At 30.7% G+C, this 41,865-nt stretch carries 45 protein-coding genes and 3 pseudogenes (1 of these 48 cut by a window edge); 38 read left to right on the top strand and 10 right to left on the bottom strand.

The window, feature by feature from the left end:
* Positions 1 to 268: 268 nt before the first annotated feature.
* Entirely contained in the window at positions 269 to 508 is a 240-nt protein-coding gene (locus KPL51_RS12995; RefSeq protein ID WP_216162136.1) for a transposase family protein, read from the bottom strand.
* 106 nt (positions 509 to 614) lie between these two features.
* Here KPL51_RS12995 and KPL51_RS12990 point away from each other — a divergent pair.
* From KPL51_RS12990 to KPL51_RS12940, 11 genes and pseudogenes are all read left to right on the top strand, one after another.
* Positions 615 to 2,065, top strand: a pseudogene (locus KPL51_RS12990) (pyruvate formate lyase family protein); the annotation flags it as partial.
* A gap of 738 nt (positions 2,066 to 2,803) precedes the next feature.
* Positions 2,804 to 3,193, top strand: coding sequence for a hypothetical protein (locus tag KPL51_RS12985; protein WP_216162134.1), 390 nt, complete (start codon positions 2,804 to 2,806; stop codon positions 3,191 to 3,193).
* A 305-nt stretch (positions 3,194 to 3,498) separates the two neighbouring features.
* The gene (locus KPL51_RS12980) at positions 3,499 to 3,699 is read left to right on the top strand and encodes a hypothetical protein (RefSeq protein WP_216162132.1); all 201 of its coding nucleotides are present in this window, start codon (positions 3,499 to 3,501) and stop codon (positions 3,697 to 3,699) included.
* A 922-nt stretch (positions 3,700 to 4,621) separates the two neighbouring features.
* Positions 4,622 to 5,695: an ABC transporter ATP-binding protein gene (locus KPL51_RS12975; protein ID WP_216162130.1), complete on the top strand. Its 1,074-nt coding sequence runs from the start codon at positions 4,622 to 4,624 to the stop codon at positions 5,693 to 5,695.
* Positions 5,696 to 5,703: 8 nt separating this feature from the next.
* Entirely contained in the window at positions 5,704 to 6,561 is an 858-nt protein-coding gene (locus KPL51_RS12970; RefSeq protein ID WP_216162128.1) for an ABC transporter permease, read from the top strand.
* Positions 6,561 to 7,343: an ABC transporter permease gene (locus KPL51_RS12965; protein WP_216162126.1), complete on the top strand. Its 783-nt coding sequence runs from the start codon at positions 6,561 to 6,563 to the stop codon at positions 7,341 to 7,343. The genes KPL51_RS12970 and KPL51_RS12965 overlap by 1 nt, the downstream gene beginning before the upstream one ends.
* Before the next feature lie 53 nt (positions 7,344 to 7,396).
* Positions 7,397 to 8,473 carry a polyamine ABC transporter substrate-binding protein gene (locus KPL51_RS12960; protein WP_216162124.1) on the top strand — a complete coding sequence of 359 codons (1,077 nt, stop codon included), beginning with the start codon at positions 7,397 to 7,399 and terminating at the stop codon, positions 8,471 to 8,473.
* Between the two features lie 149 nt (positions 8,474 to 8,622).
* A complete protein-coding gene (locus KPL51_RS12955; RefSeq protein WP_216162122.1) occupies positions 8,623 to 9,264 on the top strand; it encodes a hypothetical protein in 642 nt (213 codons plus the stop codon).
* Between the two features lie 66 nt (positions 9,265 to 9,330).
* A pseudogene (locus KPL51_RS12950) lies at positions 9,331 to 9,509 on the top strand (sigma factor-like helix-turn-helix DNA-binding protein); the annotation flags it as partial.
* Between the two features lie 225 nt (positions 9,510 to 9,734).
* A complete protein-coding gene (locus KPL51_RS12945; RefSeq protein WP_187353002.1) occupies positions 9,735 to 9,920 on the top strand; it encodes an alpha/beta-type small acid-soluble spore protein in 186 nt (61 codons plus the stop codon).
* A gap of 442 nt (positions 9,921 to 10,362) precedes the next feature.
* Positions 10,363 to 10,569 (top strand): hypothetical protein, encoded by a 207-nt coding sequence (locus tag KPL51_RS12940; RefSeq protein ID WP_216162119.1) that lies wholly within the window; start codon positions 10,363 to 10,365, stop codon positions 10,567 to 10,569.
* Between the two features lie 126 nt (positions 10,570 to 10,695).
* On the opposite strand, the pseudogene KPL51_RS12935 reads toward KPL51_RS12940, so the two are convergent.
* A pseudogene (locus KPL51_RS12935) lies at positions 10,696 to 10,845 on the bottom strand (HAD hydrolase family protein); the annotation flags it as partial.
* 23 nt (positions 10,846 to 10,868) lie between these two features.
* Entirely contained in the window at positions 10,869 to 11,693 is an 825-nt protein-coding gene (locus KPL51_RS12930; RefSeq protein ID WP_224854216.1) for a polysaccharide deacetylase family protein, read from the bottom strand.
* A gap of 233 nt (positions 11,694 to 11,926) precedes the next feature.
* Here KPL51_RS12930 and KPL51_RS12925 point away from each other — a divergent pair, with 233 nt between their 5' ends.
* The 7 genes from KPL51_RS12925 (at position 11,927) to KPL51_RS12895 (ending at position 17,214) form a co-directional block, all read left to right on the top strand.
* On the top strand, positions 11,927 to 12,280 hold the full coding sequence (locus KPL51_RS12925; RefSeq protein ID WP_216162113.1) for an Rcat domain-containing protein: 354 nt from the start codon (positions 11,927 to 11,929) through the stop codon (positions 12,278 to 12,280).
* A gap of 133 nt (positions 12,281 to 12,413) precedes the next feature.
* Positions 12,414 to 13,211: an amino acid ABC transporter substrate-binding protein gene (locus tag KPL51_RS12920; RefSeq protein WP_216162110.1), complete on the top strand. Its 798-nt coding sequence runs from the start codon at positions 12,414 to 12,416 to the stop codon at positions 13,209 to 13,211.
* A gap of 12 nt (positions 13,212 to 13,223) precedes the next feature.
* Positions 13,224 to 13,907, top strand: a complete 684-nt coding sequence (locus KPL51_RS12915; protein WP_216162107.1) for an amino acid ABC transporter permease — start codon at positions 13,224 to 13,226, stop codon at positions 13,905 to 13,907.
* 13 nt (positions 13,908 to 13,920) lie between these two features.
* On the top strand, positions 13,921 to 14,664 hold the full coding sequence (locus tag KPL51_RS12910; protein WP_216162103.1) for an amino acid ABC transporter ATP-binding protein: 744 nt from the start codon (positions 13,921 to 13,923) through the stop codon (positions 14,662 to 14,664).
* Between the two features lie 28 nt (positions 14,665 to 14,692).
* A complete protein-coding gene (locus tag KPL51_RS12905; protein WP_216162100.1) occupies positions 14,693 to 15,829 on the top strand; it encodes a trans-sulfuration enzyme family protein in 1,137 nt (378 codons plus the stop codon).
* Between the two features lie 155 nt (positions 15,830 to 15,984).
* Positions 15,985 to 16,929, top strand: a complete 945-nt coding sequence (locus tag KPL51_RS12900) for a ribonuclease Z (RefSeq protein ID WP_216162097.1) — start codon at positions 15,985 to 15,987, stop codon at positions 16,927 to 16,929.
* A 78-nt stretch (positions 16,930 to 17,007) separates the two neighbouring features.
* Positions 17,008 to 17,214 carry a hypothetical protein gene (locus KPL51_RS12895; RefSeq protein ID WP_216162093.1) on the top strand — a complete coding sequence of 69 codons (207 nt, stop codon included), beginning with the start codon at positions 17,008 to 17,010 and terminating at the stop codon, positions 17,212 to 17,214.
* A 106-nt stretch (positions 17,215 to 17,320) separates the two neighbouring features.
* Here the strand turns inward: KPL51_RS12895 and KPL51_RS12890 are convergent, their stop codons facing one another.
* Entirely contained in the window at positions 17,321 to 17,815 is a 495-nt protein-coding gene (locus tag KPL51_RS12890) for a methylated-DNA--[protein]-cysteine S-methyltransferase (protein ID WP_216162090.1), read from the bottom strand.
* A 177-nt stretch (positions 17,816 to 17,992) separates the two neighbouring features.
* On the opposite strand from KPL51_RS12890, the gene KPL51_RS12885 reads away from it, so the two are divergent.
* The 4 genes from KPL51_RS12885 (at position 17,993) to KPL51_RS12870 (ending at position 21,682) form a co-directional block, all read left to right on the top strand.
* Entirely contained in the window at positions 17,993 to 19,255 is a 1,263-nt protein-coding gene (locus tag KPL51_RS12885; protein ID WP_216162087.1) for a putative DNA modification/repair radical SAM protein, read from the top strand.
* Positions 19,248 to 19,979 (top strand): TIGR03915 family putative DNA repair protein, encoded by a 732-nt coding sequence (locus KPL51_RS12880; protein WP_216162084.1) that lies wholly within the window; start codon positions 19,248 to 19,250, stop codon positions 19,977 to 19,979. The genes KPL51_RS12885 and KPL51_RS12880 overlap by 8 nt, the downstream gene beginning before the upstream one ends.
* Positions 19,980 to 20,064: 85 nt before the next feature.
* Positions 20,065 to 20,436 carry a hypothetical protein gene (locus KPL51_RS12875; RefSeq protein WP_216162081.1) on the top strand — a complete coding sequence of 124 codons (372 nt, stop codon included), beginning with the start codon at positions 20,065 to 20,067 and terminating at the stop codon, positions 20,434 to 20,436.
* Positions 20,437 to 20,488: 52 nt separating this feature from the next.
* Entirely contained in the window at positions 20,489 to 21,682 is a 1,194-nt protein-coding gene (locus KPL51_RS12870; protein WP_216162078.1) for an acetate/propionate family kinase, read from the top strand.
* A gap of 146 nt (positions 21,683 to 21,828) precedes the next feature.
* Here KPL51_RS12870 and KPL51_RS12865 read toward each other — a convergent pair whose 3' ends face one another.
* Positions 21,829 to 22,557, bottom strand: a complete 729-nt coding sequence (locus KPL51_RS12865; RefSeq protein ID WP_216162075.1) for a peptidase U32 family protein — start codon at positions 22,555 to 22,557, stop codon at positions 21,829 to 21,831.
* A complete protein-coding gene (locus KPL51_RS12860) occupies positions 22,529 to 22,969 on the bottom strand; it encodes an aminotransferase class III-fold pyridoxal phosphate-dependent enzyme (protein ID WP_312888631.1) in 441 nt (146 codons plus the stop codon). The genes KPL51_RS12865 and KPL51_RS12860 overlap by 29 nt, the downstream gene beginning before the upstream one ends.
* Before the next feature lie 495 nt (positions 22,970 to 23,464).
* Here KPL51_RS12860 and KPL51_RS12855 point away from each other — a divergent pair, with 495 nt between their 5' ends.
* From KPL51_RS12855 to KPL51_RS12815, 10 genes are all read left to right on the top strand, one after another.
* Positions 23,465 to 25,309 carry an FAD-dependent oxidoreductase gene (locus KPL51_RS12855; RefSeq protein ID WP_216162072.1) on the top strand — a complete coding sequence of 615 codons (1,845 nt, stop codon included), beginning with the start codon at positions 23,465 to 23,467 and terminating at the stop codon, positions 25,307 to 25,309.
* 159 nt (positions 25,310 to 25,468) lie between these two features.
* Positions 25,469 to 26,440 carry a polyprenyl synthetase family protein gene (locus KPL51_RS12850; protein WP_216162069.1) on the top strand — a complete coding sequence of 324 codons (972 nt, stop codon included), beginning with the start codon at positions 25,469 to 25,471 and terminating at the stop codon, positions 26,438 to 26,440.
* Between the two features lie 63 nt (positions 26,441 to 26,503).
* Positions 26,504 to 26,635: a hypothetical protein gene (locus KPL51_RS24050; RefSeq protein ID WP_263628354.1), complete on the top strand. Its 132-nt coding sequence runs from the start codon at positions 26,504 to 26,506 to the stop codon at positions 26,633 to 26,635.
* Positions 26,636 to 27,127 carry a 4-hydroxybenzoate octaprenyltransferase gene (locus KPL51_RS12845; protein WP_224854213.1) on the top strand — a complete coding sequence of 164 codons (492 nt, stop codon included), beginning with the start codon at positions 26,636 to 26,638 and terminating at the stop codon, positions 27,125 to 27,127.
* Positions 27,120 to 27,566: a UbiX family flavin prenyltransferase gene (locus KPL51_RS12840; RefSeq protein ID WP_224854191.1), complete on the top strand. Its 447-nt coding sequence runs from the start codon at positions 27,120 to 27,122 to the stop codon at positions 27,564 to 27,566. The genes KPL51_RS12845 and KPL51_RS12840 overlap by 8 nt, the downstream gene beginning before the upstream one ends.
* Positions 27,563 to 28,099 (top strand): ATP-binding cassette domain-containing protein, encoded by a 537-nt coding sequence (locus tag KPL51_RS12835; RefSeq protein ID WP_216162066.1) that lies wholly within the window; start codon positions 27,563 to 27,565, stop codon positions 28,097 to 28,099. Before KPL51_RS12840 ends, KPL51_RS12835 begins: the two co-directional genes overlap by 4 nt.
* A gap of 212 nt (positions 28,100 to 28,311) precedes the next feature.
* A complete protein-coding gene (locus tag KPL51_RS12830; protein WP_216162063.1) occupies positions 28,312 to 29,055 on the top strand; it encodes an ABC transporter permease in 744 nt (247 codons plus the stop codon).
* A gap of 154 nt (positions 29,056 to 29,209) precedes the next feature.
* On the top strand, positions 29,210 to 29,563 hold the full coding sequence (locus KPL51_RS12825; RefSeq protein WP_216162060.1) for an FMN-binding protein: 354 nt from the start codon (positions 29,210 to 29,212) through the stop codon (positions 29,561 to 29,563).
* A gap of 17 nt (positions 29,564 to 29,580) precedes the next feature.
* Positions 29,581 to 31,164, top strand: coding sequence for an ATP-binding protein (locus KPL51_RS12820; RefSeq protein WP_216162057.1), 1,584 nt, complete (start codon positions 29,581 to 29,583; stop codon positions 31,162 to 31,164).
* The gene (locus KPL51_RS12815) at positions 31,157 to 31,852 is read left to right on the top strand and encodes a response regulator (RefSeq protein WP_216162054.1); all 696 of its coding nucleotides are present in this window, start codon (positions 31,157 to 31,159) and stop codon (positions 31,850 to 31,852) included. The genes KPL51_RS12820 and KPL51_RS12815 overlap by 8 nt, the downstream gene beginning before the upstream one ends.
* Positions 31,853 to 31,886: 34 nt before the next feature.
* Here the strand turns inward: KPL51_RS12815 and KPL51_RS12810 are convergent, their stop codons facing one another.
* Together KPL51_RS12810 and nudC are read right to left on the bottom strand one after the other, a co-directional pair.
* Positions 31,887 to 33,062, bottom strand: a complete 1,176-nt coding sequence (locus KPL51_RS12810) for a DUF4317 family protein (protein WP_216162051.1) — start codon at positions 33,060 to 33,062, stop codon at positions 31,887 to 31,889.
* Positions 33,063 to 33,631: 569 nt separating this feature from the next.
* Positions 33,632 to 34,459 (bottom strand): NAD(+) diphosphatase, encoded by an 828-nt coding sequence (gene nudC, locus KPL51_RS12805; RefSeq protein ID WP_224854188.1) that lies wholly within the window; start codon positions 34,457 to 34,459, stop codon positions 33,632 to 33,634.
* Between the two features lie 275 nt (positions 34,460 to 34,734).
* Here nudC and KPL51_RS12800 point away from each other — a divergent pair, with 275 nt between their 5' ends.
* The 3 genes from KPL51_RS12800 to KPL51_RS12790 all read left to right on the top strand — a co-directional run bounded on the left by KPL51_RS12800 (position 34,735) and on the right by KPL51_RS12790 (position 38,273).
* Positions 34,735 to 35,889 carry a ribose-phosphate pyrophosphokinase gene (locus tag KPL51_RS12800; RefSeq protein ID WP_216162047.1) on the top strand — a complete coding sequence of 385 codons (1,155 nt, stop codon included), beginning with the start codon at positions 34,735 to 34,737 and terminating at the stop codon, positions 35,887 to 35,889.
* Positions 35,890 to 36,364: 475 nt separating this feature from the next.
* Positions 36,365 to 37,078, top strand: coding sequence for a purine-nucleoside phosphorylase (gene deoD / locus KPL51_RS12795; RefSeq protein ID WP_216162044.1), 714 nt, complete (start codon positions 36,365 to 36,367; stop codon positions 37,076 to 37,078).
* A 163-nt stretch (positions 37,079 to 37,241) separates the two neighbouring features.
* A complete protein-coding gene (locus KPL51_RS12790; RefSeq protein ID WP_224854185.1) occupies positions 37,242 to 38,273 on the top strand; it encodes a DUF2804 domain-containing protein in 1,032 nt (343 codons plus the stop codon).
* A gap of 565 nt (positions 38,274 to 38,838) precedes the next feature.
* Here the strand turns inward: KPL51_RS12790 and KPL51_RS23530 are convergent.
* Complete coding sequence (locus tag KPL51_RS23530; RefSeq protein WP_224854182.1) at positions 38,839 to 39,201, bottom strand: carbon starvation CstA family protein; 363 nt, start codon at positions 39,199 to 39,201, stop codon at positions 38,839 to 38,841.
* A gap of 376 nt (positions 39,202 to 39,577) precedes the next feature.
* Here KPL51_RS23530 and KPL51_RS12780 point away from each other — a divergent pair, with 376 nt between their 5' ends.
* Entirely contained in the window at positions 39,578 to 39,814 is a 237-nt protein-coding gene (locus KPL51_RS12780; protein WP_216162038.1) for a TIGR04540 family protein, read from the top strand.
* A 172-nt stretch (positions 39,815 to 39,986) separates the two neighbouring features.
* On the top strand, positions 39,987 to 40,118 hold the full coding sequence (locus tag KPL51_RS24045; protein WP_263628353.1) for a hypothetical protein: 132 nt from the start codon (positions 39,987 to 39,989) through the stop codon (positions 40,116 to 40,118).
* Positions 40,119 to 40,206: 88 nt separating this feature from the next.
* Here KPL51_RS24045 and KPL51_RS12775 read toward each other — a convergent pair whose 3' ends face one another.
* Positions 40,207 to 41,574, bottom strand: a complete 1,368-nt coding sequence (locus KPL51_RS12775; protein ID WP_216162035.1) for an MATE family efflux transporter — start codon at positions 41,572 to 41,574, stop codon at positions 40,207 to 40,209.
* A 240-nt stretch (positions 41,575 to 41,814) separates the two neighbouring features.
* Here KPL51_RS12775 and pulA point away from each other — a divergent pair, with 240 nt between their 5' ends.
* Positions 41,815 to 41,865 carry the 5' portion of a type I pullulanase gene (pulA, locus tag KPL51_RS12770; protein WP_216162032.1) on the top strand. Its footprint extends 2,697 nt past the window's final position, so only the first 51 of its 2,748 coding nucleotides appear in the window; the start codon lies at positions 41,815 to 41,817; the stop codon falls past the right edge of the window.

Here is a 41,865-nt window from a genome sequence, read left to right as displayed (position 1 = left end):
ATGGTTCCATATGATTCTCTTTTTTTTATAGCAAAATCATCGATACATATTTTTGTTATTTTCTCTTTATCAATAATTGGCGCTTTTTTTTTAAGAGATTGCAAATCGTACTTTTGCCTACTTCAGCAACATTTTTTCTTAAAAAATCTGTAGCAGTAAGTGAACTAACCTTCATAGCTATATTTATAATTTCATTCTCTAATCTGTTCGTTTTCTTAGCTTTAAATTTAAGAAAATGAAACTTTCAGAAAAAGTAGTACGATTGCAATCAGGGTTGTAACAAAACATTTTTTCTGTTGTTTAAAATAACTGTAACCTTTTTCCCTTGGATTGGCAAGTCCTGAAAAGTTTTTTTATAATGAGAATGTACTTTTGAGGAAGGTTTACCACAATAAGGGCATATAACCTCTTCACGGTTAGATATTGTATTTATAAAAATTGTATCATCTATAATCGTATGACTTTCATAGTCTAAATTTTTATCTAATAACTTTATAATTTCATCCATAAAATGGCCTCTTTTCTAATGTTCTATTTATTCCATTATACTACATTTTAGTACACGTTTAAACTAACATTGGAAAGAACCAGTTTTAGATTAACATATACAAGAGCAGGCTTTTGAACTTATGGGTTGTTTCATGATCAAATGCTCAGAAATGATTTGGTATACACCGCAAGCTAGCGTCAAGTATTTTGCGGGATATATGCCTTTTATCAACATGACTGTAGGTGGACAGAAACGTGAAGGAGGAGATGGCACAAACAAATTAACATATCTGATTATGGACGCTGTGGAAAAAGTTAAGATATACCAGCCGTCACTTGCTTGCCGTATCTATAATCAATCTCCACACAGATATTTAGAAAAAATTGTGGAAATTATCAAAGCCGGCAGCGGTATGCCTGCGTGTCATTTTGATGATGCGCATATTAAAATGATGCTCAGGAAAGGCTTTGATTTTGAAGATTCTCGTGACTATTGTCTTATGGGATGTGTGGAACCGCAAAAATCCGGACGTATTCACCAGTGGACAGTAGGTGGATTTACACAATGGCCTATTACAATTGAAATGGTATTCAATCGTGGTGTTCTTAAGTCCTATGGAAGCAAGCAGTGGCTAGATACCGGAGAACTGGAAGCATTGACCACTTATGAACAATTTGATACTGCTGTGAAACGACAGCTTGACTATCTGCTGGAGATGAATGCTAGGGGTACTGTTCTAATACAGCAAATTTTTAGAGATGTTACGCCTACTCCTTATATGTCACTGTTTGTTGACGGTTGCATGCAAACAGGTAAAGATGTGACTGCCGGTGGAGCTGTTCTTTATGAAGGACCGGGAACAATATTTGCAGGACTGGGTACATATGTCGACAGTATGGCTGCGATTAAAAAACTTGTTTATGATGATGAAAAATACACACTTACAGATATTAAAAATGCTCTTGATGCCAATTGGGAAGGGCACGAACAAATACTTCATGACTGCCTTTATGCACCTAAATATGGTAATGACGACAACTATGCCGATCTAATTGCCACTGATATTGTTGATTATACAGAACACAGAATCAATCAGCACAAGTCACTTTATGCAAGACAAATCCATGGCACTTTGTCACAGTCATTTAATACACCTTTGGGAGAGATGATTGGAGCAACACCCAATGGGCGCCTTTCCGGTGCACCACTGTCTGACGCAATGAGTCCTTCTCAGGGCGCTGATACAAAAGGGCCGACGTCAATCATAAAGTCTGTATCCAAGATTAATGTTGAATCAATGAGTCTTGGAATGGCTCATAACTTTAAAATAAGCAGTAGTTCTTTGAATACTCCTGAAGGTAGGGAGGGATTGATTACCTTGCTACGCACCGCCTCAATTATGGGTAATGCTCAGATGCAATTCAATTGCGTCGATAACAAAACATTACTACAAGCTCAATGTCGCCCTGAAGAATATAGAGATATTATTGTTCGTGTTGCAGGATACTGTGCCTTTTTGTCGAACTTTTCAAGGAAGTACAGGATGAAATCATCAGTCGTACAGTGATAGAGTAAAATGTACAGAACTTACTAAAGATATATGGAACTAGTTTTAAAGAGCAGAAATGCTCTTTTTTTACTTGAATTCCATTTCCAACAAAAATAAATAGTCACAATTTATTTCGTTCGGAGTATTTTTATTAGATGAACTATCAAGAAAGGTATCAACATGTTATACGTGTAAAAGAGTATAAAAAGAAAAGAAGTGAGAGTTTAATAGGTTGTTGTACTTGTTGTACAGTGTCTCACTAAACATAAAATATGCTGGTTTATAAGTGCCAAAGGGTGGTTAATGGAGCTAATAAGCTATTTGAGATTAGATATGAGTTGGGTACCTGCAGGTGGATATTATTTAAGATTTAGAAATAATATCCACCTGCACCGGTGTGGTCCAGCGCAGTATTATAGTTAGTTAAAATAAAAAAGGATATTTAAATTATAGACTATTATATAAATTTTATTCATTAAATACAATAAAATAATATGATGTTTTATAGAGCCTGAGGTTATTTAGTTACTAGCATCAGGTATTTTTTTAAATGTTTTTGTCAAATTTTAAAGGAATATGAAAAGTTATATAGAAATGTAAATTGTAATATGATTAGATGCATGAAACCAAAGAGGGATAAGATCAATGAATAATTTTTTAAAATAAGTACCAGGATTTAGGACAGAAAAAAAGTGGAAGAAAATCATTGCAATTATAGGCTATTTATTTATGATATTTTTTTGTTAATGTTTGAAGGAATTACAGTGGGTTATAAAATAATAACATTTATTGAAAGATTTTTATTTTTATTTATACCATTTATATTAATCGCGAATGTAGGCGGAATTAGAAATAAATTACAATTATTCAAATCAAGGAAGAAATCCAACAAAGCTATTGGAACACTGCTAGTTATTATTTTTATGTCAATAATATTTGTCAACTTGCCTAATTTCTATTCAACACAATTTAAGCAAGAAAAATTGGTTGCAAGTGTTAAACTAGAAGCAGATAAAAAGATAAAAGCGGATGCCAAGGTTCAAGAGGAGGCTCAAGCTAATGCTAAATTACTAACAGATGCAAAGGCAAAGCTAGATGCTCAAGCTAAAAATGAAGCTAAACTAAAAGTAGATGCTCAAGCAAAGGCAGAATAGAAAATTAAAGATGATGCAGCCGTTAAAGTCAAAGCTGATGCAGATTCAAAAGTAATTGCAGCTCAAAAGGCTAAAGATGGTGCTAAAGCTAAAGCGATAGCAGATGCAAAGGCTATATCAGATAAAAAAGTAGCTGATGCAAAAATATTATCAGATAAAAGAGCTACAGCTGCTGCAGCACAAGCAAAAAAGGTAGCATATGATACCGGAATAACATATTCTCAATTAGCTAGAACACCTGATAATTTAAAAATAAAAAAGTTAAATTTTCGGGAACGGTAATACAAGTTACAGAAGAAGCTACAATGGTAACTTTGAGAGTTGCAGTAAATGATGATTATGATACTATACTGTTGGTTGGATATGAGCCTAGTATAGTAGATTCAAGAATATTAGAAAATGATGTTATTAATCTTAAAGGAGTATCTCAAGGTGTTTACACTTATGAATCTACCATGGGTGGAAATATAACTATTCCATTAGTAATGGCGGATATAATTAACTAAGTAAACTAACAGATAAAGGGCACCGGATTATGGAGTACATCCATTGACCAGTGCTTTTTTTATTCCTATTTTATTTGCAAGTTTTATCACTGACATATTTTTTAATTTTCTAATATTTTTTATTTTTAATCTATAATTATCCATAGACTTTGATGATATTTTAAATATGTTTGTATATAAGATATTAGAGGGCATTTTGTAAGTGTTTAGTGTGATAATGTCGAAACTATCGAGGTGCTCGATAGGATTCCGATTTATAATGTAGGAGATTAAGCAAGATATAGACTATAGGAAATAGGCAAATATCTTGTTGACTGTATGAGAACACTTGTTCTATTTATGTGAACGTGTTATTATTAATATACTAAGGATACATATGGAAAATTAGACAAATAAGATGAGGGGGATAAAATTATGGAGGGAGTAAAAGATAAAGAGGATGAAGAAGATATTTACGATGTCTTGGACGAAATAATTAAAGAAATAGAAAACAGCTAGATACAAGCTCTAGCTGTTTGGAAAAAATATTCGTCAAAAATCCGTCAAAATAATAAATGAAATCAATTCGTTTTAGTTCATTGTATTTTTACACATAAATAATTTAAATGGCTTGTATACTATATCTAAATACAATTATTGAATTGTACGATAACCATTTACAATATTGATGTTATATAATAAATAATAATCATAAAAATTACCCAAGAGAATCAAAAAAAATTATAATGTAGTATAATAATTGTAACACTATTAAACCTGTATTATTGTTTGGTAACATTAAAGTAGTTATTTATAATTTTTGTGTTTAGGAAGGTGGACCATATTTAATTCATTCATACCATCAATTAATTAATATTATGGTATGAAGTAATTCTTAAAAATTGTTAATTGTAGCATAAGTGATACGGGAGGGATTTAAAAATTGTTAGAAGTTATATTAGAAATGGATAATATAGTAAAAAAATTTGAAAATCAAGAAGTTATTAAGAATATATCGCTCACGATAAACAAAGGTGAGTTTTTAACACTACTAGGGCCAAGTGGTTGTGGGAAAACAACAACATTAAGAATAATAGCAGGTTTTGAAACTTTAACAAGTGGTAGTCTTCTACTTGAAGGCAAACATGTTGAAAATAAACAGCCTAATGAGAGAAATGTAAATACAGTATTTCAAAATTATGCATTATTTCCACATATGAATGTATATGATAATATAGCCTATGGTCTAAAAATCAGAAAGGTTAATAAGGTAGAAATAAAAAAAAGAGTTATAGAAATGCTTAATTTAGTACAACTAGAGGGATATGAAAAAAGAAAAACAGACCAATTAAGCGGTGGTCAAAAACAAAGAGTTGCAATAGGAAGGGCGCTAATAAATAACCCGCAAATACTACTTTTAGATGAACCTTTAGGTGCGCTTGATTTAAAACTTAGGAGACAAATGCAAGTTGAACTCAAAAAACTGCAGAAAAAATTACAGATTACCTTTGTATATGTTACTCATGACCAAGAGGAAGCGCTTAATATGTCTGATCGGATAGCAGTAATGAATGAAGGAGTTATAGAGCAGGTAGGCACACCTGAAGATATATATGAGAGGCCACAAACAAAATTTGTAGCAAGTTTTATTGGAGAATCCAATTTAATTAAGGCTCAAATAAAAAAGATAGACGAAGGAAAGATATCTGTTCACTTTGGTGAAAATGAGATGAATGTGGATTATAAAAATTATGAAAATTCGAAAAATAAAGAAAGTTATATTTTAATAAGACCTGAAAACATTAAGTATAGTAAGGTAAAATCACAATTTGGACTTAAAGCAATAATAAAAGAACATAGCTATATCGGATCTATTATTAAAACTACTATGGAACTTGAAAGCGGGCTGGAAATTATAGCTTGCGATTATGATAAAAAAAAGGACTTAATAGGTATAGGTAGTGATGTTTGGATGTCCTTTGAACCTGAAGATGTAGTTATAGTTGAAGAAGGTTAGGTGAAAAAATGGAAAAGAAAAAAAAATATATTTTAAAGGGTTTAACTATAGGGCCAATATCCTTCTGGATGCTTTTCTTTGTTGCAATACCACTTTTGTATATTGTGTTTATTAGTTTTATGCAAAGAGGGGATGACGGTTCCATAGTATATATACCAACAATTTCAAATTATACAAGAATGGCCAGTTCACTATATGTTAAGGTGTTTTGGGACTCTATAGTAGTAGCATTTGTTACAACGTTATTTACCTTGGTTTTTGGATATCCTTTTGCATACTTTGCAACTAAGATAAAAAAATATAAAATTGTAATAATGCTTTTAATAATGGCACCATTCTTAACTAATTCATTAATACGTACTTATGGCTGGATTGTAATCTTAAGCACCAATGGATCATTAAATCATATACTACTTATAACTGGAATTATTAAGGAACCATTAAAGATGTTATATTCCTATGGAGCAGTAATGATTGGAATGATATATACAATGTTTCCTTTTATGGTGCTTCCACTGTACAATTCTATAGATAAACTGGATAAAGCTTATTTAGAAGCCTCTAAAGATCTTGGGGCAAGTAGCTTGAAGACTTTTATAAGCATTACATTACCTCTAACTATGCCAGGAATAGTTGCTGGCTGCATTTTAGTGTTTGTCCCTTCTGTAGGGCTATTTTTCATACCAGACCTAATGGGTGGAAGCAATGTAATGCTTATTGGAAATCTTATTAGAAATCAATTCTTACAAGCAAACGATTGGCCATTTGGCGCTGCGTTATCAATTGTGATGATTTTTATATCCTTAATTTTAATTTTATTTTATGTAAAAATCATTGGTAAAAAATTAGACACGGAGGTGTTCTAATGGATTCAAAATTATCAAAAGTAGTAGAAAGAACATATATATTTTGTATATTTGCATTTTTATATGTACCATTTGTAATAATTATTATGTACTCCTTTAATTCTGCTGAGTCAAATGTAGTTTTTAGTGGATTTACTCTTGATTGGTACACCAAGTTATTTAATGATGACGATGTACTTAATGCACTTATGAACAGTTTAACCATTGCAACTTTAAGCACTATTATCTCAGCAATAATTGGAACGATTGGAGCTCTTGGGCTAAAGAGGCATAAGTTCAAAGGAAAAGGAATTATAGATTTACTTCTCTATATTCCAATTGTAATCCCAGAAATAATTATGGGAATATCGCTACTTGTATTTTTCTCAGTGCTTCAATTGGATTTTGGTATATTTACATTAGTACTTGCACATACAACATTTTGTATACCATTTGTACTTATAAATGTTAAATCAAGACTTGCAGACTTTGACATGTCAATTGAAGAGGCAGCAATGGATTTAGGCGCCTCAAAAATTACTGTGTTTAGAACAATTACACTTCCATCTATTTTTCCAGCAATAATTTCGGGTTCTATGCTGGCGTTTGCATTATCACTAGATGATGTTATAATAAATATTTTCATAAGTGGACCAGAAAGTACCACACTTCCAATTAAAATATTTTCAATGCTAAAATTTGGGCTTTCACCTGAAATAAATGCATTGTGTACAATCATGTTATTGACAACTTTTTTTGTTTTAATATTATCACAAGGTATAAAACTTAATAGAGATAAATAAAATACATTTAGAACAAAATTTTATACTTATCAAGAAAATCAGGGGGTATTTGTATGTTAAAAAAGCAATTTAAAGCACTAATTATTTTATTTACAGTTTCAGTTATAGGCATTACACTTGTAGGTTGCTCAAAATCAAGTACAACAAAGTCCAATACTGAAAAAATAGTCAATATTTATACGTGGGCAAATTATGTTCCAGATACTGTTGTTAAAGGCTTTGAAAAAAGCACAGGAATTAAGGTCAATTATAGCAACTTCTCAACAAATGAAGAGATGCTAGCAAAGTTACAAGCAGCTAAAGGTGGTCAATATGATGTAATAATTTGCGCTGATTATATGGTTCAGAATATGGCAAAACAGAAAAGTGTATTACTTAAACCTATTAATCAATCTGCAATTTCTAATTATAAGAATTTGGATAAGGCTTATTTAGGTCAATATTATGATAAGACCAATAAGTATTCAGTGCCTTATTCACTTGGGAGCCAAATGATAGTTTATAATCCAGATAAGGTTAAAATAGATATTAAAGGAATAAGCGATTTATGGGATTCTTCGTTAAAAGGATCTGAAGTTTTATTAGAAGACTCAAGATCTGTTATAGGTATGGCATTAACAAAACTTGGTTATAGTATCAATGAAACAGATCCAGCAAAACTTGCAGAGGCTAAGGCAGAACTTAAAAAGTTAAGAGCTAACGTTAAAGTATTTGATGCTGATACACCAATGACTAGCTTAATTAATGGAGATACAAATATTGGAGTTATGTGGGGTTCACAGGCATCAGCAGCACTTAAAGGTAATTCAAAGTTTAAAATTGTTTATCCAAAAGAAGGAATGCAGTTTGAAACAGATAACTTAGTAATACCAGTAAAAGCACCCCACGCACAAAATGCAGAAAAATTTATAAACTATGTACTTGATGGTAAAGTAAGCAGTGAAGTTACAACTAGTATAGAATATATTAATGTTACTACAGCAGCTAAGCAGTTTATGCCGAAGAGTGTTCTTGATAACAAAGCAATATATGTACCTAACGAAGAATTCACTAAAGCAAAACATTTAGAGGATGCTGGTAGTGCATCTAAAGATTATGATTTAATTTGGTCAGAATTTAAACAACAATAGATTAAACTATAAGATGGCATTTTGACTTAAGACGAATAAACGTGAGGTCCAAACTAAATGGCTTCATGTTTATTTGTAAAGTTAAACAGATAATTTAAAGAAAACTAAGTGCTATTAGACATTTTATTTTTAGAAAAGGGGGGTGAATTATGGTCACAAGAACAATTAAATACAGGGATATATTCAAAATAATGGATGAGGATAATTTGACTACCTATTATGGCTGTAATCAGGAATGGTATATGACTGAATGGCAACGGAGATCTGGATGCGGCCCTACTGTTGTAACAAATATTGTTTATTATCTTAAGTGTATGCGGAGTGGATCTAGTCAGAAACTTCACATGATTACTAAGAGTGAGGCACTATTAATGATGGAAGGTGTCTGGCATCATGTAACTCCGACAATGCATGGAATTCCCACAACAAAGTTGCTCTATGACTCTGTTGTAAATTATTCTAAATCAAGAGCATTAAATATTAAGCTTGGTTTTATAAACATACAAGGGGATAGGTTGCTTCGCCCTGATTTTAGCCATTTATTATTGTTTTTGGACAAAGCATTGTGTAATGATACGCCAATTGCATTTCTTAATCTAGATAATGGGGGTGAAAAGCAACTAGATTCTTGGCACTGGGTGACAATTATCTCACTAGAATATGCAGAAGATGAAAGTACCGCTCACATAGATATCTTGGACAATGGAATTATCAAAAAAATAGATTTGGTTAAATGGTTTGACACAACCCTGCTTGGTGGTGGATTTGTTAGTTTAGACTTATTAACCTAATACCTTAGTAATTAGCAACAGTTTCAAGGAATGTATGAAACTGTGTGAAAGGTTGACTAAATGCGAGTTGAAAATATATCAATTAAAGAGGAATTAAAAAAATTAAAAGATAGAGAAAAAATAATTTTAAAGATGAGGTTTTTCTACGGGAAAACACAAATGGAAGTGGCCGATGAGGAATATCACAAGCGCAGGTATCAAGAGTTGAAGAAAATGCCTTAAAACACATGAGAAAGTATATATAAGTCCTTTAGTAGGACCTTTTCTCATACATTTATTTAGAGACTTACCTTTACAATTATTATATAAGAATAAGATTGTATATAATACCTAAATCTTTTTAACATAACCTTCTAATTTTATATTATTTTAATAATATAGACTTAAATTACAATGAGTATTTTTTTATAATAATGCACAAGATAATAGCATAAAAGAAAATCATAATTATTAAAGAGGAGGAAATTTATATGGCAAACAGAACATTAGTACCACAAGCAAGAGAAGGACTAAACAAGTTTAAAATGGAAGCAGCTAGTCAAGTTGGTGTAACTTTAAAAGATGGATACAATGGAGAATTAACTTCTAGAGAAGCAGGTTCAATTGGCGGACAAATGGTTAAGAAAATGGTAGAAACTTACGAAAACAATTTATAATTAAAAGGGAGCAATTAGCTCCCTTTTTCCCTTTTACAAATTAATAAAATATAAATTTTAAATGTGTGATCTTTTTAATACATTATGAATAGTATATTATATAGCTTACGAATAAAGTAAGCGTCAGTTAATAGCTGCTTTCCTTAAGAGAGTGGCTATTTTTAAAGTGTTTTATATTGAAATTACAATTCTATAAATTTGTATAGTACATCTATTATTTACCTTGTTTAAAAATGTTCCTATTCCACATAACCAGTATGGGATTTTGTTACTGGATTGGAATCACATGATATAAAAAAATTAGTGTTATGCGTGCTTAAGTGAATAATCAAAATTGATTTTTTGAATTAAAACTTTTTTTCACTACAACTTCTACTTTGGTATAAGTATATAAAGTTAAAGGCATTATAATATAGAATAATTAGTAAAGGAGAGGATTTTTATGAGTCAAAATAAAACCATAGCTGAAAACAATCAAAATATTATACCTAATAGTGGAAATAGTCTGACCCAAAATACGACCATAAAACAAAAGGATCAAAGTCTTATAGCTAATAGTTTAGATAGTAAAAATGCTAAAAATGGATTTAAGGTTAATGGGAATGCTGGAATACAAGCTGCTAACGAAGGAACTAGAAACAAAAATTAGATAAAGTAAATTACTTCAAAATTTTAAAATGAGAAAACACAGTAGAATTATACTTTCTTTACTGTGTTTTTGCATATATTTATAAAATACTGAATTAATTAATATCGTTAAAATTGTATATATTAATTATATAATTCCATAGTGAACTAATGCATGTTCAATTCCATCGTCCTCAATATCTTTTGTAACAAAAGATACTAAGTCAAATAAAAATGGAGTGCTATTGCCCATAGCAATACTATTGGGAACATATTTAAGTATTGGTAAGTCATTAGAATGTCTTTTTTTACTTATATGTTTTATTTAAAGTGAATAACAGGACTGTTGATTGATAAGGTTTTAAACACATATCCTAGCTGTTTTAAGTTTTGAATAATGATAGGTAAAGCCTCCACAGTAGTTGTCTTTGGTTTTGAATCGTGAAATAAAATCACAATTGACTTCATACCCTTAGATTCCCTCATAACATTTTCTATAATAACATTTTTGTTTTCCGTCACTTTATCTGAATCTCCCGAATAAACATTCCAATCAATATATTGGTAGCCTTTTCTTACTTGTTCTTTGGTTAATTTGTTCATTATATCTTTGCCACCATAATTATTGCTTATTGTATTGTTTGATCCTCCAGGAAACCTCATGAGTATAGGCCTCGGAATCCCAATACCTTCTAAAAAACAATTCAATTTATCTACTTCTTGATTATAGGCAATGATAGATGAATATTCTGTTTTATAATCATGTGAATAAGTATGATTACCTATAACATTTCCTTGATTTACAATTTGTTTGTATACCTTTTTATAGCCGGTGTGTCCATTAACGAAAAATGTTGCATGAACATCATTATCCTTTAAAATTTTCAGTACTTTGGAAGTGTTCTCAGAAGGACCATCATCGAAGGTAAGATAGACTTCCTTTTCACTTACCTTTATTGGTTTATTAGCTACAGGCTTATTGGCCCCTACCAATATATCAATAGTTTTATTCAAATCATTTAATTTTGGTTCTGTTCTAATTGTTGGTAATTTAAGATCATTGGTAGTAACCTCTAATTGTTTATTTATCTCATAATTTAGTGAAGTTTTAAGATCTTTTTTTTCTACTTTTGAATTATATAACATTAAACGCAATATGATTATAGCTACAATAGGAATTAATATAATTATAAATTTTTTTATAATGACCGCCCCCGTAAGTAATAAGATATTTCATCCTATGCAATTTTAAAGCTTGATATATTTATTATATTCAATAATCACTATTTATGTTCATGAAAATATAGCCAATTAGATTATTAATCACCATATACATAAATTTCTGACTTAATACATATATATACTAGAGGTGTTTATATATGTATAGAACTATGGTATGTAAATCATGTGATAATAATAAAGTAATCATTGAAAAAGTTGAACAACAACTATATATGGAGTGCTCAAAATGTAAAAATACAATAATGAAAGCAGTTTGCTTAGAACCCTGGAATGAAAATATTGATAATACATATAAACTTAGAATCAACATGAAGCATGGCAGTTTAATTGAAGCAGATATAATAGAAAGAGAAGATAATAAGGAAAAGTCCAAAACTTTAATGGAAGTAAAAACAAAAATTCATTTAATGTATGTAAAAGAATATGAATTCATAAGGCAACTTGGAGAAGACGAGTATATTGAAATAAGTAATTTAGATTCAGACAAATAAAAAGGAGTCTTAGGGCTCTTTTTTATTTGAAACAATTGTAAACATAAAAAACTATATTGACAACAAAAGAAGAACTGTGGTATTATATAAACAATACCTTACTAAAACGGTAGGAATACTAGGAGGACAACAAATGAAAAAATTATCTATACTAATTAGTACTTTATTAATAGCAACGGTAGGTCTTGCAGGATGTGGGACAAGTAGCGGTAAAAATAATGAATCTAAAGATTTATTATCAAAAATAAAGAGTGAAGGAAAAATACGCATTGGCACTGAAGGTACCTATGCACCATATACATTCCATGATAAGGCAGGAAAGTTAACGGGATTTGATGTTGAAATTGCAGAGGAAGTATCTAAGCGTATCGGCATTAAACCTGAATTTATAGAAACAAAGTGGGATGGTATGTTTGCTGGCCTAGATGCAAAGAGATTCGATATGGTAGTAAACCAGGTTGGAATTAAACCTGATAGACAAGTGAAATATGATTTTTCAAATCCTTATATAGTTTCAAAAGCTGTACTTATAGTAAATAGTGCTGATACTACAATCAAAAAGTTTGAAGATTTGAAAGGCAAAAAATCTGCTCAATCATTGACTAGTAACTTAGCTAAAATTGCAAAAGATAATGGTGCAGTGCTTCAAGCAGTTGACAGCTTTAATCAATCAATTGATCTTTTAACTTCTAAAAGAGTAGATGCTACGGTTAATGATAGCTTATCTTATCTTGACCTTAAAAAGCAAAAACCAGATCTTGCTGTAAAAGTTGTTGATGAAGAAGGAAATGCACAGCCAAGTGCTATTATGTTTAATAAAGGAAATAAAGAATTAGTAGATGCAACTAATAAAGCACTTACTGATATGAAATCAGATGGTACTTACGCAAAAATTTCTGAAAAGTGGTTTGGTAGCGATGTATCAAAATAATAGGGTGATAATATGAATTTTGATGTAGAGACAATAAGAATATTAAACATAATTAAAGATTCGTTCTTTCCTTTATTAATAGCAGGTGTGAAATTTACAGTTCCACTTGCAGTGATTTCTTTTATTCTTGGTTCAATAGTGGCTATGGCAACGGCCCTTGCACGTATTTCAAAATATAAACCATTAGTTTTAATATCAAGTTTTTATGTTTGGATAATAAGGGGTACTCCTCTTCTAGTACAGTTATTTATAGTGTTTTATGGATTACCAATGGCTGGATTAACAATGGGACCTCTAACAGCAGCAATTATAGGTTTTACACTAAATGTTGGAGCTTATAATTCAGAAGTAATTAGAGCAGCAATTCAATCAATACCAAAGGGTCAGTGGGAGGCAGGTGCCTCAATTGGAATGACACATACCCAAGCATTAGTTCGTATAATTTTGCCACAAGCAGCTAGGGTATCTGTGCCACCACTATCAAACTCCTTCATAAGTCTAGTTAAAGATACATCTTTGGCTGCGGCGATTACTTTAACTGAAATGTTTCAGATTGCTCAAAGAATAACTGCGGCAACATATGAGCCTCTTGTATTGTACTGTGAAGTAGCTTTTATATACTTATTATTTTGTACTATATTATCTACACTTCAACAGAGGATAGAGAAAAAACTTGAAAAATTTGTGGCTAAGTAATTGGAGGAAATTCATGATTAACATACAAAATTTACACAAAAGCTTTGGAGATAATGAAATTTTAAAAGGTATTGATTTACAAATTAAAAAGGGTGAAACAACAATTGTGATAGGACCTTCAGGTTCAGGTAAAACAACCCTTCTTAGATGTATGAATTTATTAGAAGTGCCTAATGGTGGAACCATAAAAATTGGCGACAGTGAACTTACATTTAGTGGAAATAAAAAGCCGACTGAAAAAGAAATATTAATGCTGCGTAAAAATACAGGAATGGTATTTCAGGGCTTTCATTTATTTCCCCATATGACTGTGGTAGAAAATATTATGGAGGGTCTGGTAACTGTACTTAAGCAATCTAAGAAAGTTGCAAATGATAAAGCACTTATGTTACTAGATAAGGTTGGACTTTTAGATAAAAGTAACAGTTATCCTCATGAGATTTCAGGAGGACAACAACAGAGAGTTGCTATAGCACGTTCTATGGCTATAGCACCATTAGTTTTGCTCTTCGATGAGCCAACATCAGCACTTGATCCCGAACTTGCAGCAGAGGTGCTTAAAGTTATGAAGGAGCTATCTCTTGAAGGCATGACCATGGTAGTTGTTACTCATAATATGAGTTTTGCACAAGAAGTAGGGGACAATATAATATTTATGGATAACGGGCTTATTATTGATAAGGGGACACCTGATCAATTATTAAGTAACACAACTAATCCACGAATAAAACAATTTTTAAATTTAGTTTCGGATTAATTAATAGATTATTGAGGAGGAAAAAAATTTGAAAATTGAATCTTTATTAATACATGGTGGAATAGATGGTGATGCTAGTACGGGGGCAGTAAATGTACCTATATACCAGACATCTACATTTAAAAAAGGCAAGTTTGACGCTGATAATGCTTATGAGTATTCAAGATCAGGAAATCCTACAAGAGCAGCTGTGGAAAAACTTATTGCAGAACTTGAGGAAGGTTATGCTGGGTTTGCTTTTGGTTCAGGAATGGCGGCAACAACGGCAGTACTATCATTATTTAAAACGGGAGATAAAATTCTTATATCGAATAATATTTATGGTGGAACATTTAGAGTTTTAGATAAATATTTTATTAACTTTGGTATACATTACAGTGTATTTAATTCATCAAATATAGAAGAACTAAAAAGTAATATTGATGACAGTGTAAAGGCTATTTTTATAGAGACTCCAACCAATCCATTGATGGGTATTACAGATATTGAAGAGGTTGCAAAAATAGCAAAGAAAAACAATTTAATTACTATTGTAGACAATACTTTTATGACACCATATCTACAAAAACCAATCACTCTCGGTGCAGATATAGTTATTCATAGTGCTACAAAATATTTAGCTGGACACAGTGATTTAATTGCTGGCCTTGTGGTAGTGAATAATAGTAAATTAGCTGAAAGAATACATTTTATACAAAATTCAACAGGGGGAGTTTTATCTCCATTTGATTCCTTCTTGTTAATAAGAGGTATTAAAACACTAGCATTAAGAATGGACAGACACAACTCAAATGCAAAGATTATTGCAGAGTTTTTAAAAGATAAAAGTGAAGTAGAAAAAGTATATTATCCAGGGTTTGAAGATCATCAAGGATACAAAATACAATCTAAACAAGCTAAAGGTTATGGTGGAATTATTTCTTTCATTCTTAAAGAAGGGTATGATTATAAAAGTTTCTTAGGAAATTTAGAGTTAGTAACTTTTGGAGAAAGCTTAGGAGGAGTAGAGTCATTAATTTGTCATCCTGCAACTATGACACATGCTGCAATTCCTTCTGAGATGAGACAAAAAATTGGCATAACTGATAATTTGATAAGATTATCAGTAGGAATTGAAAATGCTTACGATATCATGGAAGATTTAACAAAGGCTTTAGAATTATAATTTAAAAATAACTGAGAAGGGATGTCCTAAATAGGGCATTCATTTTTTAGCTTGTGTATAAAATATTGTTATGTAGCCTACTCTATAGATATAGATATTATAATGCAAATGGGTGTACAATAGGATAAATAAACAATGTAGATGAGGTGATTTAATTGGTTGATGTAGCACTGCTAGGATGTGGAGGTGGAATGCCTGTTCCCGAAAGATATCTATCTTCACTTCTTATAAATTATAAAGGTAGAAAGATATTGCTTGATTGTGGGGAAGGCACCCAAGTATCCATGAAAATACTGGGTTGGGGTTTTAAGTCAATAGATATAATTTGCATAACTCATGGACATGCGGATCACATTGTGGGACTACCAGGTATTCTTGCTACCATTGGAAATAGCGGTAGAACTGAACCTATTACAATAATTGGTCCTAAAGGTATTACAGATATTGTCAATGGGCTGAGGGTTGTAGCGCCGTACCTTCCTTACGACCTTAATATTTTAGAGGACCCACAGGGACCATTGCAAATGCAAACTCCAATAAACTCTAGGGATGCATCATTAGGAGGATTCCATGATCTAATAATTTCAACAATGGAACTTGAGCACTCAACTGATTGTTTAGGTTATAGTTTTTATTTTAGAAGAAAACCAAAATTTGATATTGAAAGTGCAATTAAAAATGAGATTCCTAAAAAATTATGGAGTAGTCTTCAAAAAAATGAGCCTATAATTCATCATGAAAAGACATATTTGCCTAGTATGGTGCTGGGAAAAGAAAGAAAAGGTATAAAGCTCAGTTTTACCACGGATACAAGACCAATACCTGAAATAGTAACTTTTATTAAAGGAAGTGACTTGTTTATTTGCGAGGGCACATATGGTGATGATAATGATATTGAAAAAGCAATAAAGAATAAACATATGACCTTTAGCGAGGCAGCTAAGCTTGCTTTAAATGGTCAGGTACAAGAACTCTTATTGACACATTTTAGCCCTTCATTGCATATTCCTGAAGGATATAGTGATAGAGCCGAGAGCATTTTTAAAAATACAATTATCGGCTTTGATAGATTTGTTAAGACTATGTCTTTTGTAGATTAGGAAAAATAAAAATTATAGGGTATTATTTGTGTTGTAACTGATAGTAATAAGTACAGGATAGAGATTGGAGATGTTAAAATGTTAAATACAGAAATCAAACAGCATTTGCTTAGGGAAGGAGTTCATGAGGATGCTGTAAAATCCTTAGCTGAAAAAGGAAAGTGTCTATTTGATATAAATAGTACAAGAGATGTATGTTTTGAATTTATTGATGAGGGTGTTAAATTTAGTTGTGAACAAAGTATTTTAGATAATAGCTTGTATCTAATAAAAATACTAAATTAGAGATAGTAAGCTATTAAAGAGTTATTAATAATAAATGAAATCCCCCACTTGTAAAAAAACAGGGGGATTTTTTCTGATATACTATTATAGAACTTATATTTTATAATTATTTTTCAACTTTGACTCCTTCTATTTCTAATAGTAGCTTTTGAGTCGGAGTCCTATTGCCTGCAAAACCTACCAAATTTCCACTTTTACCAATAACTCTATGACAAGGTACAATAATAGGCAATTGATTATTTTTATTTGCTTGCCCAACTGCCCTTACAGCTTTAGGATTTCCTATGGCTTCTGCAATCTGCAAATAATTTCGGGTTTCGCCGTAAGGAATATCTTGAAGGGCTTTCCATACTTTTTTTCTGAAATCTGTACCTTCTATGGATAGGGGTATGTTAAAACTTTTCCTTTTTCCTTTGAAATATTCGTCTAGCTGAACCATAACTTCTTCGCATAGCTTCACATCTCTTTGAATAAATTCATGCTTGTTCTTGTATTCTACCCAATCTTCTTCAAAAATCTCTACTTTTTTAACACCGAGTTCATCCACAACCACATGAATCATCCCAATAGGGGAATAATAAATATCATACCCGATTTTCATAGAAGTCCTCCTCAATTATAAAATAATCTATATAAATAAAAGGTAACATAAGATTTCAATCCTGTCCAGATTTAGAGGCCTTATTTTGTTTATAAAATAAATTGTTTTTGAGAGAATTGTATTCTCTTTTTACAGTAAATATGATAAAATAAGAACAAACGTTTGGGAGGCGATAAAATGGATGTAATGAGAAAGCTTGAAATATTATCTAATTCAGCAAAGTATGATGCTTCTTGTTCTTCTAGTGGCTCCAATAGAAAGAATACAAAGGGCGGAATAGGAAATGCAGCATCATCAGGTATTTGCCATTCCTGGTCACAGGATGGTAGATGTATCTCACTACTTAAGATCTTGTATACTAATAAATGCATATATGATTGTAAATATTGTATTAATAGAGCTAGCAATGATTTAGAGAGAACTAGTTTCACACCTAAAGAAGTAGTTGACTTAACTATGAATTTCTATAGAAGGAATTATATTGAAGGATTGTTCTTAAGTTCTGGGGTAGAGCGAAGTCCAGATTACACAATGGAAAACTTAGTTAAGATTGTAAAAGATTTAAGGCTAATTCATAAATTCAATGGATATATTCATGTAAAGGCTATTCCAGGTGCTGATCCAAAGTTCATTTATGAGGCAGGCTTGTACGCAGATAGAATGAGTGTAAATATTGAATTACCATCGGAAAGAAGTTTAAAGCTATTAGCACCTCAAAAGAGTAAGGATGCAATATTAAAACCTATGGGACTTATTACCCAAAGCATAATAGAATCCACTGAATATAAGAAAAAAGGTTTTAAGTCTCCCAAGTTTACCCCCGGGGGACAAAGTACGCAGATAATGGTTGGTGCAACTAATGAAAGTGATTTAAGTGTAATTAGTCTTACTGAAGGGTTATATAATACTTTTGGACTTAAGAGAGTTTACTATTCTGCTTATGTTCCAGTGGTATCACATATAAATTTACCAGCCATTCAGACTACCCCTCCACTTTTAAAAGAGCATAGAATGTATCAGGCAGATTGGCTTTTGAGGTATTATGGATTTAAGGCTAATGAATTATTAGATAAACAAAATCCTAATTTTGATATAGATTTAGATCCTAAAGCCTTTTGGGCATTAAATAATTTAGACAAATTCCCTGTGGAGGTAAATAATGCTCCTTATGAGACATTACTCAGAGTTCCAGGTATAGGAGTAACATCAGCTTTAAGGATTATAAGAGCGAGAAGACTTTGTAATCTTTCTTATGATAACCTGAAGAAAATAGGAATTGTGCTTAAAAGAGCTAGATACTTTTTAACCTGTAGTGGAAAATTTTATGGAGATAAGGATATGGAAAGGGAAAGGCTTAAAAATTATTTATTAGATTATGAAAGCTTTGATAAGCCGGAGCAACTAAGTTTATTTATCCAAAGGAGTGATTTGTTTGGTTAGATATATTTATGATGGAAGCTTTGATGGCTTTCTATCAGTTATACACTCTTGCTATTATAATAAAATACCAGATAGTATAGAGTCGGAAAATAGGTATAATTTCAACATCCTATATAATGACATACTTATAGAGACTGATATGGTAAAGTCCAATAAGGTATATATGGCTATATTAGAAAAAATATCACAAGATACTTTAAGTCATGTATATCAAGCATTTTTGTCTGAGGCACAGGGAATAGAATTAAAATTATTTAAATATATACAGATAGGATTTAAGATAGGTAGTAAAGTAAATGATTTGCTAATAGACGCAACAGTAAATGAAGTACAAAAATATTCTAGAAAAGTGGGGTTTGAAGCCCACAGATTTTTAGGATTAGTTAGATTTCAAGAATTTAATAACATCTTGTATGCTTCAATTGAGCCTACTTATAATATTCTTGAGTTAATAGGAAATCATTTTAAAGCAAGACTCACAAATGAAAAGTGGGTAATTCATGATGTAAAGAGAAAGATCGGTATAGTTTATGAAAATAATGAATGGATACTTAGGGATTTAAAATTTGAAAAATTGGAAAGTCATGAGGAAAAAGAATTGTTCTATCAAAATCTTTGGAAGGCATTTCATAAAAGTATTGCCATAAAAGAAAGAACAAATGAGAGACTTCAGATGCAACTTATGCCTAAAAAATATTGGAGCAATTTGACTGAAATGAAATAATGTCTTAAAAGTGTTGCAAAGCATGATATAATAGATATAAACGCATTTGTTAGACAATTGTTGATTTAAGAAAGGAACGATGATTATGAAAAAATTAGTAGAACACGAAGAAATTGAAAGTCCTAGTATAAGTATTGAAAGAAAAAAACGTAAGATGGAAGAAGTTTACAAAGTATTAGAAAAATTAGGTGCTGTTAGCAAAGAGACAGCTAAAACTAGTAAAGAAATTAACAGTAACCTTCCCAAAGAGCCTATTGTTGATAACATTGATTATGTGAAAAAAAACAAGAAAGCTCAATTAAATACACCTTCATTTGTAGGATCACTCGCAGGAGTTATGTCTAAGGCTAAAATACTTGGAAAAGTATATAGAATTGAAAAGGAAAATCAAGAAGCCAAATGGTACATATTAGGTAAAATAAAAATGATTAGTGATATAGACCCAAGAGATATGTAGAATATATAATCTGGAATAATTGCTATAATCATGCACAAAGGGGAATTTATTTATGAAAGTATTAGTAATTAACTGTGGTAGTTCTTCTCTAAAATACCAACTTATCAATATGCAAGATGAAAGGTGTTTAGCACAAGGACTTATTGAGAGGATTGGCAGTGAAGGAACAGTTTTAAGCCAAAAGGTTGAAGGCCGAGAAAAATATATAGTAAAACAAAATATGCAAGATCATAAAGATGCAATTAAGTTGGTTCTTGAAACACTAATAGATAAAACTAATGGAGTAATCAAAAGTGTAGACGAAATTTCATCGGTAGGTCATAGAGTGGTTCATGGTGGAGAATACTATTCTAAGTCTGTATTAATTGATGAAGAAGTAATGAAGGCTTTAGAAAGTTGCTCAAAACTCGCACCACTTCATAATCCACCAAATATTATTGGAATTAATAGTTGCAAGGCGCTTATGCCAAGCACTCCAATGGTAGCAGTTTTTGATACGGCCTTTCATCAAAATATGCCAAAGTATGCATATATTTATGCACTACCATATGAATTATATGAGAAGCATAAAATAAGAAAATACGGATTCCACGGAACTTCACATAAATATGTGTCCCGGGTAGCTTCAAAAATGATGAACAAAGATATTAAAGATTTAAAAATCGTTTCCTGTCATTTAGGAAATGGAGCAAGTATTGCTGCAATTAAAGGAGGTATATCCATTGATACAAGCATGGGATTCACACCTCTTGCAGGGATTGCTATGGGAACAAGATCAGGAAATATAGATCCATCAATTATAACCTTCTTGATGGAAGAATTATCATTGTCTCCAGAACAAGTATCAGATATACTTAATAAAAAATCAGGAGTGCTAGGGATTTCTGGAATAAGTAGTGACTTTAGAGATCTTTGGGCTGCAGCTAAGGACAATGAAAGAGCACAACTCGCTTTAGATGTTTTTCATTATGAAGTTAGAAGGTTCATTTGTGCTTATGCAGGTGCCTTAGAGGGTGTAGATTGTATCATATTTACTGCTGGAGTTGGTGAAAATTCATCGAAATCTAGAGAAGCCTGTTGCAAAGGATTAGAATTTTTAGGTGTTAAAATAGATCGAGAAAAAAATAATGTTATAGGCATCGCGGCAGAAATAAGTACAGCAGATTCAAAAGTGAAAGTTTTTGTTATACCTACCAATGAAGAGTTAATGATAGCAAGAGATACATTAGAAGTTGTTAATTCATAAGATATTAGAAAAATGAAAATAACGCATAATTCAAAAAGTTAGTGTATATATCTTCATAGTCTAATTAAAGAAACCTCCACAACCAGATAAGCTGTAGGGGGTTTCTTTGATTTTCTAAACTATTAGTCCTTTTATTTGTTTTTTTGTTAAATAAATTGAAAAGCTCCAAGAGTAAATCCAAGATTAATAGAATCTAGGCTATGGAATAAGCCTTCACATTTGCTTAAATCATTAATTGCCTCTTTGTAAATTCTTAGCATTTTTCGTAGCTTAATAGTATCGTAATGGCTGGCTTCAATTCTAAAATGATTTACACCAATATCATTAAGTTCTTTTAAAAAAGGAAGATAACAAAGCTCTTTATAAAGTGTCATATGGTTTCTTCCATAACTATCTCTATATATTGGGTGTTCATGTGCTTTTTCATCAACTAAAACTAATACATTGTTAGGAATGAGAGAATTGTCTTCACGTTTCGAAGGCTCTAAAATTTTAGTGTTCTCATATAAATCATAATCCATATACATAACAGATGGAGAACCATGAACTACAATTTCAATGGGGATTTTTGATTTAATAATAGTTTCTTTAGCATCAAGCAGTGGTGTTTCTAAAGAAAGAGTAGCAATAGATAAACCTTGTTTTTCATAGAAACTAGCTGCAGTGTGATTATAAATATTTAGAGAATAATCACCAATAAGCTCAAGTCCTAATGACTTGTATTTATGAATAGCTCCTATATTTGTTACAATTAAACCATCAAGACCTAAGTCGTTTTCTAGAAGTAATTGGTTGTATTTAGAAAAATCCTCTTCAAACATCATTCTTGGGAAAGCTAGGTATATCTTAGTAGTTCTTGCCTGTTTGAACTTCATCTATGATAAGCAATATGCCATTTTTCTCAAGAATTGTCTTCAATTTCTTAAAGTACCACTGAGGTGGAGTTATAATGCCACTATTACCTTGAATGGGCTCTGCAATTAAGGCTGCAATTTTATCTGCACCTTTAGAAGATATTACATCTTCAATAGCTTTTAAGGAATCCGTAGCAGCTTCATCAAGAGTTTTCTCTTTGCTATAAACATTAGGTACAAAGGTAACGCAATCAGAAAGCATAGGATCTGCTCTCCACATAGGTAGTCCTGTAACACTCATAGTCAAATAAGTTCTACCATGTAAGCTATTATTTAATGAAATAAATTCATTTTTTCCCGTATAAAGTCGAGCAAGTAAGAGTGCACCTTCATTAGCCTCTGAACCGCTGCAGCAAAAAAAAGAATGATTAATATCCCCAGGTAATACAGATGAAAGCTTTTCTGCGAGAGTAACTATTGGTTCAGTAGATAAATCTTGTAATTTTAGTTACACAATTAGTATAACTTTCACAAAATATTATAATACGCAAAGTTAAGAGAAGGTGAAATAGCAAATAAAATAATATAAAACACTGTAATGAAATGTAAATAACGAAGTTAGCATAACACGTATTTAACTTAGTGTAAACACCAACAAACCACCTATTTAATATATCCATGAACTTAATTAACAAAACATATTATTAATGAACAAATCGCCTGTTTATTTGCTTGATTATAATTATTATGATAAAATTTTAACTAGTAAAGTTTAAAGAAATAAAAAGTAGATAACACTGTAAATAACGCATATAATTTATTGTAGAACAATGTTTTAATGATTTTACAATTTAAGTAAAATTAAATTATATTTTTTTTACTTAAGTAGTTCTATTAATAATAATTCACAAACTGAGGGGGATATAGTATGAGTGAAAAGAAAAGAATAGCTATACTTGGCGGAGGTTATGGTGGAGTTTTAACTGCCAAAAAACTCGCAAAAAAGTTCAAAAAAGATGAAGAGGTAGAAATTACTCTTATAGACCAGAATCCCTACCATACACTACTTACTGAACTTCATGAAGTAGCTGCCGGAAGAGTTTCTGAAGATGCAATTAGAATTGATCTTAAAAAAATATTTGCTAAAAGAAAAGTAAATGTTGTACTTGATGAAATTACTGATTTGGATTTTAAAAACAATGTTTTGAAATCTGAAAATAATTCTTATGAATATGATTATCTAGTAATTGGTTCTGGATGTAAGCCTACTTACTTTGGTATAAAAGGTGCCGAGGAATTTTGTCACAAATTATGGTCTTTTGAAGATGCGGTTGCATTAAGAGAACATGTCCTTCAAATGTTCAGAAAAGCTGCAAAACAGACGGACAAAGATGAAAGAAAGAAACTTCTGACTTTTATAGTTGTTGGTGGTGGTTTCACAGGTGTTGAAATGATGGGAGAACTTGGTGAGTGGAAAGAAAGATTATGCAAGGAATTTTACATAGGAAAAGAAGAAGTAACATTAATTTTGGCTGATGACCTACCAAAAATATTACCTAATTTTCCGGACAAGTTACAAGCAAAAACTAAAAAAAGACTGAATAAACTAGGTGTTACAGTACTAACTAATGCTGGAATTACAGAAGTTACACCAGACACTGCCACAATTAGAAATAATGGACTGGTTAGCACCTACTCAGTAATTTGGACAGCTGGTGTTGAGGGTTCAGATATTATTGGGAAAATGGACATACAGCAAAAGGGAAGGAAAAGAATAGTAACTAACGATAAATTGCAATCTTTAGATTATGAAAATGTTTATGTTGTTGGTGATAATATTTTCTTTATTCCTGAAGGCGAAGAAAGACCACTTCCTCAGATGGTAGAAAACGCAGAAGAATCTGCCGCTATAATTGCACATAATGTTTACACCGATGTAAAGGGCGGAGAAAAGAAATCTTATAAACCTTCATTCCATGGTGCCATGGTATGCGTAGGCGGTAAATATGGTGTAGCAAACGTTGGAGCAGGAAAGAATTTTTTTGCCTTATCAGGTTTCTTTGCATTATTCGTAAAACACTTTATAAATATAGTATATTTTATACAGGTTGCTGGATTTAACAAATGTTGGTCATACTTATTACATGAGTTTGTTTATGTTAAAGATAATAGAAGTATGGTGGGTGGGTATTTTGCAAAATCATCTCCAAATTTCTGGTTATTAGTACTGAGAATGTTTGTTGGTTACAAGTGGTTAACGGAAGGACTTGCTAAATTACCTAAAATAATAGCTGATCCTTCAAAAATTTTCTTGATACCTGCACCAGTAGTTGATGGAGCAACAGCAGCAACAGCTGTAGCTGACGGAGCAAAGGCAGTAGTAGAGAACTGGGTTGCATTACCAGTGCCAGGGTTTATAGAGAAAATAGTTAAATGGTCTATGGATGCTTTCTTTTATTCAGGAGATGGCGGATATACAGTTTTAGCTACAATTTTCCAAACAGGTATGGTAATTGCAGAAATATTAGTAGGATTAATGCTTATAGTTGGGCTATTTAGCGCATTAGCTTCACTTATGTCAATTGCAATGGGTATAATGATCTGGACTTCAGGGATGGCTCCTGCTGAAATGTTATGGTATATAGCAGCAGGAATTGCACTTATAGGTGGATCTGGAAGCACTTTTGGTATGGATTATTATGTGTTACCAATTTTAAAGAAATACTGGAAGAGCGTAGGATGGGTTAAAAAATCTTATTTATATGTAGATTAATTAGAAAATATATAAACAATAATGCTATAACTAAAAATTGAATTTTTAAAATCAAGTGTCCTTTTAAAATAATTAAAAGGACACTTGATTTTATAGTGGAATATTAATAATGTAGATTGTTGTTAGTAAGATTAAAAAATAATTGGACAAGGTGATAAAATGAGTAAATTTTGGGAAGATTACCCTGATATTACAGAAGAATTAGAGGATATAACTGGAATAATTGTTAAAAACGTAAAATCTAGTGAAAAAGAGTTTGATGAAGCTATTTCTCCGCTAGTGAATGCAGGTGGGAAAATGTTAAGACCTGCCTTTTTACTACTCTCAGCAAAATTTGGCGAATATGATAAGGATAAAATGCATAATTTAGGAGCTGCCATTGAAATGATGCATATGGCAACTTTAGTTCATGACGATGTTGTAGATGAATCTAAACTCAGGCGTGGAGTAGAAACGGTGCAGCACAAATATAGTAAAGAATATGCAGTGTATATAGGTGATTTCTTATTTTGCCAATGTTTTATAATGTTATCTGGATTTGATTATTCCACGGAAAATCTAAGAGATATTTCAAAAGCTATATCTAAGATATGTATGGGTGAAATAAGACAATATAATATGAGGTATTTGAAAAACACAAGCCTTAGAAAATATATTAAGGTTATATCAGGAAAAACAGCAGCTCTATTTTCTATTAGCTTTTATACTGGAGCAAAAGAATCTAAATGTGATGAAAAGACTTCAAAATTACTGGGAAGAGTTGGTTATTATATTGGAATGGCTTTTCAAATAATTGACGATTTGCTGGATTACAGTGGAGATAGTTATAAACTTGGGAAAAATGCTCAAAGTGATCTAATAAAAGGTTATTATACCTTACCATTAATATATGCTATGGCCGAGGATAGAGAAAATAGAATTTCCACCATATTAGACAACTCTTCATTAAATAATGAGGATATAAAAGAAATAAATATATTAGTTAATGAATTTAAAGGGATAGAGAAAGCTCAAAATTTAGCTAATATGTATACTAAAAAAGCATTTGATTATATAGAAAAATTACCTGAGTGTGAAAGCAAACAAGTAATTAAACATGTAGCACAAAAATTATTGAATCGTAACTTCTAAGTGTTTAGATGATAGAAATGTCGGATAAAATTAAAAAAATGGTAGATAAGAGGTGGAGTGAATATGGTATTAAAGAAACTTAAAAGTTATGGAGAGTTAGTTATGTTTTCTCATACACTGTTTTCCCTTCCTTTCGCCTTAATAGCAATGATATGGGCAGCTGATGGGTTACCTACCGCTACAACAATGTTTTGAATATTAATTGCGCTTGCTGGAGCTAGAAATGGTGCTAATGCTCTTAATAGAATCGTAGACAAAGATATTGATAAAAAAAATCCTAGGACTGCCAATAGACACATGCCAAAAGGATTAGTTAAGGATTATGAAGCCTTAGGAATAGTGATATTTTGTTTTTCTATATTTATAATAGCAGCCTATAAGTTAAATACTCTATGTTTCATATTATCCCCAGAAGCACTTTTTCTATTTATAATTTATTCCTATACTAAGAGATTTACGTGGGCATGTCATATTGTTTTAGGTATTACCTGTGCTGGAGCTCCTGTAGGAGCATGGCTTGCAGTAACAGGTAAATTTGCATTAACACCAATTATTTTAGGCGCTATAGTAACATTGTGGGTAGCGGGTTTTGATATAATTTATGCAACTCAAGATATTGAATTTGATAGAAAAACTGGCTTGTTTTCTATACCGGCTAAATTTGGGTTAAAGGGATCATTTGCTTGAAATAAATTTTGATATATGGATTCAAAATATCAACAAAAATAGTAGCAAACTTAAATTATGTGATATTGATGATATGTTCTCAGCTATAGCAAGTGGTTCATTTAAGACTGATGGAATGGTAATTGTTCCATGCTCCATGGGAACACTTTCAAAAATTAAAAGTGGCACCTCAGATAATTTATTAATAAGAGCCGCGGATGTAATGATTAAAGAAAAAAGAAAGTTGATTTTGATTCCAAGAGAAACACCACTTAGTTCTATCCATCTTAAGAATATGCTTTTTTTAAGTGATTTAAATGTTTTGATAATACCGCCAATGCCGGTTTTTTATGAAAGACCTAAAACAATTGAAGACATTGTAAATATTACTGTAGGAAGGATTCTTACAAGCTTAAATATAGATAGTGATTTATATCATGAGTGGAGCAATCGCAAATGATAAAAATAAATGATTTAAATGTTTGGTATGAAAACAAGGGCAAAAATGTAAAAGTCATAGAAAATATAAATTTAACAGTGGAGAAAGGGGAAATATGTGCTATAATTGGCCCCTCCGGTGCAGGAAAATCCACCCTTTTAAAAGTCTTAGCAGGCATTATTGTGGATTACTCCGGCCAAGTTTCAATAGATGGGTTGGCAGTAAATCCTAAGATATATAGAATTGGATTAATACCTCAGAATTATGGATTAGTTAAATGGAAAACCGTAGAACAAAATATATTATTATCTGCTAAAATCAAAGATGGTAAGGTAAATATAGATATGGATTTTTATGAGAAGTTATTAAATGAGTTAAAGTTTAAAGAATTTATTAAAAGATATCCAAATCAGTTAAGCAGGGGACAAATGCAGAGAGTTGCCATAGCTAGGGCACTATTACTAAAACCAAATTTACTTTTAATGGATGAGTCCTTTTCTGCCTTAGATGCTATGACTAGAGAAGATGTTCAAAAAATGTTTTTAGAGGCTTGAAAAGAACATAAAGTTACAACTATAATTATAACCCATGATATTAAAGAAGCAATATATTTAGCGAAGGATATTGCTGTAATCTCCTCGTCACCAGGAACAATAGTTGAAGTTATAAGTAATCCATTGTTTGGATGTGTAAATATGGAAGTTGATTTGGAGTACATAAATATAAAAGATAAACTTAGAAAAATTCTTAAAGGAGACATGCAGGAATGAGACTTAAAGAAAATAAAATAGTTAATTTTATTATTGCTTTTATTATTGTTTTTGTATTATGGCAAATAGGAGCAATAATTATTAACAATCCACTATTTCCACCACCTTATGCAATAATAATAAATATTTTTATAACCTTTCGGAGTGATATTGCAATCCATGTTGTCTACAGTTTCAATAGAATTATAGTAGGACTGCTATTTACTTTAGCAATAGGAATACCAGTAGGAATTTTGATGGGTTATTTTAAAAAAATCGATTTAATATTTTCACCAATTATTTACTTTAATTATCCAGTGCCTAAGATTGCATTACTTCCTATAGTAATGCTTATTTTTGGGTTAGGGGATTTAACAAAAATAGTTATGATTTTTTTAATTACTTTTTTCCCGGTTGTGGTTAATATACGAGATGAAGTGAAAAATATTCCGGAAGAAGTATTTTATCCTATGTATTCATTAGGGGCAACAAATTTTCAAATAATAAAAGAAATCATTTTTCCAGGAATACTTAAAGCTGTATTAACATCCCTTCGAATAGGAATAGGTACAGCAATATCCGTTTTGTTTTTTACTGAAAATTTTGGTACTGAATATGGAATGGGATATTTTATTATGGACTCCTGGATGCGAATTAACTATATTCAAATGTATTCAGGTATTATAATTTTAAGTATAATTGGCCTGTTTTTATTTATCATAACTGATATTTTAGAAGGAATATTTTGTCCGTGGAGGTGAATCCAATAAGATTATTGGATTTATTTTGATTAAATATGTAATGTTCTATTAAATTGTGTACTAAATATGACACAAAAGTAGAAAAATGATATAATTATAACAATCACTATTTATATTATAAAAGGTTAACAGAATAACAAGGGAGGGAACATACTTGAAAAAAATAATAGGACTAGCATTATCTATAATTTTAGTCACTGGACTTCTGGCTTGTGATTCTAAAAACATAATTTATAAAGAAGGAATTTATGAAGGAAATGCCGAAGGACATATAGGGCCTATAAAGGTACAAGTAGAGACGGATCCCTATGAAATAAAAAATATTAAAGTATTGGAGCAAGAAGAAACTCCAGTGATAGCTGAAATAGTTTATGAAAAAATTCCACCAAGAGTAATAAAGGCGAATAGCCCAGTGGTTGAGGTTGTTGCAGGGGCTACCTATACAAGTAATGGTCTTCTTAAAGCCATTAAAAATGCTTTAGATAAAGCTAAAGTTAAAAAACCATAATACGAGGTGAAGTGTCATTGAAATTACAGTATAGATTAACAATATTTATAAGTATTATAATATTTATGGTTATTGGTAGCATAGGTATTGTTACTTATTATCAAGCACAAAATTCTGTGGAAACTCAAATGGGAAATAATGCTATGGATTTGGCTGTAACTATCGCTTCTATGGATATAATTGAAGAAACTTTAGCAACTTCAAAGAATTATAAAATTGTCCAAGATACTATAGAAAGCTTCAGAAAGAAAACTAGATTTCAATATATTATTGTTATGGATATGAAGGGAATTAAATATTCCTATCCTTATGGGAATTCACTAGGTAAAAAATATGCCGACGGTGGGGAACAGCAGGTGCTAACAAAGGGAGAATCCTATGTGGCTAGGGACAGAAACGTTTTGATTTCTGCGACAAGAGCCTTCGTTCCCATATATTATAAGGAAAAACAAGTAGGAGCAGTTTTAGTGGGTCTTTTAACAGAAACTGTATATGCCGAACTTAGTGACCATTTATTCAATTTAAAGATCGTTTTAGTAGCAGCACTTTTAATGGGCATAATAGCTGCAGCCCTTTTAGCTGATACAATAAAAAAAAGCATATTTGGGCTGGAGCCAAAGGAAATTGCTCTACTACTAGGCCAGAAAGATTTAATATTACAAAATCTCAAAAATGGGATTATAGCTATAGACAGTAGTGGAAAAATAATTTTGTTTAATAAAATAGCTAAGCAAATATTAAAACTAGATGATGGGTGCATAGGTGAAAGTGTTGATAAATTAAACTTTAATTATACAGATGAAATGATGGAAGTATTGAGGACGAAGGAAGCTGTATATAATCATGAAATTAAAATAGGGCAAGATAAAACCCTTATGTGTAGTCATACCTTATTAAAAGATCATAAAGAAGAAATTATAGGGGTTGTATCTAGTTTTCAAGATTTAACCGAGGTTAAGAACATGGCAGAAGAATTAACTGGAATTAAAAGAATGACCTGTGCCTTAAGAGCACAAAACCATGAGTTTATGAATAAAATTCATACTATTTCAGGACTTATACAATTGGAAGAATATGATGAGGCTGTTGAATATATTTCTCATATATCTAAGCTTCGCGGAGAAGTTTCTGAAATTCTCAGCAAAAGAATTAAAAATACACACATAGCGGGGCTCCTGCTTGCTAAATATAACAAAGCAACAGAAGCCAAAATTTCAGTAGAAATTGATTCGAATTCCTATCTAGATAAAATTCCTGAAACAATAACAGTAGATGAGATTTGCTCTGTTATCGGGAACTTAATTGAGAACTCTATAGAAGAATTAGTGAAATTTGAAAATGGTAAGATATTTGTAAGGCTAATATCTAATACTGATGAACTTAGAATAAGAATTCAAGATAATGGCCCAGGAATTAGTGAAAATATAGTGGATAAGGTTTTTACTAGAGGATTTACAACTAAAGCTGGGAATAGAGGATTTGGGCTTAGTATTGTAAAACAAATAGTAGATTATGCAGGTGGAGATATAAATATTCTACAAGAGAATGGGACTATATGGGATATATTCATACCAATGAAAAGGGGTAGGAGATATGATTAAGGTTCTTATTGTTGAAGACGACCCGATGGTTAGAGAAATAAACGAAAAATTCTTGAAAAAAGTAGAGGGGTTTATATTATATAATAGTGTGAACTCTATTGAAAAAGCGAAAGAAGTTATAATAAGTGGGAGTCCTGACCTAATATTATTAGATGTTTTTTTCCCACAGGGATTAGGTACAGACTTATTAAAGTGGATAAGACTGGAAAACCTAAAATGTGATGTTATATTAATCACTGCAGATAGGAATACAGAAACTGTTGAAGAAGCATTTAGATATGGTGCAGTAGATTATTTAGTAAAGCCATTTAAATTTAATAGATTTAAGGAAGCCTTGCTTCAATTTAAAAGCAGAAAAAATAGTTTTAGAAACATTGATAGCATGGAGCAAGAAAATATTGATAAATATACTATTAAGGAAAATAAACATGTCATAGAATATTATGAGAATATTGGTGATATCAAGGGATTTAATCAATATACTTATGAAAAAGTTATAGTTGGTATAACTGATATGAAGGATAAATATTTCACATCAGAGCAGATTGCAAGCAATATTGGAGTTTCTAGAATAACTGCTAGAAGATATTTAGATTATTTAGAAAAAGAACAAAAGCTTGTGGTAGAAATGGAATATGGTAAAGTTGGTAGGCCTAAAAATAAATACAGAATAAAAGGAGAATATTAGTGTCATTAAGATGCACTAATATTCTTCTTTATTTTTAAAACTCTTCAGTCTCTAATTTGAATCCTTCTATTATAATGTCCTCATCAATTTCAATAAGTAGACAGCGTTTACCATCTTTATTCTTAACTTGTTTAACAGAATTAAGATCTTTAGGGGTTAGTGTAATATTCGCCATTTCACTAGTAATTTTAATGGATTTTGAATTAAATTCAGGTACAATATTGTTTATTTTAAAATCATATTTGCTACCACAAGTTTCTTCAAAAGCAGTTTCAATATCGCATGCAATCTCTGCGCTACAATTATTAAGAATGTTTTTAATATCCTCAATCCCAAGTGTAGCAGTTTCTCCTTCCTCAGCTTGCTGTGAAAGCTCATGTATATTAACATAAATGTCTTGCATAAGTTCAGGTTTTATCTTGTCTCCAATTATGGATTTTAATATATCACCAAAGCAGTTTTTTTCGTCTTCAGCAGTAAATTTAAAACCACAGTTAAGAACATTCTCAATGAAGGTGGAGTTTAACTCTTTAGGTTTTGAGGCATAATACAAAATTTTATTTACGTCTGTATACCCACTGGTAAGACTAGGGAACATGAAGCCCTCTAAGGGAGAATTAAGATTGATAACTGAATCTAAGGTCGAATTTGCTTTGAATTCTTTATCAGTATAGTCAAATTTTAGAGTTCGTTTTGGAACATCAATTTTATTTACACTTGAAAGAATGAAATTAAAAGCTTGGACCGCATCATCTATGCTTTCACCTGCATCCATATTTCTATGAGTAGAACCTAGCCAATATTCAGCTTTGATAAAAGTAACCACCACATCAGTTTCATATTTATAGTTAGCTGCAATTTTTTTAATAAGTTTATTAAGGGAGCTTTCAATTTCAGTTTTAACACTTGATTTTAAAGCAGTGCCCAAAATTGTTTGAGTGTTGTTATCTTCTTCTGTACTTTGAAAATCCAATTCAAAAATTTTAGTGTCAAGGGCACCTGTAAGTACTTTCTTGAAATTACCTAGAAAAAGCTCTTTTTTATCCATATCCATTCTATCAAAGAAATCAAATTCTGAATGAATAACTGGCTCAAAATCAATCTGTACATTATCTTTTTTTAAATACACACTATAAATTTCTTGAATCTTCATCATTCCACTATCTAATTTAAATTCTTTTCGTATGTCTGCCAATTCTTTTTTATTCATGGTTAAACCTCTTTCCTTGTTATTTTATTTTAGACACATTTAAGAAAATATACTTAAAATTACTCACACCATATTTTCTTTAATATGTTTAAAATTATAACACAAAATTAGGTAATGAAATTATAAATTTCCTATATTGATTAATAATAACTATTGACAAAGTATTATTAGCGTGTTACATTATAAATATAAGAAGCGCAACTTATCATATATTTAGTAAAATCTTTAAACAAAACTTGATACCCCCAACAAATTGAAAAATAAGAGAGTGGGGCGAGGTCATAAAAATATATAAAAACTATAAGTAAACTAATAATTAAATGATGATTGCCATTGCAATCGGCTAAGAAGCCATTAAAGTAATTACTTAGGAATACAAGAGATAGCTTACCGTAATAATTAAAGTTTAAGTTCGTAACTCAATACTAATTTAATGATTAAGATAAAAAACGGAAATATAGTTTAAGGAGAAAAAATGTTGTTGAATATATTAAGAGAAAGTAGAAGTTAGGATCTAATTCGCTAAGAATTAAGAATTCTAACTTCTATTTATTTTATTTTATAATATTTTAAAAATTATCAGTAAACCAGTTTATTAATTTTTTAGCTATGCTTATACTGTCAGGTGTTATAGGTATTTCGCTAGGACTATACCAGTTAGCTTGACTAATTTCCTTCCCATCTACTTGTATTTCACCACTTGCATATTCTGCAGTAAATCCTATCATTAAAGAATTAGGGAAAGGCCAAGGTTGATTTCCAAAATATTTTATATTTTTAACATTAATTCCAGTTTCCTCACGAACTTCACGAGCAACACAATCCTCAAAAGTTTCTCCAACTTCTACAAATCCAGCAACAACACTATATAAATCCAAAGCAGATTGAGTATTATGGGCAAGAAGCAATTTTCCTTCCCGAACAACAGCGACAATTATAGCAGGAGAAATTCTAGGGTAATTTACAAGTCCGCATTTCGGACATTTTTTAGCCCTTTCTCCTGGTACATTCTCTGCGAATGTACCACACCTGCCACAATATTTATGGTCATTATTAAAGTTTACAATTTGGATAGCTCTACCTCCTATCCAAAACATATCTGAAGGTAAATGATGAGTTAGTGCCTTAAACTTGCTGAAATACATATTGCTTGGAATAATACATTCTTTAGATAATTCTCCACAAAAGCAATTTTCACCATTTATAGACCCAAAATATTGAGTATTATTTAATTCTAAATTTTCTAGATCTTTAATAGCGGGTATTATGGCCTTATTGTCTACAGATTTAACTAATAACTCATCCTTGCAAAATAAAAAATATATATCTTCATTTGACTCAGGCAAAATTGCAACTACTGCTGGCATAAAATTTGTAATGTTTTCCTGATTAGGCATTAATATCATATCTCCAATCTGAATTTTTATATTTGTTAACTAATAGTGCGGTTGTATTTATGTAAATTTTTCAATTGCATATTATTATATCATATACTCGAAGTGTTGAATATTCAAAATTTAATATTCAATTTTATAATCTTGGGGTTCTTTTACAATTGTATATATGTTAAAATTACATATATGTTATAAAACAAATGAGTTAAATTGTTTAATAAGATTATAGAGTAGGTGCTGGTTTAAGCAGCTTTTTTATATTTCAAGGAGGTATTATTATGGATCTTAAAGAATTACCTAGTATTCCATATTGTAGTCTAGGTATTATGGCATTAGAAAGTAGTTCAGAGCTTGGAAATAGAATTAATGAAATTTTAATGAGAAAACGTAAGGACTACATGAATGAATCTATAAATCCAAACATAGATGGCGAAAAATCTTTTCTCATAAATATGACTGATACTAGATTTTCAAACGGTGAAGGGAAAATTATTATAGAAGATACGGTTAGAGGTAAAGATATATTCATATTATGCGATGTAGGAAACTATAATTGTACCTATACAATGTATGGCTTTGAGAACCACAAAAGTCCAGATGATCATTTTCAAGATATAAAGAGAGTTTTATCTGCATTAGGTGGAAAAGCAAGGAGAATAACTGTAATAATGCCATTACTCTATGCAAGTAGACAACATAGAAGAAAACGTAGAGAATCCCTTGATTGTGCCATAGCACTTCAAGAATTAGAAAGGTTAGGGGTTAATGATATTATAACCTTTGATGTTCATGACCCAAATGTTCAGAATGCAATACCACTTATATCCTTTGATAATTTATATCCCACTTATGAAATAGTGAAAACTATTTTAGAAGAAGAGCCTGAACTATTAATCGATAAAGCAAAGGTGCTGGTGATAAGCCCAGACACTGGTGCAATGGATAGAGCAGTTTATTACTCTAGTGTGATTGGTCTTGACATTGGGTTATTTTATAAAAGAAGAGACCATTCGAAAGTAGTAAATGGTAAAAATCCAATAGTCCAGCATGAATATATGGGAAGAGAAGTCGAAGGACAGGATGTATTGATAGTTGATGATATGATAGCATCAGGTGAATCAATTTTTGATATAGTATTGGAACTTAAAAAACGTAAGGCAAAAAGAATATTTGTTACAGCAACTTTTGCATTGTTTACTGAAGGTATTGAAAAATTCAACAAATTTTATGAAGAAGGTTTAATTGAAAGAATATATTCAACAAATTTAACTTATATTCCTAAAGAAGTTAAGAAAGCTAAATGGTTCCGTGAAGTTGATATGTCGGGGTTCATTGCTAGCGTAATAAATAACATGAATTATGATAAATCTATAGCTCCATTAATGGATGCGACTAAAGGCATAAAAGATTTATTGAGCAAAAAAACAATATAAGTAGTTATAATTTGCAAAATTATTAGAAAAGTACATATATAAGACTATCATGGTAAAAGAATTATTAAACTTTTACTATGATAGTCTTTATACTTGTTCAAAATATCACACTAGGTTTGGATATTTTGAAGCTAGAAGAACCAATTTCGGTTTATATACTAATTAAAAAATTTATGATATATCAAAGAGGTACCTTGTTATAAAATACTAAGTTTTAGTTAACATATTGATTATTATGTAAAATGATTTAAAATGTAAACCTGCCGAAAATTATTATTTAATATTAAAAAAGCAGTTTATATGGTATATTGAAATAGAAAAGCACAGCCAATTATATCAATATTTAATACATAAGTGACATATGTCATTTTTTTATATGATTAATTTTGGTATACTAAATCTTGTATAATTTAATAACATTATCTAATTCACTATATTTCCAGAAATCAATATAAGTATAAGGAGGGTGTTCAATATGATACCAACAGCACATATTGAAGTAAAAGAACAAGGGGTTATCGCAAAAACAGTATTAATGCCAGGAGATCCATTACGTGCAAAATTTATTGCAGAAACATTTTTACAAAATGTAGAAAAGTTTAATAATGTACGAAATATATTTGGATACACAGGTACATATAAGGGGCGTAGAATTTCTGTAATGGCAAGTGGTATGGGTATGCCTAGTATTGGTATTTACTCTTACGAATTATTTAATTTTTATGGGGTAGAAAATATTATTCGCATTGGTTCATGTGGTTCTTATACAGCTGATTTAAACCTATACGATGTAATCCTTTGTACCGATGCTTGGAGTGAATCTACTTACGCAAAAGTTCAAAGTGGCTATGAATATGATACTATTGCTGCATCACTTACTTTAAATAATAAATTAGAAAAAATCGCAAATGATTTAAAAATTAAAATTCATAAACTTAGAGTCCATTCATCTGATGTATTTTATCGTGAAAGTTTCGAAGAATATAGAGATATTTATGAAAAACACGGTTGTTCTTCAGTAGAAATGGAATCATTTGCACTATTTCATAATGCAAATATATTGGGTAAGAAAGCAGCTTGTTTATTAACAGTTTCAGATAATTTGGTAACTCATGAATTAACTACTTCTGAAGAAAGACAAGAAGCTTTTACTAGTATGATGAAAATAGCATTAGAGATGGCAGAATAATAAAAATATAATTTTTGTTTCCAACAACAAATAAGAGGTCAGATTTTTAGATTATATCTAAAGATCTGACCTCTTATTTTTGCTAATAAAAACTACTAAATCGTTATAAATAGTGTTATACTTGTATAAAAGGAAAATTATGTAAATGAGGGAGCGGTGGGATGTGATAAATGAAGAACTTTATAAAGAAAAAGAGATTCCTGAATCTGTGGATTTGTGTGATTGTGATGGAAAAATAAATGAGGAAAGTATTGGTTGGTCTAGAAATGCAGTGTTTAATTGTAATATTAAAGGCTCGTGGCTACGAAAGAAGAAATGGAATTACTGGTGTATAACAAATAATGAATGTCTTTTCTCGGTTACTATATCTAACATCGACTATCTAGGTATGGCTTTTGTATATTTTCTAGATTTTAAAACAAAAGAGTTTGTTGAAAAAACAATTATGACTCCTTTTGGCAGGGGTTATTCAATGCCCAACAAAGTACATGAGACTGTAATATTTAAAAATTCTAAAATAGAATTATATTTTATAGAGGAAGAAAGTAGAACTCAAATTGTTGCAAAATGCAATGATTTTATGGGAAATTTAATGGAGGCTAATTTTAATGTAATTTACCCTAAGGGACATGAGACTTTGAATGTTGTAGTACCCTTTAGTAAAAATTCATTCCAATTTACTTCTAAACATGAATGTCTTCCTGTGGATGGAATGCTAAAAATTGGTGAAAAGGTATATTCTTTTAATCCGGAAAATACTTTTGCTTGTCTTGACTTTGGAAGGGGTATATGGCCTTACAGTGTTAAATGGAACTGGGCTAATGCTTCAGGAATCATAAAAGATAAAGGATTAGGGCTTAATCTAGGTGGAAAGTGGACAGATGGAATAGGTATGACAGAGAATTGCATTATTGTTGATGGTAAAATAACAAAACTGAGTGAGGATGTACTATTTGAATATGATAGTAAAAATTTTATGAAACCGTGGATTATTAAGACATCTATCACAAATAGGATAAAGCTTACCTTTGTACCATTCTATGAAAGAATAGCAAAATCAAACCTTGTTATTTTAAAATCAGATGTGCATCAAATGATTGGTCATTTTTCAGGTAGTATTGAAACAGATGCCGGAGAGAACATTATTATAGATTCGCTTATAGGCTGCTGTGAAGAACATCTTGGTAAATGGTAATAATATTAATTTTTTCAATTAAAATTAGAATAAATTAACAAGTATATTTAATATTACATTGGTTATCATAATAGTGTAGAGTACAAAACAACTGAGCCAAAGCTTATATATTCATTCAATGAATATATAAACCAGCCAAAGTTTCAATACAAATTATTTATAATATTAATTTATATTGTAACAGAGGGCGATTTTATACGGTTGGGAAAAGCCATAATATAGTCGATATTGTAAAATATTTATTATATTGTAGTTCCAACCTATCGTATAAAGTCAAGCAAAGAGCATATTGGGTGTTGTAATGAGTTTATATAGCCGAGAGGTTATATAAAGTTGTGTAAATATCTTATATGGTTGAACGAACCATCATCAGTGGTAGTGATTTGTTTAATTAAGGTCGAAAGATGTTAACTATATAATAAATTATCTATGTTGGTGCAAGGTAAGTTGTTTTGTACTCTCATATTAATAATAATATTCCAATGGAGAAGTACTAAATATAAAATAAAATTTGAGGAGTAGCAATTATTGCTACTCCTCTTTTGACTTATTATTGTAATAGATTTTAAACTCTTACATTTCTTTTTACACTTAAGGCCTTATAGGCTTCAATAATCAATACTATTACAAGAATGAATAACAAAACTGCAAAAGAACCAAGAATAAAATTTTTATTTTCACTGAATAGATATTGTTTAATAAGTAGGAATAATGCCGAAAGTGATACTGCAAACATAAAAATCATAGGAAGTACAGTCATAATAGTTTTCTTCCACGTATTTGCAAGCAATGAACTTACTGCAAGTAAAGCGAATGCCGCCAGTAGCTGATTTGCTGAAGCAAATATTGGCCAAATCTTTTGATAACCATATGCTAATAATGCAGCAGGGAAAATACAGTTATAAAAATAGAAATATACATGTTTCACAATACACTCTTTGTCTTTTGGGATGAATTACTAAAGAATTTTTGAAAAATATATCCACAAATTCAATATTCCAAGTACTGCACCCGCGAGCATAGCATAAAGTAAGATAGAGCATAAATAAACTCCTGGAAGTATGGATGCCAAAGTAATGTATATTAAGAGATGCATATCCCATTGGAATTTAATAAGCTTAATAATTGGGAAAAAATAACCAATCCATATGCATAAGAATAGGATTTTAGTAGAAAATATGAATAAATTTTTGGTGTCACCAACGTGTTCTAGTGAGTTCGGTCATGAGTTAGTGGAGATATAGTATATAGTATGATATAATTGTAAACCTAGAGTAGGAACTATTCTAAGTAAGGAGTATATTATGAGAAAAGTTTATAAGGACCCAAAAACTTTAGCAACAGCTTTAAGAGATTTAGTAGATTTTTATTTAGATGGTGTTATTACATGTGAAAAACTAAAGGAAAAAATAAACATTCTAATTGATGCAAATGAGGAAAGGCTTTATAAGGATGGCAATATGTCTTTAAAAATATCTAATATAATAGGTAGTTCGGGTGTAGACATTATTAATAAGGTGTTCACAGAAAGGCAAATTTAATAAAAACCGTACACCAGATAGTGTGTACGGTTTTTATTTTTACTAAGAAATATATAGAACTATGCCTTATTAAAATTTTTGTTTTATAGGATAATAATTTGCTTGTATATATTTCTAGAAAATTATATAATGTATTAAATGTAAAAATGTTTAAATAGTAAGGAGTGGTAAAATGGCTAAGAATAAACCTGCTTTTCCATCAAGTAATAATAAGTCTTCAAATGATCAGGAATCTAAAGGGGATAACAAAACTCCTTTGCCAACAGCAAAAAAAGCTATAAGAGGTAACTCTAGAGGGCAATAAATATCAGTAAAAATTTACTAAGAACTATTTGATTTTAAAGAGAGTAGTAGTAACTGACTTTATGTAAGTTACTACTACTCTTAATGTTTTAGTCATTATTTCTAATTAGACTTGTCTGCCATCCACCTTGTCTATATAGGTAATACCCATATAGACATATAATTAAATTACTAGAGCTCATGGAAATCCATATACCTGTTGAACCCACCGATGTAAAATATTTAAAAAGCAATATCATTGGAAGTCTTACAAACCATAATCTACTTATCTCCATATTCATGGAGTATTTTGTATGACCAGAGCCTTGAAATATTCCTTGGAATACACTAAATATACCCATTAGTGGCATTGAAAAAGAAATGTATATTAAATATATGATTGCCTGAGCTATAACTTCATTATCGTCCTTAGAACGTATAAAGAAATTTACTATTGGCTTGTCTTGCCAAATCAACACAATACATCCTACAATTGAAATGCTTATGGTAAGTTTTAAGGCCTTGATGAATGCTTCTTTAACGCGATCTAATTGACCTGAACCAAGATTTTGTCCCACAATAGCTGTTAATGAAGCACCTATACCCATTGCCGGTTGCATAATAAGTGATGTGATTCTATTTACCATACCAAAGGCAGCAAGGGTTGAAGTACCATAGGATACAATAAAACCATTAAGTATTATAAAACCTAGGGCTGAACCAGTTTGTCCAATAGCGGATGGTATGGCAACCATAAATAGTTTTTTTAATATGTTCCTATCAAAACTAAAGTTTTTAAAGCTGGGTTTTATTTTTGAAGTGGATTTATAAAGTATGTACAACCCAGCGCCGGCAAGAAGAGCCTTTGAAATAATAGTAGCTACGGGAGCACCTGCAATCCCCATATTAAACTTAAAAATAAATATAGGGTCTAATATAGCATTTATAATAACACTTATAGAACTTAATATGGTAGGTGTTAAAGTGTTACCTTGTGCACTCATAATAGCATTAAAACAGAAAAACAAAAATGTAAAAGGCATATCTAAAAATGTAATTCTTAAAAAAACTTCGCTATAATAAGCTAAATCACCTTTGGCCCCCATAAGATTAATTATAATTGGGCTTAGAAAATATCCTACAAGAGAAAAGCAAATCGCACACACAACAGCAATTGCAATAAGCTGAGACGCATAATTGGAGGCTTTATCGTATTTTGATGCACCAATAAATTGAGATAAAATTGCTGTTCCTGCAATAAATAATCCAATTCCTATAGAAATGAATAGAAACATAACTGGCCATACAAAAGATATTGCTGCAAACTGTATTGAACCTAGTTTACTTACCCAAATTCCATCAATTAAACTATAGAGTGTTTGAATTAAATTACTTAGCATTATTGGTGCTGCCAAGGTTATTATTACTTTGTACATTGGACCTTGTAGTATAAGATTCTTCCTTTCTTTCATATCCATAAATTAATCCCCCATTTTAGTAAAAAATGATATAATAGTAACAACATTATTTATTATATCATTTTTAAAATAAAGTATTAAGAGTGAAACGATTAATTTATTTATATTATAATTTAAAATAAAGAGAGGTTTTATTAATTTTACGTAGAATACTTTACGTGGACTATTTTAAGTCGAATACTTATGTAGAGAAGATAGATTAATACACAATAATTTTGTTTTTTTTAGAGGAGGAAATTTATGAACTTTAAGATAAGAAGTAATAAAAGTAAGACATTGAACATTTTTCTT

It is taken from the genome of Clostridium bowmanii (genome assembly GCF_018861315.1).
Classification (GTDB): domain Bacteria; phylum Bacillota; class Clostridia; order Clostridiales; family Clostridiaceae; genus Clostridium_AD; species Clostridium_AD bowmanii.
The sequence above is the reverse complement of the archived record's forward strand: the minus strand, read 5'-3'. Positions and strand labels throughout refer to the sequence as shown.

Coding starts and splice junctions, on each gene's coding strand:
- KPL51_RS12930 (WP_224854216.1), bottom strand. CDS start 11,693: ATGTTATATAATTCAAAAGTAGAAAAAAAAGATCTTAAAACTTCACTA.
- deoD (WP_216162044.1), top strand. CDS start 36,365: ATGATACCAACAGCACATATTGAAGTAAAAGAACAAGGGGTTATCGCA.
- KPL51_RS12800 (WP_216162047.1), top strand. CDS start 34,735: ATGGATCTTAAAGAATTACCTAGTATTCCATATTGTAGTCTAGGTATT.
- KPL51_RS12995 (WP_216162136.1), bottom strand. CDS start 508: ATGGATGAAATTATAAAGTTATTAGATAAAAATTTAGACTATGAAAGT.
- KPL51_RS12835 (WP_216162066.1), top strand. CDS start 27,563: ATGATAAAAATAAATGATTTAAATGTTTGGTATGAAAACAAGGGCAAA.
- KPL51_RS12955 (WP_216162122.1), top strand. CDS start 8,623: ATGGTCACAAGAACAATTAAATACAGGGATATATTCAAAATAATGGAT.
- KPL51_RS24050 (WP_263628354.1), top strand. CDS start 26,504: ATGGTATTAAAGAAACTTAAAAGTTATGGAGAGTTAGTTATGTTTTCT.
- KPL51_RS12855 (WP_216162072.1), top strand. CDS start 23,465: ATGAGTGAAAAGAAAAGAATAGCTATACTTGGCGGAGGTTATGGTGGA.
- KPL51_RS12815 (WP_216162054.1), top strand. CDS start 31,157: ATGATTAAGGTTCTTATTGTTGAAGACGACCCGATGGTTAGAGAAATA.
- nudC (WP_224854188.1), bottom strand. CDS start 34,459: ATGCCTAATCAGGAAAACATTACAAATTTTATGCCAGCAGTAGTTGCA.
- KPL51_RS12910 (WP_216162103.1), top strand. CDS start 13,921: ATGATTAACATACAAAATTTACACAAAAGCTTTGGAGATAATGAAATT.
- KPL51_RS12775 (WP_216162035.1), bottom strand. CDS start 41,574: ATGGATATGAAAGAAAGGAAGAATCTTATACTACAAGGTCCAATGTAC.
- KPL51_RS12945 (WP_187353002.1), top strand. CDS start 9,735: ATGGCAAACAGAACATTAGTACCACAAGCAAGAGAAGGACTAAACAAG.
- KPL51_RS12830 (WP_216162063.1), top strand. CDS start 28,312: ATGAGACTTAAAGAAAATAAAATAGTTAATTTTATTATTGCTTTTATT.
- KPL51_RS12850 (WP_216162069.1), top strand. CDS start 25,469: ATGAGTAAATTTTGGGAAGATTACCCTGATATTACAGAAGAATTAGAG.
- KPL51_RS12940 (WP_216162119.1), top strand. CDS start 10,363: ATGAGTCAAAATAAAACCATAGCTGAAAACAATCAAAATATTATACCT.
- KPL51_RS12915 (WP_216162107.1), top strand. CDS start 13,224: ATGAATTTTGATGTAGAGACAATAAGAATATTAAACATAATTAAAGAT.
- KPL51_RS12920 (WP_216162110.1), top strand. CDS start 12,414: ATGAAAAAATTATCTATACTAATTAGTACTTTATTAATAGCAACGGTA.
- KPL51_RS12870 (WP_216162078.1), top strand. CDS start 20,489: ATGAAAGTATTAGTAATTAACTGTGGTAGTTCTTCTCTAAAATACCAA.
- KPL51_RS12885 (WP_216162087.1), top strand. CDS start 17,993: ATGGATGTAATGAGAAAGCTTGAAATATTATCTAATTCAGCAAAGTAT.
- KPL51_RS12965 (WP_216162126.1), top strand. CDS start 6,561: ATGGATTCAAAATTATCAAAAGTAGTAGAAAGAACATATATATTTTGT.
- KPL51_RS12780 (WP_216162038.1), top strand. CDS start 39,578: ATGAGAAAAGTTTATAAGGACCCAAAAACTTTAGCAACAGCTTTAAGA.
- KPL51_RS12890 (WP_216162090.1), bottom strand. CDS start 17,815: ATGAAAATCGGGTATGATATTTATTATTCCCCTATTGGGATGATTCAT.
- KPL51_RS12980 (WP_216162132.1), top strand. CDS start 3,499: ATGGTAACTTTGAGAGTTGCAGTAAATGATGATTATGATACTATACTG.
- KPL51_RS12925 (WP_216162113.1), top strand. CDS start 11,927: ATGTATAGAACTATGGTATGTAAATCATGTGATAATAATAAAGTAATC.
- KPL51_RS24045 (WP_263628353.1), top strand. CDS start 39,987: ATGGCTAAGAATAAACCTGCTTTTCCATCAAGTAATAATAAGTCTTCA.
- KPL51_RS12865 (WP_216162075.1), bottom strand. CDS start 22,557: ATGAAGTTCAAACAGGCAAGAACTACTAAGATATACCTAGCTTTCCCA.
- KPL51_RS12895 (WP_216162093.1), top strand. CDS start 17,008: ATGTTAAATACAGAAATCAAACAGCATTTGCTTAGGGAAGGAGTTCAT.
- KPL51_RS12970 (WP_216162128.1), top strand. CDS start 5,704: ATGGAAAAGAAAAAAAAATATATTTTAAAGGGTTTAACTATAGGGCCA.
- KPL51_RS12810 (WP_216162051.1), bottom strand. CDS start 33,062: ATGAATAAAAAAGAATTGGCAGACATACGAAAAGAATTTAAATTAGAT.
- KPL51_RS12875 (WP_216162081.1), top strand. CDS start 20,065: ATGAAAAAATTAGTAGAACACGAAGAAATTGAAAGTCCTAGTATAAGT.
- KPL51_RS12960 (WP_216162124.1), top strand. CDS start 7,397: ATGTTAAAAAAGCAATTTAAAGCACTAATTATTTTATTTACAGTTTCA.